General features: G+C 62.0%; 43 protein-coding genes and 1 pseudogene (1 of these 44 running past the window's edge). 29 read left to right on the plus strand and 15 right to left on the minus strand.

Translation table 11 applies throughout. The annotated features are described in order from the left end of the window. The 6 genes and pseudogenes from Q358_RS0109350 to Q358_RS18565 all read left to right on the plus strand — a co-directional run. Window positions 1–286, plus strand: a 286-nt coding sequence (locus Q358_RS0109350) for an IS3 family transposase (RefSeq protein ID WP_027961799.1), incomplete at its 5' end; no start/stop codon positions are given. A 31-nt stretch (window positions 287–317) separates the two neighbouring features. After that, a pseudogene (gene rfbA, locus Q358_RS17045) lies at window positions 318–1,121 on the plus strand (glucose-1-phosphate thymidylyltransferase RfbA); the annotation flags it as partial. 115 nt (window positions 1,122–1,236) lie between these two features. Beyond that, on the plus strand, window positions 1,237–2,799 hold the full coding sequence (gene pgm, locus Q358_RS0109360) for a phosphoglucomutase (alpha-D-glucose-1,6-bisphosphate-dependent) (protein WP_043488021.1): 1,563 nt from the start codon (window positions 1,237–1,239) through the stop codon (window positions 2,797–2,799). A gap of 142 nt (window positions 2,800–2,941) precedes the next feature. Then, entirely contained in the window at window positions 2,942–3,490 is a 549-nt protein-coding gene (gene rfbC, locus Q358_RS0109365; protein WP_027961801.1) for a dTDP-4-dehydrorhamnose 3,5-epimerase, read from the plus strand. A gap of 72 nt (window positions 3,491–3,562) precedes the next feature. After that, entirely contained in the window at window positions 3,563–6,352 is a 2,790-nt protein-coding gene (locus Q358_RS17050; RefSeq protein ID WP_051530284.1) for a glycosyltransferase, read from the plus strand. 71 nt (window positions 6,353–6,423) lie between these two features. Further along, window positions 6,424–7,386: a hypothetical protein gene (locus Q358_RS18565; protein ID WP_156940880.1), complete on the plus strand. Its 963-nt coding sequence runs from the start codon at window positions 6,424–6,426 to the stop codon at window positions 7,384–7,386. 31 nt (window positions 7,387–7,417) lie between these two features. On the opposite strand, the gene Q358_RS0109375 is transcribed toward Q358_RS18565, so the two are convergent. Next, a complete protein-coding gene (locus Q358_RS0109375; protein ID WP_027961802.1) occupies window positions 7,418–8,437 on the minus strand; it encodes an IS30 family transposase in 1,020 nt (339 codons plus the stop codon). Window positions 8,438–8,532: 95 nt separating this feature from the next. Between Q358_RS0109375 and Q358_RS18570 the strand changes: the two genes are divergently transcribed. From Q358_RS18570 to Q358_RS18190, 3 genes are all read left to right on the plus strand, one after another. Continuing rightward, window positions 8,533–9,567, plus strand: coding sequence for a hypothetical protein (locus Q358_RS18570; RefSeq protein ID WP_156940881.1), 1,035 nt, complete (start codon window positions 8,533–8,535; stop codon window positions 9,565–9,567). Window positions 9,568–9,887: 320 nt separating this feature from the next. Beyond that, window positions 9,888–10,388, plus strand: a complete 501-nt coding sequence (locus Q358_RS18575) for a transposase (RefSeq protein ID WP_027961804.1) — start codon at window positions 9,888–9,890, stop codon at window positions 10,386–10,388. Beyond that, the gene (locus Q358_RS18190; RefSeq protein WP_281172977.1) at window positions 10,385–11,428 is read left to right on the plus strand and encodes an IS3 family transposase; all 1,044 of its coding nucleotides are present in this window, start codon (window positions 10,385–10,387) and stop codon (window positions 11,426–11,428) included. Before Q358_RS18575 ends, Q358_RS18190 begins: the two co-directional genes overlap by 4 nt. Here the strand turns inward: Q358_RS18190 and Q358_RS18195 are convergent. Together Q358_RS18195 and Q358_RS0109410 are read right to left on the minus strand one after the other, a co-directional pair. After that, the gene (locus Q358_RS18195; protein WP_084286504.1) at window positions 11,335–12,447 is read right to left on the minus strand and encodes an IS3 family transposase; all 1,113 of its coding nucleotides are present in this window, start codon (window positions 12,445–12,447) and stop codon (window positions 11,335–11,337) included. The genes Q358_RS18190 and Q358_RS18195 overlap by 94 nt on opposite strands. Beyond that, the gene (locus Q358_RS0109410; protein WP_027961807.1) at window positions 12,444–12,848 is read right to left on the minus strand and encodes a transposase; all 405 of its coding nucleotides are present in this window, start codon (window positions 12,846–12,848) and stop codon (window positions 12,444–12,446) included. Before Q358_RS0109410 ends, Q358_RS18195 begins: the two co-directional genes overlap by 4 nt. A 389-nt stretch (window positions 12,849–13,237) precedes the next feature. Between Q358_RS0109410 and Q358_RS18580 the strand changes: the two genes are divergently transcribed. The 13 genes from Q358_RS18580 (at window position 13,238) to Q358_RS0109475 (ending at window position 26,855) form a co-directional block, all read left to right on the plus strand. Beyond that, a complete protein-coding gene (locus tag Q358_RS18580) occupies window positions 13,238–14,686 on the plus strand; it encodes a tetratricopeptide repeat protein (RefSeq protein WP_156940883.1) in 1,449 nt (482 codons plus the stop codon). An 8-nt stretch (window positions 14,687–14,694) separates the two neighbouring features. Continuing rightward, the gene (locus Q358_RS17060) at window positions 14,695–15,636 is read left to right on the plus strand and encodes an aldolase catalytic domain-containing protein (protein ID WP_245598303.1); all 942 of its coding nucleotides are present in this window, start codon (window positions 14,695–14,697) and stop codon (window positions 15,634–15,636) included. Window positions 15,637–15,702: 66 nt separating this feature from the next. Beyond that, window positions 15,703–16,431 (plus strand): inositol monophosphatase family protein, encoded by a 729-nt coding sequence (locus Q358_RS18200; RefSeq protein WP_084286505.1) that lies wholly within the window; start codon window positions 15,703–15,705, stop codon window positions 16,429–16,431. Further along, on the plus strand, window positions 16,358–17,902 hold the full coding sequence (locus Q358_RS18205) for an N-acetylneuraminate synthase family protein (protein ID WP_084286506.1): 1,545 nt from the start codon (window positions 16,358–16,360) through the stop codon (window positions 17,900–17,902). Before Q358_RS18200 ends, Q358_RS18205 begins: the two co-directional genes overlap by 74 nt. Next, window positions 17,899–18,612 carry an acylneuraminate cytidylyltransferase family protein gene (locus Q358_RS18210; RefSeq protein WP_084286507.1) on the plus strand — a complete coding sequence of 238 codons (714 nt, stop codon included), beginning with the start codon at window positions 17,899–17,901 and terminating at the stop codon, window positions 18,610–18,612. The genes Q358_RS18205 and Q358_RS18210 overlap by 4 nt, the downstream gene beginning before the upstream one ends. Window positions 18,613–18,738: 126 nt before the next feature. After that, window positions 18,739–19,731 carry a UDP-glucose 4-epimerase GalE gene (galE, locus tag Q358_RS0109440; protein WP_027961809.1) on the plus strand — a complete coding sequence of 331 codons (993 nt, stop codon included), beginning with the start codon at window positions 18,739–18,741 and terminating at the stop codon, window positions 19,729–19,731. A 174-nt stretch (window positions 19,732–19,905) separates the two neighbouring features. Then, complete coding sequence (locus tag Q358_RS0109445) at window positions 19,906–20,850, plus strand: sulfotransferase family protein (protein WP_156940884.1); 945 nt, start codon at window positions 19,906–19,908, stop codon at window positions 20,848–20,850. Window positions 20,851–21,102: 252 nt separating this feature from the next. After that, entirely contained in the window at window positions 21,103–21,831 is a 729-nt protein-coding gene (locus Q358_RS0109450) for a hypothetical protein (protein WP_245598304.1), read from the plus strand. Next, window positions 21,828–24,137, plus strand: a complete 2,310-nt coding sequence (locus Q358_RS17065; RefSeq protein ID WP_051530285.1) for a glycosyltransferase family 2 protein — start codon at window positions 21,828–21,830, stop codon at window positions 24,135–24,137. Before Q358_RS0109450 ends, Q358_RS17065 begins: the two co-directional genes overlap by 4 nt. A 230-nt stretch (window positions 24,138–24,367) precedes the next feature. Beyond that, window positions 24,368–24,655, plus strand: a complete 288-nt coding sequence (locus Q358_RS0109460) for a Phd-YefM (protein WP_043488023.1) — start codon at window positions 24,368–24,370, stop codon at window positions 24,653–24,655. Between the two features lie 3 nt (window positions 24,656–24,658). Continuing rightward, window positions 24,659–24,946, plus strand: a complete 288-nt coding sequence (locus tag Q358_RS19115; protein ID WP_027961813.1) for a type II toxin-antitoxin system RelE family toxin — start codon at window positions 24,659–24,661, stop codon at window positions 24,944–24,946. A gap of 17 nt (window positions 24,947–24,963) precedes the next feature. Further along, window positions 24,964–25,962, plus strand: coding sequence for a glycosyltransferase family protein (locus Q358_RS17070; protein ID WP_245598305.1), 999 nt, complete (start codon window positions 24,964–24,966; stop codon window positions 25,960–25,962). 185 nt (window positions 25,963–26,147) lie between these two features. Then, entirely contained in the window at window positions 26,148–26,855 is a 708-nt protein-coding gene (locus Q358_RS0109475; protein WP_027961814.1) for a phosphoadenylyl-sulfate reductase, read from the plus strand. A gap of 149 nt (window positions 26,856–27,004) precedes the next feature. Here the strand turns inward: Q358_RS0109475 and Q358_RS0109480 are convergent, their stop codons facing one another. Continuing rightward, window positions 27,005–28,729 carry an SLC13 family permease gene (locus Q358_RS0109480; RefSeq protein ID WP_027961815.1) on the minus strand — a complete coding sequence of 575 codons (1,725 nt, stop codon included), beginning with the start codon at window positions 28,727–28,729 and terminating at the stop codon, window positions 27,005–27,007. Between the two features lie 151 nt (window positions 28,730–28,880). Between Q358_RS0109480 and Q358_RS0109485 the strand changes: the two genes are divergently transcribed. From Q358_RS0109485 to cysQ, 5 genes are all read left to right on the plus strand, one after another. Continuing rightward, window positions 28,881–29,681: a helix-turn-helix domain-containing protein gene (locus Q358_RS0109485; RefSeq protein WP_027961816.1), complete on the plus strand. Its 801-nt coding sequence runs from the start codon at window positions 28,881–28,883 to the stop codon at window positions 29,679–29,681. A 144-nt stretch (window positions 29,682–29,825) separates the two neighbouring features. After that, complete coding sequence (gene cysD / locus Q358_RS0109490) at window positions 29,826–30,728, plus strand: sulfate adenylyltransferase subunit CysD (protein WP_027961817.1); 903 nt, start codon at window positions 29,826–29,828, stop codon at window positions 30,726–30,728. A gap of 76 nt (window positions 30,729–30,804) precedes the next feature. Beyond that, window positions 30,805–31,164, plus strand: a complete 360-nt coding sequence (locus Q358_RS0109495) for a four helix bundle protein (RefSeq protein ID WP_027961818.1) — start codon at window positions 30,805–30,807, stop codon at window positions 31,162–31,164. A gap of 58 nt (window positions 31,165–31,222) precedes the next feature. Next, window positions 31,223–33,127: a sulfate adenylyltransferase subunit CysN gene (gene cysN, locus Q358_RS0109500; protein ID WP_027961819.1), complete on the plus strand. Its 1,905-nt coding sequence runs from the start codon at window positions 31,223–31,225 to the stop codon at window positions 33,125–33,127. Between the two features lie 183 nt (window positions 33,128–33,310). After that, the gene (cysQ, locus tag Q358_RS0109505) at window positions 33,311–34,087 is read left to right on the plus strand and encodes a 3'(2'),5'-bisphosphate nucleotidase CysQ (protein ID WP_027961820.1); all 777 of its coding nucleotides are present in this window, start codon (window positions 33,311–33,313) and stop codon (window positions 34,085–34,087) included. Between the two features lie 89 nt (window positions 34,088–34,176). Here cysQ and Q358_RS0109510 read toward each other — a convergent pair whose 3' ends face one another. Genes Q358_RS0109510 through Q358_RS0109535 form a run of 6 tightly spaced genes read right to left on the minus strand, consistent with a single transcriptional unit; the run spans window position 34,177 to window position 48,967 of the window. Then, window positions 34,177–35,511, minus strand: coding sequence for an aminotransferase class I/II-fold pyridoxal phosphate-dependent enzyme (locus tag Q358_RS0109510; RefSeq protein ID WP_027961821.1), 1,335 nt, complete (start codon window positions 35,509–35,511; stop codon window positions 34,177–34,179). Then, the gene (locus tag Q358_RS0109515) at window positions 35,508–43,202 is read right to left on the minus strand and encodes a type I polyketide synthase (protein WP_027961822.1); all 7,695 of its coding nucleotides are present in this window, start codon (window positions 43,200–43,202) and stop codon (window positions 35,508–35,510) included. The genes Q358_RS0109510 and Q358_RS0109515 overlap by 4 nt, the downstream gene beginning before the upstream one ends. Beyond that, the gene (locus Q358_RS17075; protein ID WP_051530286.1) at window positions 43,195–44,925 is read right to left on the minus strand and encodes an LTA synthase family protein; all 1,731 of its coding nucleotides are present in this window, start codon (window positions 44,923–44,925) and stop codon (window positions 43,195–43,197) included. The genes Q358_RS0109515 and Q358_RS17075 overlap by 8 nt, the downstream gene beginning before the upstream one ends. Beyond that, entirely contained in the window at window positions 44,922–45,698 is a 777-nt protein-coding gene (locus tag Q358_RS0109525) for an SDR family NAD(P)-dependent oxidoreductase (RefSeq protein WP_027961823.1), read from the minus strand. The genes Q358_RS17075 and Q358_RS0109525 overlap by 4 nt, the downstream gene beginning before the upstream one ends. Next, the gene (locus Q358_RS0109530) at window positions 45,677–46,951 is read right to left on the minus strand and encodes a capsule biosynthesis protein (protein WP_027961824.1); all 1,275 of its coding nucleotides are present in this window, start codon (window positions 46,949–46,951) and stop codon (window positions 45,677–45,679) included. Before Q358_RS0109530 ends, Q358_RS0109525 begins: the two co-directional genes overlap by 22 nt. Further along, complete coding sequence (locus Q358_RS0109535; protein ID WP_027961825.1) at window positions 46,952–48,967, minus strand: capsular polysaccharide biosynthesis protein; 2,016 nt, start codon at window positions 48,965–48,967, stop codon at window positions 46,952–46,954. Between the two features lie 190 nt (window positions 48,968–49,157). Between Q358_RS0109535 and Q358_RS0109540 the strand changes: the two genes are divergently transcribed. Next, a complete protein-coding gene (locus Q358_RS0109540; RefSeq protein WP_027961826.1) occupies window positions 49,158–49,973 on the plus strand; it encodes an amidohydrolase in 816 nt (271 codons plus the stop codon). Next, window positions 49,973–50,671, plus strand: coding sequence for a pseudouridine synthase (locus tag Q358_RS0109545; protein ID WP_027961827.1), 699 nt, complete (start codon window positions 49,973–49,975; stop codon window positions 50,669–50,671). Before Q358_RS0109540 ends, Q358_RS0109545 begins: the two co-directional genes overlap by 1 nt. 193 nt (window positions 50,672–50,864) lie before the next feature. Here Q358_RS0109545 and Q358_RS0109550 read toward each other — a convergent pair whose 3' ends face one another. The 5 genes from Q358_RS0109550 to Q358_RS17080 all read right to left on the minus strand — a co-directional run. After that, a complete protein-coding gene (locus Q358_RS0109550) occupies window positions 50,865–52,640 on the minus strand; it encodes a GGDEF domain-containing protein (protein WP_027961828.1) in 1,776 nt (591 codons plus the stop codon). A gap of 246 nt (window positions 52,641–52,886) precedes the next feature. Beyond that, window positions 52,887–54,458, minus strand: coding sequence for an ABC transporter ATP-binding protein (locus Q358_RS0109555; protein ID WP_027961829.1), 1,572 nt, complete (start codon window positions 54,456–54,458; stop codon window positions 52,887–52,889). Continuing rightward, on the minus strand, window positions 54,451–55,536 hold the full coding sequence (locus Q358_RS0109560) for an ABC transporter permease (RefSeq protein WP_027961830.1): 1,086 nt from the start codon (window positions 55,534–55,536) through the stop codon (window positions 54,451–54,453). The genes Q358_RS0109555 and Q358_RS0109560 overlap by 8 nt, the downstream gene beginning before the upstream one ends. 4 nt (window positions 55,537–55,540) lie before the next feature. Further along, a complete protein-coding gene (locus tag Q358_RS0109565; protein WP_027961831.1) occupies window positions 55,541–56,614 on the minus strand; it encodes a microcin C ABC transporter permease YejB in 1,074 nt (357 codons plus the stop codon). Continuing rightward, on the minus strand, window positions 56,611–57,671 hold the 3' portion of the coding sequence (locus Q358_RS17080; RefSeq protein ID WP_051530287.1) for an extracellular solute-binding protein. 814 nt of this gene lie beyond the right edge of the window; 1,061 of the gene's 1,875 nt are visible here — the last part of the coding sequence; its start codon lies beyond the right edge, outside the window; it ends in the stop codon at window positions 56,611–56,613. Before Q358_RS17080 ends, Q358_RS0109565 begins: the two co-directional genes overlap by 4 nt.

The raw sequence follows: 57,671 nt of genomic DNA on the forward strand, positions 1-57,671 counted from the left end.
CGATCGCGGAAGTCAGTATTGTTCGATGCTGTACCAATCGTTACTGACCCGCTACGAACTCCAGTGCAGCATGAGCGCCAAGGGCAATTGCTTTGATAATGCGTGCGCCGAGAGCTTTTTCCACAGCCTCAAGGTCGAGGCCATCCATGGCGAGCGATTCGAGACGCGGGATGCCATGCGACGACAGGTATTCGAATATATTGAGTTGGACTACAACCGGCAGCGCCGGCACAGTGCAATTGGGATGATCAGCCCAGAGGCTTTCGAAGCTCAAATGATCGCTTAGATCGGTGTCCACCAATGCTGGGTAAGATCACGTTTCCAAGCAGTTGCTGCCGGTCTACGACAAGCCGATGATCTACTATCCCATCTCGGTGCTGATGCTGGCCGGCATTCGCGAGATCCTGATCATCTCGACCCCGGAAGACCTGCCCCAGTACGAAAACCTGCTGGGTAGCGGGGACGAGTTCGGCGTGCGCTTCGAGTACGCCGTGCAGCCGACGCCCGATGGCCTGGCCCAGGCGTTTATCATCGGTGAGGAGTTTATCGGCGATGACCCGGTATGCCTGGTACTCGGCGATAACATCTTCCACGGTCAGCACTTCAGCGAGCAACTTATGCGCGCCGCCGAGCAGGAGAGTGGCGCCACGGTGTTCGGCTACCTGGTGAAAGACCCCGAGCGCTTCGGCGTGGTGGAGTTCGACAGCGAGGGCAGGGCCATCTCCATCGAGGAGAAGCCCGCCGAGCCCAGGTCGCCCTATGCGGTCACCGGGCTCTACTTCTACGATAGCGACGTAGTGGAGATCGCCAAGCAGGTCGAGCCCAGCGAACGCGGCGAGCTGGAGATCACCAGCATCAACAACGCCTATCTGGAGCGTGGGGACCTGCGGGTGGAGCGCCTGGGCCGCGGCTTCGCCTGGTTGGATACCGGCACCCACGACAGCCTGCTGGAGGCCGCCCAGTATGTGCAGACCATCGAGCATCGCCAGGGGCTGAAGGTCGCCTGCCTGGAGGAGATCGCCTGGCATAACGGCTGGATCACCACCGAACACCTGCTGGCCTGCGGCACCGCGCTGAAGAAGACAGGTTACGGGGAATACCTGCTGCGCATCGCCAGGTAAGCGCCCTTCGGGCTTGTGAGCGCTTCGCTGGTGAGGAGTGAGCGCGCTTCGCGCTTGTGAGGAGTACCCCCTCACCCCTCACCATTCACCCGTCACCTCCTACCAGTCATCCATTATGCTCAACGCCTACACTCGCCGCCCCGACCCCAGCGACCCCGCCCAGCGGGTCAGCTTCGGCACCTCGGGCCACCGCGGCACATCCCTTAACGGCAGCTTCAACGAGGCGCATATCGCCGCCATCGTGCAGGCGGTGGTGGACTACCGCCGCGAGGCCGGCATCGAAGGCCCGCTATTCCTTGGCCGCGATACCCATGCGCTCTCCCGGCCCGCCTGGGAGACCACGCTGGAGGTGCTGGCCGGCAACGGCTGCGATGTCGTTATCGCCGCCGATGACGAAGTGCTGGCCACGCCGGTGATCAGCCATGCCATCCTGCGCCATAACGCCGAGGCCTCCGCCAAGCTGGCCGATGGCTTGATCATCACCCCCTCCCACAACCCGCCGGAGGATGGCGGCATCAAGTACAACCCGCCCCACGGCGGTCCGGCGGAGGCCGAGATCACCGGCTGGCTGGAGGCGCGGGCCAATCGCTACCTGGAGGCCCAAGGGGAGGGCATTGTCCGCCTGCCGCTGGCCGAGGCGCGCCAGGTGGCGCGCGAGCAGGACCTGATCGGCCACTATGTGGAGACCTTGGGCGAGGTGGTGGACATGGCCGCCATCCAGGCCAGCGGGCTGCACCTGGGGGTGGACCCCATGGGTGGCACGGCGCTGCCGATCTGGCGGTGGATGGCCGAGCGCTATGGTCTCAACCTCGAGATCGTGAATCCCGAGATCGACCCCGCTTTCGCCTTTATGCCGCCGGACCATGACGGCAAGATCCGCATGGACTGCTCCAGCCCCGCGGCCATGGCCAACCTGCTTGGCATCCGCGAGCGCTTCGACCTGGCCTTCGGCAACGACCCCGATGCCGACCGCCACGGCATCGTGGATGCCGGCGGACTGATGAATCCTAACCACTACCTGGCGGTGGCTATCGCCTACCTGCTGGGGCATCGGCCCGACTGGTCGCGGGAGCTGAAGATCGGCAAGACGCTGGTGTCGTCGTCGATGATCGACCGCGTGGTGGCGGCGTATGACCGTGAGCTGCACGAGGTGCCGGTGGGCTTCAAGTGGTTCGTCGAAGGCCTGCACCAGGGCGGGCTGGCCTTCGGCGGAGAGGAGAGCGCCGGGGCCAGCCTGCTGACCCGGCAAGGCGCGCCCTGGTCCACCGACAAGGATGGCATCGCCCTGTGCCTGCTGGCCGCCGAGATCATGGCCGTCACCGGCCTGTCACCCAGCCAGCACTATGCTCAACTGACCGAGCGCTTCGGCGCCCCGCACTACCGGCGCATCGATAGCCCCTGCAGCGCCGAGCAGAAGGCCGCCTTCAAGGGGCTGAGTGCCCAGAGCGTGACCGCCGATACCCTGGCCGGCGACCCCATCGAGCAGGTGATGACCCAGGCCCCCGGCAACGCTGCACCCATCGGCGGGCTCAAGGTCACCACCGCCAACGGCTGGTTCGCCGCCCGCCCCAGCGGCACCGAAGCGCTCTACAAGCTCTACGCCGAAAGCTTCCAGGGCGAGGAACACCTCGATGCCTTGATCGCCGACGCCCAAGCCCTGCTCGAAACCGCCCTATAGGCGCGCGATTTATCTGTGGGAGCCCGATTTATCGGTGGTCCGACATCTCGGCGATTCGGCACCCCTCACTCTTTACTTATAAGGGCCGCGCTGTTGGTTTTTACTTACAGCTTACGGCTTAAAGCTTACAGCTGAGGAACTCATGCAATACGAAAAACTCGCCATCCCCGATGTCGTCCTGCTCACCCCGAAAGTCTTCGGCGACGAGCGGGGCTTCTTCATGGAAACCTTCCGTCAGTCCGAGTTCGCAGAGCACTGCGGCGACTACACCTTCGTGCAGGACAACCACAGTATGTCCGCCCACGGCATCCTGCGTGGCCTGCACTACCAGCTCGAGAAACCCCAGGGCAAGCTGGTGCGCGTGACCCGCGGCGAGGTGTTCGACGTGGCGGTGGACCTGCGCCAGTCGAGCCCCACCTTCGGCCAGTGGGTGGGCGCCACGCTCTCCGCCGATAACAAGCAGCTGCTGTGGGTACCGCCGGGCTTCGCCCATGCCTTCTACGTGACCAGCGACGAGGCGGAGTTCCAGTACAAGTGCACCGACTACTACAACCCCGGCGACGAGTACTGCATCCGCTGGGACGACCCGACGCTGGCCATCGACTGGCCGCTGGTGGGCGGCAAGGCGCCGCGGGTCTCCAAGAAGGACGGGCAGGGCGACGCCTTCGTGGATGCGGTGAAGTTTGGGTAATCAAACCGTTCCAATCAACGGCTCGTCACTCGCGGTGATGGATTAACTTTCTTCAAAATAAATGTGGTGATTATGATCAAGTCCTTTTTTTCAAGGAAGAAATCAGCAAAAAATGATCCTGAGCGGCTGCGCGGACACCTCGACTACTTCGAACAGGGCATTATCGGTGGTTGGGCCGGTAAGCCGTCACGGTCGAGCAGTACCAAGCTCGAGGTCTTGATCGATGGCAAGGTAGTCACCACGATCAACACCAGTGGCGCCCGCAAGGACCTGGCCGCCATCGGGTTTCCAGAGCGCAACAACTGTGGCTTCACCAAGAAGGTCGATGTCTATCCTTACCTGAATGGCAAGGCTGACACGGCAAGCAAGCTCAGTGTGCGATTCGAGGAAACGGGCGCAGAGCTCTCCAGGTCACCGCTGGAGCTCCCCCCGCCGGACATCCGCTACCATATCGATAGGATAGATGCAGCTGGCATTCATGGCTGGATGTATGATGCCAACTATCTGGAGCTTGATCTTTCCCTCGACTTCCATGTAGACGGCAAACGGGTAGCCCGCATCGAGGTCGATCAGGAGCGCCATGACCTGGTGGCGGCTGGCCATCCCAAGTCGCGTTGTGGGTTTTACTTTCCGCATACAGAGTATCTGGATCCCGATCAGTTCGGGTTTATCACGGCCACTATCGCCGGTACGGATATCCAAGCATTTGCCAACCCCATCATTGTCGAGCCTCTCGGGGCCAAGATCTCGGCGCTGACCGATCTGGCCAAGGCCATTCGAGAGCTCGCCGGCCAGAGCCCGGATCGTCGGCACGAATGGCTTCTTCGTGACCTGCTTCCCACGATGATTCAGGATGCCCGGCGCACACGGGGCGGCTCGCTGCCTAACGGCTACACGGGGCGGCATATCCATTCGGGAGCCAAGCGCCAAAGCGTGGTGGATGTCGTCATCCCGGTTTACGAGGGGTATCAGGAAACCCTGGACTGTATCGACAGTGCGCTGAAGGCGAAGGTCAAGACCGAACACCGAATTGTGGTGATCAATGATAAGTCACCCAATGAAAAGTTGACCAAGGCCCTGCGCACCCATGCCTCTCAGCACGGTTATACACTGCTCGAGAATGAACATAACCTTGGTTTTGTCGGAACCGTAAACCGAGGTATGCGGCTCCATGACGATGCCGATGTCGTCCTCCTGAACTCGGATACGCTGGTGCCAGATGGCTGGCTGGATACCATCCGCTCCGCGGCCTATTCTGATCCGTTGATCGCGACGGTGACGCCATTCTCCAACAACGCCACTATCTGCAGTTACCCGAACTTCTGTCAGGATAATCAGCTGCCTGACGGCGCCACTGCCAACGACATGAACAAGCTGTTTGGCAAGGTCAATGCCGGAAAGGTCATCGATCTGCCCACGGCCCATGGCTTCTGTATGTTCATCAAGCGAGCCGCCCTACAGGAAGTGGGTGTCTTCGATGATGAAAAGTGGGGCAAGGGGTACGGCGAGGAAAATGATTTCTCCTTGCGCGTCGAGCAGCACGGCTGGCGCAATGTGATGGCACTCGATACCTTCGTTCAACACCTCGGCTCCGTTTCCTTCGCCGAAAATGCCGATCAATTCATTACCAATAATCTCGAAGTGTTGAACGGGCTTTATCCCGACTATGCGGAGAACGTCGCTGCCTTCGTCAAGCAGGATCCTGTCCGACCCTATCGCAATAGCGTGGCGTTGGAGCACTTCAAGCAGGAGGTGGCCACCGCCAAGGTGCAGGCGCCGGCCAAGGGCAAGACCATGCTCTTCGTCTCACTGACCTTCGGAGGCGGCACCCAGGTGGCGACCGACGACCTGGCCGAGCTGCTCAAGGAAGAAGGGCAGTGCGTGCTGATGCTGACTTCGCCCAAGAAGGGCGTGTGGAAGCTCTCCAGCCACGTCACCAATGCCCACATCGACTACGCCTGGCCGGAAGAGAAGGAGCAGCTGGTCAAGGACCTCAAGGCGTTGGACGTGTGGCATGTGCACTACCACCATACCATCGAGTTCCCGAAGGAGATCTGGGAGCTGCCCAAGGCGCTGGGTGTGCAGTATGACGTCACGATTCATGATTACTTCACCATCTGTCCTCGTGTCAACATGGTGGATGAGACCCGCCGCTTCTGCGGTGAGCCGCCGATTTCTGCCTGTGAACGCTGTATCAAGAAGAATGGGCCGCACGAAGGATTAAGGTTTGGGGTCGAGGAGTTCGGTGACACCGTGTCCGACTGGAAGGCTTTCCACGAAAGTGTATTGAGCAAGGCAAGAAAGGTCTTCACTCCAAGCAAGGATACGGCAGACCGTCTCTCACGCCACTTCCCTGCACTGAAGCCTACCGTGCGCCCCCATCCCGAGGAGCCAGTCGAAGTCACTACCAAACCCATCAAGGAAGGTGAGACCATCAACGTTGCCTTTATTGGAGCGATTGGTTATCACAAGGGGTACGACTACCTTGTTGGCTGCGCAAGACATGCACAGAAGTTTGAGCTCCCGATCCATTTTCATGTGATTGGCTATACGGTTGATGATGAAGCTCTCGAAGAGTTTGGTAATGTTACTGTGCATGGTACATATGAAAGGAATGAACTTCCGGAGATTATTGATAAGAGTGGCTGCCAAGTGGCAGCTTTGTTGAGTGTTTGGCCGGAAACGTTTAGTTACACTCTTAGTGAAGCGCTTCGCAATGGATTGAGTGTTGTTGCCTTTCATATTGGTGCATTTATTGATAGGAAGGTTGAGGGGCCTGTTAAGTTGATTGAGCCTAATGTTTCGTTCTCTAAGGTTTGCGATGATATTTCAAATTTGCAGACTATAAGTTATCAGCAATAATAGCTAGAGCTGAGTACGGTATCAAGGCTGTTTGGCTGTTTAGTTTTTGCTTCTGCAATTTTTGGTGTTTTATGAAAAAATTATATATACATATTGGTGCTAATAAAACAGGCACTACTTCGATTCAGAGTGCATTGGCTAAGTCAGAAAGTGATATGAATGAGCGAGATTTCTCGTATCCTTATCACGGCCGCATATGGAATGGTCATTTTAAATTAGCTTGGGCTTTGGGGGCTGGGGGTACTGAGCAACAAAAAAAAGAAAGCTTGGGCTCTTGGGAGGAGTTGGCAAGCTTTATGAAAAATTCTCCATATAATAACTTTGTATTAAGTTCAGAGAACTTTATTCTTGTTAACAAAGAGTCGACAGTTGAGTATATTAATTCTCTTTTTTCAGGTTTTGCCGAGTTGTCTGTTATTTTTTATATAAGAAGGCAAGATTTTTGGGTTGAATCTCTTTACCTACAAGCTGTAAAGATGGGGGTTGCAAAATCTGGGTTTAGTTCATTTGTAAAAAAACCTGGTCAGCGCTTAAATTTTTTGCAAATTTTGCAGCCTTGGGAGAGCGTGTTAGGTAAAGAAAGTATGATTGTGAAATCGTATGATGAAGATAAGGGTTGTTTATTGGGGAGTTTTCTTTCTTCTATAGGTTTGCAAGGCTTGGATGTGTCTGGTGAGGATAAGCTTAATCCGTCACTATCGAGAAGCTGTGCTGAAATTATTTTAGATAACTATGGTGAGAATTTCTCAGGAAAAGATATAGCCCAGATTTCTGACTTTTGGAATAAAAACGTAGAGCCTATGCTTGTTAATAATTTAGAGCTGAGTGATAGGTTTTTTACAAAAAAAGAGAGGGTAGAGTTTTTAAGAAGCTTTGAGGAAAGCAATAGGGTTGTGGCAGAGAAATATTTCGACAGATGTGATTTGTTTGATCTCTCAGCTATTCCTGATGGCCTTCCTTGTGTTAGTGAAGAAGCTAAAAATTATATATACAAAATGTATTTCCTGGCATCTTTGAGAAATATTGTTAGTTGATGAGTGGCGGTCTCAAGTTCCAAGCGCAACGCTATTGAAGGGTGCTCGGGCCAGCGACCGATTTCTTGAGCACCTCGGCGTAAACTTCCAGCGGCGTGCGCCAGTCCAGTGTCTTGCGCGGCCGCGTGTTCAGTGAGTCGGCGATCTCGTCGAGTTCTTCCTGGCTGTAGACCGACAGATCCGTGCCCTTCGGCAAGTACTGCCGCAACAGTCCGTTGGTGTTCTCGTTGGAGCCCCGCTGCCATGGGCTATGCGGGTCAGCGAAGTAGATCGCCGTACCGGTTTTCTGCGTGATCTCGGCATGCTTCACCATCTCTCTGCCCTGGTCGTAGGTCATGGACAGACGAAGGGCTCGTGGCACTTCATTGAGCTTGTCGCTGAAGACAACGGCCGCCGCGGTGGCCGTGGTGCCATCCATCTTCGCCAGGATCACCAAGCGCGTGGTGCGCTCCACCAGCGTACCGACGGCGGAGCGATTGTTGGCACCGATGATGAGATCGCCCTCCCAGTGGCCAGGCATCAGGCGGTCTTCGATCTCAGGCGGCCGCATATGGATGCTGACGAGCTCGGGAATCTGCTGGCGTCGATCCTTGCCACGGCTACGTGGCCGACGCTTGCCGTTGCCCTGCCGCAGGCAGGCGATGAGCTCTTTCTTGAGGCTTCCACGGGGCATCACATAGAGCGCGTTGTAGATGGCCTCATGCGAGACCTGTCGACGTGAATCGTTGGGAGACATGCGCTTCAGTGTGCGGGCTATTTGTTCTGGTGACCAGTACTTGCGCAGTAGGTAGACCACCACCTCGAAGAGCTCCCCGTCGGGATGCAACTTGGGACACTGACGTGGCTGCTGTCGCGTCAGACGAGCTCGATAGCCCGCCAAGCCGGCATCGTAGCCCTTGATGGGGTCGACCGTTTGGCGAGCGAGTTCTCGCGACACGGTGCTCGGTGCACGGCCCAGATGAGTGGCGATGGATCGGATTGAATGAGTCGCTCGCATCATCATGATGGCGGCTCGGTCTTCAGCAGTGAGATAGCGGTAGCAATGAGTCATGGCAACACCGTACCTGATGGGTCATGTGTTGCACTTGGTCATTGAGACCGCCAGTGTTCTGGGTTTTTATAAATAACGAACCTAAGGAATCTGTTGTGAAAGTTTATACTTTGGATAGTACTGATATGTTCCAGTTGACACATTACACACAGGGGGGAAGAGTTTTAGTTGTAACTTTTGGTATGAAAGGATCAGGCTTGTCACGCAGGGGCTTTGGTACTGACTTTGTACTCTCGTTGGGTTATGATCATATCTTTGTTTCTCAAAAGAAAGGAAGCCAATTTCAAGGTCTCTCATGGCAAAGGTTTGAAAGTGCTCTTGGTGATGTTGCTGAAAAATATGATGAAGTATATGCATATGGAAGTTCGTTGGCAGGATATTGCGCAATTTATTACGGGGGCTGCATTGATGCTAATATTGTCGCTATAAGCCCAAGGAATAGTGCCCACCCCTTGGTCCGTGAGGAGCAATTTTTTGATCTTGATTATATCCATGAGGAGATTAATGACGTTCCATTATCTAAGGGTAGGCCGCCACTAATCATGTATGATCCTTTTCATGATGTGGATGCAGTTTTCGCCGAAAAGTTAGTTCTTCCTGCGTACCCTGACTCAAATGTTGTGAAAATCCCCCATGCTGGGCACCAAGTTGGTCCTGTTCTTACATCTTTGGGAAAGCTTAAATGTATTTTGGTCGATTATTTCGAGAAAGGTGTTGTGCCGCGCTTAGATATACCAAAAGAAGAGAATTTTGTATATCTTCAGAAGTGTGCTTTCGAGCATATTTATTCCGGTGACTATAATTCCGGTGAAGAATTTTTGCTACGCTCATATTCTATAGATCCCGGGAGAACTCTAGCTTCTATTGATGAGTTTCAAAGGGTGGCAGGTTATAAGTTTAATTTTCCTGATCCAGTTCACTCGGAAAAATTTTATGAAAAACTGGCTAAAATTGCAGCTGGCGATGAGCCTTCAGCAGTGCTTAGGGATTTAGCTCTACTTTGTGAAAAAGCTGGTGATATTGGGTCGGCTAAATTATTCATGGAAAAAGCTAAAAATCTTAACCCAGAAGGGCCGATGATTAAGAAAAAGCTAAATTTATATAGATCAATTCTTTACGCTGTTCGGTAGCTATGATGATTTTCTCAGCTGTGGTCGACGCCGGTTAAGCGATAACCTGATTTTTAAATTCGGTAGTGCCAGGTTGGCTAAGTTTAAGGTGCCAAGAGTATAAAGTCCACTTTGTCTTTTAAATCTTTGTTGATAATTTTTGGATTAGGTTTTAAGTGCTTGTTTTTAATATTTGTATTAAAATAGGGTAGGCTTCCTTGTTGTCTTTTATACATGTTCCCAAGACTGCCGGCACCAGTTTCCGCCTTGGCGCTGAACGCTACTTTGGAACCCTATGCGTCAACGTAGTTGTCACCCAAACGGATTGAGAGGTGATCAACGTGCGTTACCCCGCAGAGCGTAAGGAAGCCATCCTCAAGAAGATGGCACCGCCCATGAGCATGACCATCCCGGAGCTGGCCGAACAGGAAGGCATCACCGCGACAACCCTCTACAATTGGCGGAAACAGGCCAGAGCACGAGGACAGGTTTTGCCATCACGTTCTACCCAGCCAGATCAGTGGACCAGTCAGGAGAAGTTCCAGATCGTCCTGGAGACAGCTCCGATGAACGAGGCTGAAGTCAGCGCCTACTGCCGCGAGCGCGGGCTCTACCCCGAGCAGGTGGAGGCTTGGCGGGATGCCTGCATGAACGCCAACGAAGAGGCGGCAGCGCAGGCCAAGCAGCTTCGACAGGCGCGTAAGGCGGAGCAGAAGCGGCTCCGTAAGCTGGAGCGCGAGTTGCATCGCAAGGACAAGGCCCTGGCCGAGACGGCGGCGCTGTTGGCCCTGTCAAAAAAAGCCGAGGCGATCTGGGGCACGACCAACGACGAGGACGACTGACCAGCCTCCCGGATCGCCAACGCATCGTGACTCTGGTGCAAGACGCCCAGCGTGACGGTGCTCGGCTGGCCAAAGCCTGTCAGGTGATGGGTATCAATGTGCGCACCTACTACCGCTGGGTCACTGAAGGCCAGGTGATGGCTGATCGCCGTCCCGACGCCGACCGCCCGGAGCCGGCCAACAAGCTGTCGCCGGAAGAGCGAGAGGCGATCGTCACACTGTGCAACGCCCCGGAGTACCGGAGCCGCCCTCCGGCCTTCATCGTGGCCGATCAGGCGGACAAGGGCCGCTACCTGGCCTCTGAGTCGACGATGTACCGAGTCCTTCATGAATACGACCAGCAACATCATCGGGGCCGACAGCAGGCCCCTCAGCGCAAGCGCTCTCCGACGACGCACCAAGCCACGGCGCCTAACCGCTTGTGGTGCTGGGATATTTCCTGGTTGCCCGGTCCTGCGCGAGGTACCTGGTGGTACCTGTATCTGATCATGGACGTCTTCAGTCGCAAGATCGTTGGGCACGAGGTTTACGAGACGGAGACCGGTGAGCTGGCCGCTGAGCTGATCCAGAAGGCCTGCTGGCGAGAGCACCTCACCGATCGTCACAAACCCTTGATTCTGCACTCAGATAACGGCAGTCCGATGAAGGCGGCAACCTTTCTGGAGAAGCTCTACGACCTGGGCATCGCCCCGTCGTACAGCCGGCCAAGGGTCAGCAACGACAACGCCTTCGCCGAGTCGGCCTTCAAGACACTGAAGTACCGGCCGGGATTCCCCGCCGACGGCTTCGCCACGCTGGCCGAGGCACAAGACTGGGTCCAGCAATTCACCGAGTGGTACAACCATGAGCACCGGCACAGCGCCCTTCGCTACATCACGCCGAGCCAGCGTCATAACGGCGAGGCCAAAGGCATCCTGGCGCAGCGCCGGGAGGTCTTCGGAACCTGTCAACCTGATTCGGACAGATCGTTAAAAATTAATGTCGATTTCGTCGCGGTGTTGCCTGCCGCTGATAACGTCGGGAAGTTCACCACGCTGTAGGGGGCCGGGTCGTCGTCATCGGGCTGTACCGGATTGATCGAGACACTCTCCGGCGGCATCGCCACCTTGGGGCGTCCGCGTAGGAACCGCTCAGGGTGCGCCTCGAAGCTGTCATCGAGCGCCCGCTGGCGGACCTTCGCAATGTCGCGATATCGGCCGGCGAAGACCTGCTCTGGCGTGAAGCCAGCAAGTCCGCTGTGATGGTGCTCCAGGTTGTACCAGTCAACGTAAGCGCTGTACCACTGCCGGGCATGGACGATGCTCTCGAAGCGCCCGGGATAGTCGGGCTGGTACTTGCTGGTCTTGAACTGGCTTTCGCTGAAGGGATTATCATTGCTGACCCGAGGCCGACTATGGCTGCACGTCACTCCCAGCTCTCCCATGAGATCCAGATAGCTGCGCGCAATCATCGGTGAACCTCGATCCTGGTGAAGCGTCAGTGCTCCGTGCGGGATTCCGTAGCGATCCACGGCCTCCTGGAAGAGCTGCTGAGCCAGTGCGGCATTCTCCTTGTGGGAGATCATCCAGGCCACGATGAAGCGGCTGTACAGGTCCAGCACCACGTAGAGATTGAGGTAGATGCCGCGTCGCCGCGTGGGCAATTTGCTCACATCCCACGTCCAGGCCTCGTTGGCGGCACATGCCGTGATGCGTGGCACGGCATGGTGTTGAGGCACACGTTGAGGGCGGCGGTCACCGCTCTCCTTGGCCTCACGCAGCTGCCGGTACCACGTGCTGAGCGAGCCGAGATAGATCCCTTGCTGCAGCAGGTCGTGGTAGATCTCATACACCGGCTGATCCCGGTAGGCCTCACTGTGCGCAATCTCGAGCATTTGCGCTCGTTCCTCAGCCGATAGCGCTCTGGGCTGCGGGCAGTGCCGACGCGACGTGGAGGCTCCGGTAGAGGGCTCATGGCGGCGTTTTCGCCAGGCATACACTGTGCTGCGGTTGATGCCCAAGGTTCGACAGGCCACGGCCAATGGCAGGTGCGCCGGGCGCTCTTCGAGCACCGTGATCATGGTTCGTTCCCATTGTTCATGCGATCGAGCATCGATAACGCTTTTTTTTGGAGCGATAGGCAGTCTTCGGCGGTCGACAGCCTCTGCTGAAGGCGGGCGTTCTCACGCTCCAGTGCGTCGATACGCTTCTGCTCCGGGGTCTTGCTTGGGGTCGGCCCCGGGGCGGTCTTGTGAAGCTTCTCCACGCCGTTCTCGGCAAGCTCCTTGCGCCAGGTGGTCAGCTGGCTGCTGTACAGCTTTTCGCGGCGCAACAGCTCTCCGAGTTCGCCATGCCGGCAGGCATCGGCTTCTGCCAGGATGCGCAGCTTGTACTCGGTCGAGAACTGACGTCGCGTACGCTTCTCCAGCTTGGGGTTCGGCGTGACCTGATGATCGGGCAGCTCGGTTGGCGGTTTAGGCATGCTATGGGCTCCTGAACCTCGGGCTCTGATATTGAGCTTAACTCACTGAGCCGGTGTATGGATTCAGGTTGACACACAGGGTCTTCGAGGCGGCGAAGCAACGTCACCCGGAGCGCTGGTCGGGTGACATCCGGAAACTCAGCCTGCCAGAGATAGTGCACCTGAATCCCGAGCGGGATCCGGTGCCACAGGCAGCAGGGTTTTAAAGAGCCAGAACCATTTTATATGCCAACTATGTTGACAGACTCCGATGTTGACAGACTCCGGGAGCGAAAAAGCATGAGTAGAGAAACAGAAAACTTTTTATCTAAATTAGAAAACTGGAAAAAAACTTTGAAGTTAAATGCTTTGATGCTCAGGGTGACGATGAACTAAGTCAGATTGTTGCTATGCAGCGAGGCAAGGATGTTGATGGTTTATTAAAAATTTGGGAGCAAAAATTAGAACAATCTTATTTTGAGTTTCCACATCCTGAATATGAAGATATAAAAACCTGGGCCGTCTATAGTGTAAGACATGGTATGGGCAACTACGTGTTTATGAATGACTCAACCAGCGCTTACCCTTGGGTTTTTGGTCAGTGTGTCAACTTCATAGATATCGTTATAACCAAAGAAGCTATCTACAACGCCTCTCTTTTTAATAATCATACTTTTGAAGCTAGCATTCATAAGCTGTCGGAGATTCCGAGCAGTAATCTAGAACATAAAATCTGTGACTTTAATTTATGGGTTAGTCAAACAAGGCCGTACCACTTTTTTTACGATCAGCTAAAGTTCTATTTTTATTTTCATTCCAAAAAATCCACGTCTTTTAAAAATGCTTTTTTTTCATTTGGAGATTATGAAAAGAGTGTTAGTGATGATGGCATTTTTCTTTTTCCTACTGTTATAGGCAATAATCACTACAAAGCTGGAACAGGAAAAAAACTCAATGAGAAAATGGAAAAGTTGGTTTATGAAGACTCAATAAAGAATTATATGCCACAGAAAACTGATGACAGTGTTTTAAAACTTTGGTATGGCATAACCGGCCAAAAAAGAAGCTGGTTACAGCAGGTCGAGGGAATTGAAAATATTGTTAAGGGTTTATTGCCACATTTTAATGGGATCGAACTTTATGTAGATGGCATGACGGCACCGGAGGGACAAGTCATTCAAAATACCGATGATGAAGCCGTTTTTGCCCAAATAACAAAACGATTGAAAGGTAAGTGCACAATTCACTCACTCATAGGCCAAGACTATCGCCATAAGATTCAAATATGCAGCACTGTTGATATGTTTATTGCCAATGCGGGAACAGGGTGCATGGTTCCCCTTCGTTTTTGCAAAAAACCGGGGGTTCTGCACTCCAACACAAAGCTTTTTACTTTTCCTGATGATTATCCTGATACAATAAAAAGGTTCAATAAAAAATACGTCATTGATGTTTTTGAAGAGGGTAAAAAACGGTCGGACTTTGCCAGTTACCACATTCCTTGGCAGCACATCTTTAATCTCACAGTAGAGGTTCTTAATCAAACTAAAAATACTAACATTCTTTCTTTAGAAGTGCCGCCAGTAGATGAAGTTGCAAAGGCTTACGAAGCACAGGAGCAGGCTAGAAAGAAAAAACTAATGGCATTTGCAGCTCTGGAAAATCGAGTCAAGCCAACTTACAAAAGCCCTGATATTTTGCGCGAAGTCGCACTGTCTTTTGAACACTCGGGTGATATTGAAACTGCCCTCAAAATCATGCAAAAGGCGCTGGAGCTTCGGCCTACTGGCCCATTAATCAAGAAAAAAGTGATCGAGTATCAGGCCGTTATTGAGAGCGCCAATCAAAAGGTAAAATGATGAATCTTATGTTTCTAGACTGCACCTTCCGCGACGGCGGCTACTACAACGCCTGGGATTTCTCCCCCGATCTGATCCACCAATACCTCGATGCCATGCAGGCCGCCGGGGTGGATGTGGTGGAGCTGGGCTTCCGCACTCTGAAGAACCAGGGCTTCCAGGGGCCCTGCGCCTTCACCACCGATGAGTTTATCCGCAGCCTGACGATACCGACCGAGCTGACGATTGGCGTGATGGTCAACGGCAACGAACTGGTGGGCGAGGTGCCCCAGCAGGAAGCGCTGGAGCGGCTTTTCCCCAATGCGGCGGCGGAGTCACCCGTGGATCTGGTGCGTATCGCCTGCCACGTGCATGAGTTCGAGAAGGCGCTGCTGGCGGTCACCTGGCTGAAGGAGCGTGGCTATCAGGTCGGCTTCAACCTGATGCAGGTGGCGGATCGCACCGAGGAGGAGGTGAAGGCGCTCGCTCGTCAAGCCAAGGCCTACCCGATGGATGCGCTCTACTTCGCCGACAGCATGGGAAGCATGAACCCGGATCAAGCGGCGCAGATCATCCAGTGGTTCCGCAGCGAATGGAAGGGCCCTATGGGCATCCATACCCATGACAACCTGGGCCTGGCGCTCTCCAACACCCTGCGCGCGCTGGACGAGGGCGTGACCTGGGTGGATTCCACCGTCACCGGCATGGGCCGCGGGCCGGGCAATGCCCGTACCGAGGAGCTCGCCATCGAGATCGCCGAGCGACGTGGCAAGCCGGTCAATATGGTTCCCTTGATGACGCTGCTGCGTGAGCACTTCAAGCCCATGCAGGCCCACTATGGTTGGGGCACCAACCCCTACTACTATTTGGCCGGCAAGTACGGCATCCACCCCACCTATATCCAGGAGATGCTCAGCGACTCCCGCTACAGCAGAACTGAGTTTGATAGTGGATATGTTACTCATGCATGAAGCTTCCGTTAAGATTTTTATAACTTTTACTTTTCAGCCGACCGCTTTGAAAGGTTAAATACTCTTATGCCGAAAATAAAAGAAAGCGATGAAGTCCGTAAGTTAATGAATGGCTTGATCGATTTAATATATCGAAAGATGTCTTCTATTCAAAAAGGCCGATTTGATATAGAGATCAAGCCTGATGGCAGTCCAGTTACTCAATCTGATGTATATGTTGAGAACTTGGTTAAGCAATATATTGAAGAAAAAATTCCAGAGGTAACATTTGTTGGCGAAGAAAATTTTAGTGAGTTAACCTCAACCGTACCTGAAGGCTATTACGCTATTCTTGATCCTATTGATGGCACAGAGAACTTCTGTTCAGGCCTAAAAGAATGGGGCGTATCTTTTACACTTTGGTATGGTAATCAGCACTTAGGCAGTTTTCTGTTTCTCCCTGAACTAGGCGAACACCTTATGACGGGTGATACGTTAACGCCGATCCACTCTAGGATTCGTGGGTTTTCGTCTTCTATGTGTGACGAAATCCTCGAAGGCATGCGCTCTACTCAAGAAAGCCGCTTGATGGGGTGTGCTGTTTATAACCTCTACAATGTGATCAGAGGAAGTTTTGCACGCTTTACCAACCCCCGGGGTGCCTACAGCTGGGATTTACTGCCTGGCCTGATGCTGGCACGCGAACATAACTGTGACATTGAAGTAGAAGGAAAGCCGTACCATGGAGAATTTCTCGAACCTGGTAGAAAATATCGCGTCGACATTCGCCACCGATACGATCTTCATACTCGGTAAAGGCGCCTCTGTTGATCGTATTCACCCGAGCCTACTGGCAAGCTCATTAGTTATTGGCCTGAATGATGCTGAGCGGATCGCCCCCTGCGATATTTCTATCTTCCATGATGAATGGGTAATCGATGGCTTGAAAGCCAACGGTTGGCGTTCTCGTTTGTACATCACTTCAACAAATATTGAACCGCCTAAAGGTGAAGTATTCAGGGCACGTTATGTGCCTGCCGCCCAAGAAGGCGTTGATGTGATGCTCAGTCGCTTGGTCATGGAAAAGCCAGAGCAAGACTTTGTTATTGAAGAGGTGTTATTCCTTTCTGCCATTAGGTTAGCGCGAGTTATCGCCAAAGGGCGTGAGCGTAAGCAAACCGTTTACATGCTGGGTTTTGATTTTTCCGTTGATCAAGGCTATGCCCATGCCATTGATTATGACTATTCCCCTGCGGATGCCAGTGGGCGTGCAGCGCGTATTAGCCCTCAAGAACATTATTTTGTTAATGCGCTTTACATGCTGCGCGACAGTGAAGTTGATGTTCAGCATGTTGGCGATAGAGCGTTCTCAACACTGACACCAGAAGAACTGAATACACGCTTTCTACCTGGGCTGGATAAGCGGCTGGTGCCCAATGAGGATCGTGTTTTAATCACTGCCGAGTTAACTACCAATCACTTCGGTGATCGCCATCGCCTAGAGCGCATGGTACGTGCTGCCCATGCAGCAGGCGCTGATTTAGTAAAGGTTCAGAAGCGTGATGTTGAAACCTTTTATTCCAAAGAACAGCTAGATGCTAAGTACGTGTCGCCTTTTGGCAATACCTTCCGAGATTACCGGTTAGCACTAGAGCTGGACAGGGATGATTTCGAGTTTCTGGATGGTTTGTGTTCTAAGCTAGGCATTCGTTGGTTCGCTTCAGTGCTAGACGAGCCCTCCTTCCGTTTTATACAACAGTTCGACCCAGAGCTGATCAAGCTTCCATCTACGATTTCAGAGCACACTGATTACCTGGCAACGGTAGCGCGAGAATATAAGCGTGGCATTGTGCTTTCTACCGGCATGACCGACCAAGACTATGAAAAATGGGTGCTGGAGACGTTTACAAACTGCAATAAGTTATACCTAATGCAGTGTAACTCTGCTTACCCAACCCCGACGCATGATTGCAATGTGGGCGTTATTCGCCATTATCGTGACCTTTCTAAACAGCATCCACACGTAGTGCCTGGCTATTCAAGTCATGATTTTGGTGCAATGGCCTCAGCCATGGCAGTGGCAGCCGGTGCTCGTATTGTGGAGAAACATGTAAAGCTTGGTAATACTGAGTGGGCTCACTTTGATGCAGTGGCATTGGATCTGACAACCTCAGAGTTCGTTGATTACGTTGCCGCCGTGCGCGAAGCAGAAGTCATTGTCGGCTCTGAAGCGAAAGAAATAAATGATAGTGAGCATCATAAATACTTCAAAAAGGTTCTAAAATGAGTGAATTGAGAATTTGGGCTGTTGTTGCTGCGCGATCAGGTTCAAAAGGGCTTCCAGGTAAAAATATTCGCCCTTTGGCGGGAAAGCCTCTGATTGGGCATGCGATTAAATTTGCCAATAATGCTGGCGTGTTTGAAAAAGTACTCTTATCAACAGATTCCGAAGAATATGCTGAAATAGGACGAAAGTATGGTGCTTGGGTGCCTTTCCTCAGAGGGGAAGAGGCTGCCCAAGATACCAGCATGGAAGAAGATGTGTTGGCTGATCTGAACAAAAAGCTTACACAGCATGGAATTGAGCCACCCGATATGTTGGTCTGGTTACGACCAACTTTTCCGTTTCGTTCAATCGGTGATCTTAATAAAGCAATCACTCTAATGTCTAATGATACTGACTCTGTCAGGTTGGTTACAGAAGGCGAACCCCGCTTATACGAAATTAAAAATAATTATCTAATGCCGCGTTTTGAAGATAGTGGTCGCTCTATGGTGAGGCGACAGGAATTTCCTGCTGTTTATAAAGTCTTTCATACAGATATTTTCTGGTACCGTAATATTGTGAAAGGTGAGAAGTTCCTAGGTGACAGAGTACGAGCCGTACCAGTTCATAAACTATGTGCTATGGATGTGGATGGTATCGAGGATTTTGAAATCATAGAAGCGTTAATGAATACCAATATGAAGCTTATTCAAGAGTATACGCATGAATAAGCCCATCACATTCATAAGGTCGCTGTTGGGCCGGTTTTTTGTTTCTGAGTAGGCTGACTGGCAGCACTGGGTGGCCAGCGAAGGTATTAGGGTACAGCAAAGTATTAAGGCGTTAACGGAGTAACCATGCAGATTCTTGTAGTAGGCGGTGCCGGCTATATCGGCTCTCATATGGTCAAACAGCTGGGCCGGGCCGGCCATTCGGTGGTGGTGCTGGATATCCTCACCACCGGTTTTCGCGAGCTGGCCTGCCATGGTGAGCTGGTGGTGGGGGACCTGGCGGATACCGCACTGCTGGAAAGGCTGTTTGCCGAGCACCGCTTCGATGGGGTGATGCACTTTGCCGCGGCGAGCCTGGTGGGTGAGTCTATGCAGGACCCGGGCAAGTACTATTGCAACAACGTGGCCAATACCCTCAACCTGCTGGAGGTGATGGTGCGCCACGAGGTGAAGCACTTCATCTTCTCCTCCACCGCGGCGACCTTCGGCGAGCCGGAGACTGTGCCTATCGACGAGGCGCACCCCCAGCGGCCCATCAATCCCTACGGCTCCAGCAAGTGGATGGTGGAGCGCCTGCTGCAGGACTTCCACGCTGCCCACGGCCTCCACTCGGTATGCCTGCGCTACTTCAATGCCTGCGGCGCAGACCCAGAAGGCGAGCTGGGTGAATGCCATGAACCGGAAACCCACCTGATCCCGCTGATCCTGCAGGCGGCTTCTGGCCGGCGAGAATCGATCACCGTGTTCGGCCGCGACTACGCTACCGCGGATGGCACCTGCATTCGCGACTATATCCATATCGAGGACCTGTGCAGCGCTCATGCCCTGGCACTGGGAGCCCTGGTGCAGGGCGAAAAACAGGGGGCACTGGCCTATAACCTGGGCAATGGCCAAGGCTATTCCGTCCAGCAGGTGATCGAGGCGGTAGAACGTGTGGTGGCCGAGGATGGCCGCACGCTGAGAGTGGAGGAGGGCAGCCGCCGCCCCGGCGACCCGGCACAGCTGGTGGCCGATGCCACCCTGGCCCGGCGCGAGCTTGGCTGGCAGCCGCAGTATGCGGAGCTCGAGACCATCATCCGCCACGCCTGGGCGTGGGAGAAACGGCTGGCGGGGCTGTGAGGATCCTGCTGGTTCAACGCGATCAGCAATTAGAAGCCGCCTGACCCCAGGTTCCAACAAGCTTGACAGGCATCGAGCTGCTGCACGTACTCTTCTTCTCTTACTGTTGGTATTCTTTCTCTTTTAGGAGTGGTTCTTGACATCCCTCCGTATTATTTTTTATTTGGATAAACCATGCCTGATCGTGAATCATTGGTTAACAAGGGCGTTGTGAGCTTTGGCTCCAGAAGGGGCAGGGGGAGTGCCACATCGACAGATGTCAACCAGGTTGTTGTTATCGGCACGGCAAGGGGAGGGACCTCCTTGGTTGCCGGGGCTCTACATCACCTTGGTGTTTACTTAGGCGAAAAGTCATCTCCGCCGGTCTTTGAAGACGTCAGGCTTGCCAGGACCATCGAGAAGGGCTCCCTTGATGAGGCGAAGGATATCGTCAAAGAATATAGTGACCGTCACCCGGTTTTGGCCTTCAAGCGCCCGTCAGTCATCGATAATCTTTCTGTAATAGAGAAGGTGTTTGATTGTCCTCGTTATATTTTTGTATATAAGGATATTTTCTCGATCTCCAACAGGAATTCTATCTCCATGCTTACGGACGTGTTGCCGGGCATGGAAAGGGCCTTGAAGCAGTACCGGAATACCGTTTCCTTCTTGCGAGATGTCAACCCCGAGGCGCTGCTGGTTTCATACGAGAAGGCATTAAGATATCCGGAGCACTTTGTTGACCGTGTCATCGAGTTCTGTGGTATCTCTCCTACGCCAAAGCAGGTTGAAGCCGCCAGAAAATTCATCAATCCTGAGCCGAGGCAATATCTGGATGTCTCCAGGGTCACAAAGTCGCAAGGTCGGCTGGCGGGGGTTAAAGACCGGGTCGTGCATGGCTGGGCTCGCTATGTCCATCGTTCGGTGCACGCAGAGGTCAATATCCTGGTCAATGATGCTCTGGTGGCAAGGGTGGTGGCAGACCAGCCACGACCGGATCTGGATAAAAGGTTTGGTCAAAGCTGCGCATTTTCATTTACGCTCCCCGAGGATATGGTGGTACAAAAGGGAGATAGTGTGCGGGCCCGAGTGTCGGACGATGTCCTTGACATTTCCAACTCACCCATCAAGCTGAGTTGAGCCAGATTTCAGATGACGCCATTATATTTTATACATGTACCCAAGACGGCTGGGACAAGTTTCAGGATTGGTCTCGAGGAAACCTATGGCAGCGAAGCGATAGCGTATAACTATGGCTTGGATTCAAGAACCACTTCCAAGCTCTTTCTTTCTCAGGATGGCGGGTTGTTACGCGATTACTGGGTGCTGAAGCGGCGGCTGGAAGGCAAAGCGATAAAGGTAGTATCCGGCCATGTTAATGCCGGGCAATACATGCCCATCCTCGGTGTGATGAGGGCGCTGACCTTCCTACGCGACCCCCTGCAGCGCATGGCCTCCGAATATGCCCACTTCGTGCGCCACTACGAGTACAAGGGTAGCTTCCACGACTTCTACTCTCGTCCCATCATGCATAACCGGCAAAGCAAGATCCTGCACGGTGTGGATGTCGAGGCCGTGGGCTTTGTCGGGCTGACCGAGCGCTATGTTGATAGCCTGAAGCTGCTCAACGCCCGCTATGGCATCGCGATTCCGCAGCGCGAGGATAATCGCGGCAAGAAAAGCCTGGATGCCGTGCATGAGATCTCCGCCGAGGACGAGGCCGAGCTGAAGCAACTGAACAAGCGTGATATTCGCCTGTATGAGCAGGCCGTGGCGCTGTTCGATCAGCGTTATCAGCTGCACCAAGACGGGAAGCCCTGGGCTCATGCGCGCTTGGTGGAGGTCAAGCCAGGGCGAATCGCCGGCTGGGCCTGGTGGGCGGGGGAGAGCGATGACCCTGTGGACGTGGAGGTATGGGTCAATGGCAAGCACCTGGAAGGCGTCTGCGCAGTGGAGTTGCGCCCGGGGCTGTGTCGGCTGCTGCCGCCGCGGGGGGGCTATGTGGGCTTTCATCTGCCGGTAAAACTCAAGCCCGGTGATCAGGTACAATGCCGCGTTTCCCTCACTGGCCAGTGGTTTCCGTTGAAGCCGCGTCGGGTACCGAAACCGGATGGAAGATGAACGCAAGGAATCGCAAACGCCTCGACAAGAGCTCGCACTGGCTGGCCCATGGCTTGAATGAAACCTTTCTGGCGCGCTTTCCGCTTGATCGGCTCACGCCTCACCACCAGTTGCTACCTGTAGACGCTCCGGGTTCGCGTTATGCGTGGCAGGCGACCGGTGACGACCCCCAGTTTCTGCTCAAGCGCGGACTGCCGCTGCCGGGCTGGCAGATGCTGGAGGTCGCCATGCAGCACGACCAGCCCAGCGCCGCGGTCAAGCTCTACCTGGATACCGGCAAGGGGTTAAACGAGGAGCTCTGCGTCTATTTGCCGCTGAAGAGCGGGCGAGTCACCAAGCGGCTGTTCTATGTGCCGCGGCGCTTGAAGGCCCTGCGCTTCGATCCTCTGGAGTGCGAGGGGCGCTTTACCATCACCCATCTGCGTATTGCTTGGCTGAGCCCCGGGTTTGCCCACGATCGCCTGGCCCATCGCCTGGCCAATATGCACCACGAGTTTCGCGGCGTCACCAAGGCCGAGGTGCTGCCGTTGCTGAAACGCCAGGCGCGCGAGGCGGGGCGACACTGGCGCGAGTTTGCCCTTGAGCAATACGAAGCCACCTTCGAGCGACGTACCGCGCGCTATAGCTACCGTAAGTGGCTGGAGGGGCGCCGTGAGCTCACGACCGAGCGGGCACGCCGGGTGATCGACCAGCTGCCGCACACGCCGCTGATCTCGGTGCTGGTGCCGGTCTTCAATCCGCGCCTCGAGTGGTTACGCGAGTGTCTGGATTCGGTGCTGGCACAGTCCTACCCGCACTGGCAGCTGTGCATTGTCGATGATGCCTCGACCGATCCCGAGGTGCGCCAGGTACTGGCCGAGTATGCCGAACGGGATGCGCGCGTGCGGGTGGTGTTTCGCGAGGAGAATGGCAATATCTGCGCGGCCAGCAATAGCGCCCTGGAGCTGGTGGAGGGTGAGTTCGTGGCGCTGCTGGATCACGACGATACGCTCTCGCCGGGTGCGTTGTTTCGCGTGGCCCAGGCGTTGCACCGCCATCCGGATGCCGGTCTGCTGTATAGCGATGAAGACAAGCTCAACGAGGCGGGCGAGCGCTTCGATCCGCACTTCAAGCCACAGTGGAACCCCGACCTGCTATTGGCCCAGAACTATATCTCGCACCTGGGGGTGTATCGTACCGGGCTGGTGCGCGAGGTGGGCGGGTTTCGTCAGGGCACCGAGGGCAGTCAGGATCACGACCTGGTGCTGCGTGTAACGGCACGCCTGCTGCCCGAGCAGATCGTGCATATTCCTCATGTGCTCTATCACTGGCGCGCCGCGGCGGGCTCCACGGCATTGGGTAGCGAGCAGAAAAGCTACACCACCGATGCCGGCCTGGTGGCGGTACGCGATCATCTGCGTGAACGGGTGCCCGAGGCTCGCGTCGAGGCCGGGCACTACCCCAATACCTATCGCGTGCGCTGGCCGCTACCTAAGCGAGCACCGCTGGTGAGCCTGTTGATCCCCACCCGCGACCGGGTAGAGATCCTCAAGCCCTGTGTGGAGGCCATCCTCGAGCGCACCGACTATCCGCACTTGGAGGTGCTGATACTCGATAACCAGAGCGCCTGCACCGCCACCCTGGACTATATGCGTGATGTCTCGGCCCGCGACGAGCGGGTACGGGTGCTGCGCTGGAACGAGCCGTTCAACTACTCGGCGATCAATAACTACGGGGCGCTGTATGCCCGGGGTGAGATCCTGGGGTTGGTCAACAACGATATCGAGCCGATCAATGCCGGCTGGCTGGACGAGATGGTGCGCCAGGCGTGTCGGCCGGAGATCGGCTGCGTGGGGGCCAAGCTCTATTACCCCAACGATACCGTGCAGCACGCCGGGGTGATCCTGGGCATCGGCGGGGTGGCGGGGCACGCCCACAAATATTTCCACCGCAACGCGCCGGGCTATTTCACCCGTCTGCACCTGGTTCACAACCTCTCTGCCGTCACGGGTGCCTGCCTGCTGATTCGCAAGGCGGTGTTCGAGGAGGTGGGGGGGCTCAACGAGGAGCACCTGCCCATCGCCTTCAACGACGTCGACCTATGCCTCAAGGTGCGCGAGGCGGGTTATCGTAACCTATGGACCCCCTATGCCGAGCTCTATCACCATGAGTCGGTCTCTCGAGGTGCGGATGACAGTTCCGCCAAGCGTGCCCGGGCCAATGGCGAGGCGGAATATATGCGGCGCACCTGGGGCAGGGAGTTGGATAATGACCCGGCCTATAACCCCAATCTCACACTGGTGCATGAGGATTTTTCGTTGCGGTGAGCCCGGCTGCGCCGGGAGCTGTACGCCTTTCCCTGCGGGAGCTGCAAGCCGTAAGCTATAGGCTGTAAGTGGTGGCTGAAGCTTGAAGAGCGTCGCTGCGCTCCTGGAAGCTGGAAGTAATCCCAAGCTCAGTATCGAGTGAGGGGTGAGGAGAGGCGGCTCAAGCTTGATTTATGCATTATTGTTAGTATTATTGTGTGTATAAATATATTGCTTTTGTGGAGGTGCGCATGGCTACTTTACTGGAACGCCCGGAGGATGCGGTCTCTGCTACGGCAATGGCGCGCGGTTTCAGCGCTCGGCTTAAAGAGATATCGGCCCGGGATACCGAGCGGCTGGTAATTTTCAAGGATAATCAGCCGGTTGCGGTGATGATGAATGTGCAGGCCTACCAGGAGCTTGTCGATGAGCTGGAAGAGCTTCGCATCGAAGCCGTCGCTCGTGATCGGCTGGCTAGTTACCAGGGCGACCAGGCCGTTTCCCATGAGGACATGCGTGCCCTGTTCGATGCTGATTGACCCATGAGGTGGCGCGTTATCTACCACCCGGAGGTTCAGAAGGATCTTGCTCGCTTGGGCTCGGCCGCTGCGAAACGAATCCTCGATGTCATCGAGGGTCGGATACGTGATGGTGAGCCTGACAAGCTGGGCAAGCCTCTCCGTGGGGCCTTGTCTGGCTCCCGGCGAATCCGCACCGGGAATACACGAATCGTGTACCGGGTGGATGGAGAAGCAATCCAGGTGCTGATTGTCGCCGTGGGGGCGCGGCGTGATGAAGAGGCCTATAAGCTGGCTGACCGTCGACTATGAGGCGGGAGCGTTGGCTGGTGCTAAGCGATGGGGCGCGGCCGACCGAGGATATTTACTTTCTCGAGTCGGTCGCGCCCCTTCTGCGTTCAGAGGGTCACGATGTGGGGCGGCTGGATGTGCGGGGCTGGCGGTGGCGGCTGGCACGCTGGGTGTTGTCACGCCAGCTGGGGGCCAATCTGGTGCTGGCGCGGACACTGCCCGAGCACTCGCTGCGCTGGCTGGAGCGCGAACGAAGCCGGTTCGGCTGCATCCTCTATCTGATCGATGATGACCTGGCGGCGGCGGGGAGCGACGCTACCCTGCCGGATGCCTACCGAAGGCGCATGGCCCGGGCCGCTGCCCAGCAGCCCCGGCTCCTGGCGCTGGCCGATGAGGTGGTGGCCTGCAGCCCCTCGCTGGCCGAGCGGCTGCGGGAGTACCACGCCAAGGTGCGGGTGATGACGCCGCCGTTTATCGCGCCGCTGCCATCGCTTGAGCATGTCACGCAGGGCCCGTCGGTCGAGCGGCCGTGGCGCCTCGGCTTCCATGGCACCCGGGCGCATCTGGCCGATCTCGAACATATCGCCCCGGCCCTCGAGGCCCTGCAGACAGAGCGGGAAGACACCGAACTCGAGCTGATGCTCGGTGAACACGCGCCGCCGGCGTTGGCGCGGCTGCCGAGAACCCGCTGCCCGACGCCGCTGGCCTGGCCGAAGTTCCGCGACTATCAGGCCGAGCGGCGGGTGCATATCGGCCTGGCACCGCTACTCGAGACGCCGTTCAATCGCGGCAAGTCGTTGATCAAGTTCCTGGATATCGCGGCCATGGGCGGGGTAGGGGTCTATGCCAATCGCGCCCCCTATACCGAGATCGTCGAGCACGGCGTCAACGGCCTGCTGGTGGATGACGACCCCGATGAGTGGCGGCGCTGTTTACGCTGGCTGTTGGAACACCCGGGGGAGGCCCGCCGGATGGCCCATGCCGCCGCACAGACGGCGCGGCGGCATGTGTTGCGAGAGCCCAATATCGGCGATTAGAACTCGCCATCGCCCGATAAATCGGGCTTCCACACATCGCGCATCTGTGCGAATCGGTGCAGTCGAGACGACCATAGGATCTCTTATATCTTTATTGGGTATAAAAAGATCAAAATATATTCTTTTCCAGTATTTTGGATGGGCGTTACTCTAGCCATAACCCCATCGACCGAAAGGAATCACCCATGGCGTTATCGGCCCTACGCAACCAGATCGACGCCGACCAGGCCAGTGCGCTGCTGGAGTCGGCCTCGGCCGAGGCTCGCGTCGGGTGGGCGCTCGAGAACCTGCCCGGTAGCTTCGTCCTAAGCTCCAGTTTCGGCATCCAGTCCGCGGTGCTGCTCCACCTGGCGACCCGCATCGACCCTGGGATGCCGGTGCTGCTGGTGGATACCGGCTATCTGTTTCCCGAGACCTATCGTTTCGTCGATTCGTTGGTCGAGCGCCTGAACCTCAACCTGAAGGTGGCGCGGCCGACGCTTTCCCCGGGGCACCTGGAGATGCGCCATGGCAAGCTCTGGGAGCAGGGGCTGGAGGGGCTGACGCAGTATAATCAGCTGATGAAGGTCGAGCCCATGGAGCGCATGCTCGATGCCCTGAACGTGGGCACCTGGTTCGCCGGCCTGCGCCGCCAGCAGTCCGGCTCCCGGGAGCAGCGCCCGGTGGTGGAGCAGCGCCATGACGGCCGCTTCAAGGTCTATCCGCTGATCGACTGGCATAGCCGCGATGTATACCGTTATCTTGTCGAGCACAATCTGCCTTATCATCCGCTGTGGGAGCAGGGGTATGCCTCGGTGGGTGATTGGCACACCAGCCAGCCCCTCCAGGCCGGCATGCGGGAAGAAGACACTCGTTTCAATGGCCTGCAGCGCGAGTGTGGGCTTCACCTCTGACCCGGCGAAGCCGGGCTTCGCCCGGCGCCGTAAGCCGTAAGCCGTAAGCCGTAAGCCGTAAGCCAAAATATTCCACCAAAACTCCCTACAAGGGGGTTACGTACAGCGTAAAGCGTACAGCATACAGCTCTCTGCCGGGCTTCGCCCGGCTAGAACGGAAAGACGATGGGCGTTAGCACCAGCACGCCGGCGGAGTAGGTGAGGCTGACGGGTAGGCCTGTCTGGAGGAAGTCCTGGATGCGGTAGCGGCCGGGGGAGTAGACCATCAGGTGGGTCTGGTAGCCGTAGGGAATCAGGAAGCAGGCGCTGGCGCCATAGGCCACGGCCATGATGAAGGGCATGGGGTCGGCGCCGAAGGCCTGGGCGGTGGTCCAGGCCACCGGGAAGGCCAGGGCCGCGGCGGCGTTGTTGGTCACGGTCTCGGTGAGCAGCAGCGTCATCAGGTAGCAGCCAATAAAGGCGGCGTAGACCCCGTAGCCGGCGAACAGCGTCTGCATGCCGTGGGCGAGCAGGGCGGCGGCGCCGGAGTTCTCCAGCCCCTGGGCGATGGCCAGGGCCGAGCCGATGATCAGCCAGAGCTCGAAGGGGAAGCGCCGACGCAGCTCGGCGGGGCTCAGGATCCTGCCGGCCAGCAGCCCGGCCATCAGCACTAACAAGCCATGAAACAGCGGCAGCAGCTCCGCGGCGGCCAGGCCGATCACCGCGGTGAAGCCGGCCAGGGTCAGCACGCTCTCGGTGCGCTTGAGCTGGGGGCGCTTGAAGCTGCCGCTGAGCAGATGGAAGTTGCGTTCGATATTGCGGTGCTGACGGAAGTCGCTGCCCACCGCCAGTATCAGGCAGTCGCCCACGCGCAGCGGAATATGCCCGAGCTGGCCCTCCAGGCGCTTGCCGCCACGGCGAATCCCCACCACCCCGGCGTTGAACATGCTGCGGAAATCGACATCCTGCAGCGTCTGGCCGGCCAGCTCCGATTCATGAGACACCACCACTTCCACCAGATTGGTGGCCAGCAGGTCATCGGCCTGGTTGCCGAACAGCTTGAGCCCGGGGAAGCGCTGCAGCGCCTGCACCTTGCCCACCTCGCCGGTAAACACCAGGGTATCGTGGGCCTGGAGGATCTCTTCGGGACCGACCGGGCTGATCAGGCGCCCCTCCCGCTCGACCTCCATCAGATAGAGGCCCTCCAGGCTGCGCAGGTCATTCTCCTCGATGCTCTTGCCGATCAGGTCGGAGCCGGCCTCCAGGTCGGCGGCCAGGAAGTAGGAGAGCTTGTCCGCGGTGTCCTCCGGAGGGTGGGCCGGCAGCCGCTGGGCTCGCCACAGCAATACACCGAAGGTAAGCAGGGCCACGGGAATGCCGACCAGGCTGAACTGGAACATGCCCAGCTCGAAGCCGCCGCTGCCCAGGGCGAAGGAATTGACCACCAGGTTGGTAGAGGTGCCCACCAGGGTGGTCACGCCGCCCAGGATCGAGGCGTAGGAGAGGGGAATCAGTAGCCGGGAGGGCGCAATGCGTTTTTGACGCGAGATGGCGCCCAGGAAGGCGGCCACCACCGCGGTGTTGTTGAGAAACGCCGAGAGCACGGCGCTGGCGGCCATCAGCCGCGCCGTGGCGGTTCTCTCGTTGCCCTTGAGCAGGCGTTGGGAGAGCCAGTCGAGCAGCGGGGTGCGTTCCAGCGCCAGGGAGACCAGCAGCAGCAGCAGCAGGGTGGCCAGCGCCGGATTGGTGTACTGGGCCAGCAGTGTGGGTGCATCCACCAGGCCCAGCAGCAGATAGGCGCCGGCCAGGCTGACGAAGGCGATGGCGGGGCGCACCACGCCGCTGATCAGCAGGCCGACGAGTCCGGCAATGGAGATGAGTACTGCCCAGGTCATCGGGGTCGTCCTTGAAGGCTCGAAGAAAGAAGAATAGGGGGTACGACTTGTGGGATTCTACGTGGGCTTTTATGATGATGTCGATAAAGCGCTTTGTATATTTGAGGTTCTGCCATAAAAATCACGGTAAACCAAAGGGTTGAGCGCGTTAATGAGCATTAAACATTTAACGCCCGAAGAGATCAACAAGCGCCGGATAGGGGCGGTCAGGCGGCGTCTGGATGGCCAGACCGTGGCCGTGGCCGCCCAGCAGACGGGCCTGTCGGCGCCCACTGTTTCGGCGGCGTGGAAGGCGTTTCGCGAGGGCGGCTGGGAGGCGGTGCCGGTGCGTCCGCGGGGCCGCAAGGCCGGCCAGGCGGCGCGGCTGGATGGCGCGGCGCAGCAGGCGTTGGTGGCGTGGCTAGCCGAGCCGGCACCGGCGGGGGAGCCTGCCTGGAGCAGCGCGGGGCTCGCCGCGGCGCTGGCGCAGCAGGGCCATGAAGTCTCCTCCCGGGCCATCGAGCACTGGCTCGAGGCCCGGGATCTCAAGCCGGCACCACTGGTGCTGGAGGGGCTCAAGCGCCGCCGCTCCACCGCCGGGCGCTGGTTTCGCCAGCGGGTAGAGCCGACGCTCGAGCGGGTAAGCCGTGCCGGTGGCGTCGTCTGGCAGGGGGGCGTGCGTGTCTCGACCCCGGGTGAAGCCGTCGCCGGCGAGCCTCGCCGCTACCAGCTCTATCTGCATGGCAAGCGTGGCAGGCTCTATAGTCGCTGCCTCGCCGCACCGCCCAAGGCCGACGACTACCTGGCCATGTTCGAGCGGCTGCTCGACCAGGCCGCCGGCAAGCCGGTGGCGTTGATCTTTCGCGGTGCCTGTTTCCGCGCGGTACCGGCCATTCACGGGTGGCTCGAGCGAAACCCGGCGCTGGAGCTTGTAGTGGTGCCGCCGGGCTCCGCCCGGAGCTGTAAGCCGTAAGCTTTACGCTGTAAGAAACCCCCAAAACCCAAGGTTGTGGGGGTTATGCCGCGAAGCGGCAAACGTAAGGCTTACAGCTTATAGCTTATAGCTTATAGCTTATAGCTTATAGCTTACAGCTTCTTAACCAAGGACTAGGAACCAATGACGACATTGACGCACCTCGAAAAGCTCGAGGCCGAGAGTATCCAGATCATGCGCGAGGTGGTCGCCGAGACGGAGAATCCGGTGATGCTCTACTCGGTGGGCAAGGACAGCGCGGTGATGCTGCACCTGGCGCGCAAGGCCTTTGCGCCGGGGCCGCCCCCGTTCCCGCTGCTGCACGTGGATACGCGCTGGAAGTTCCGTGCCATGTACGACTTCCGTGACCAGATGGCCAAGGAAGTGGGCATGGACCTGCTGGTGCATATCAACCCTGAGGGCATCGAGAAGGATATCAATCCCTTCACTCACGGGTCGGCCATCCATACCGATGTGATGAAGACCGAGGGCCTGAAGCAGGCGCTGGATCACTACGGTTTCGATGCCGCCTTCGGCGGTGCCCGCCGCGACGAGGAGAAGTCCCGCGCCAAGGAGCGTGTGTTCTCCTTCCGCACCGCCCAGCACCGCTGGGATCCGAAGAATCAGCGTCCCGAGCTGTGGCAGCTGTATAACACTCGCAAGCACAAGGGTGAGTCGATCCGCGTCTTCCCGCTCTCCAACTGGACCGAGCTGGATATCTGGCAGTACATCTACCTGCAGAGCATCCCGATCGTGCCGCTGTATTACTCCGCCGAGCGTCCGGTGGTCGAGCGCGACGGCGCCCTGATCATGGTCGACGATGAGCGCATGCCGCTGGAGCCCGGCGAGGTGCCGATGATGCGCAACGTGCGCTTCCGCACCCTGGGCTGCTATCCGCTGACCGGCGCCATCGAATCCGACGCCGACACCCTGCCCGATATCATCCAGGAAATGCTGCTGACCAAGACCTCCGAGCGCCAGGGCCGGGTCATCGACCACGACAGCGCCGCGTCGATGGAGAAGAAGAAGCAGGAAGGATACTTCTAGGCGCGGAGCGCCTAGAAGAGCCGTAAGCCCTACGCTGTAAGCTGTACGATCTCTTCGGCTTGCAGAGGTGGTGGCGATGAATTTCGAGAAGCTGCGGGTATGGAAACGGTCGGCCAGGCTATCGGCTGAACTCTACAAGGCGATGCGGGATCTGCGCGATTTCGGATTCCGGGATCAAATTACACGATCCGGCTTGTCCATACCCAGCAACATTGCCGAAGGAATGACGCGCTATACCACCAGGGACAAACGGCATTTTCTGGTTATTGCGAGAGGTTCATGCTCCGAGCTGCGCACGCAGATCTATATCGGCATGGATATCGACTACATAGATGCCCAGCAGGGACGACGCTGGCTGCAGGAGACGCGAGACATATCCTCGATGCTCCATGGCCTCATCACCTCGCTGGACAACGAAGATTCTGCTGTGAGCTAAGAGGCTGTTTTTTACTTACAGCTTACGGCTTACAGCGTACAGCTTAGAAGGGTTTGGCATGGCTCACTCATCCGACATGATCGCCGGCGACATCGAGGGTTACTTGAAGTCGCATGAACACAAGGGGCTGCTGCGGTTTATCACCTGCGGTAGCGTCGATGACGGCAAGAGTACGCTGATCGGGCGGCTGCTGTTCGAGTCCAAGCTGCTGTTCGAAGACCAGTTGGCCGCCATCGAGGCGGATTCCAAGAAGTGGGGCACCCAGGGCGGGGAGATGGACTTCGCGCTACTGGTCGATGGCCTGGCCGCGGAGCGCGAGCAGGGCATCACCATCGATGTGGCCTATCGCTTCTTCTCCACCGACAAGCGCAAGTTTATCGTCGCCGATACCCCGGGGCACGAGCAGTACACCCGTAACATGGTCACCGGTGCCTCCACGGCCGATGCCGCCATCCTGATGGTGGATGCGCGCCAGGGCATCCTGCCCCAGACTCGCCGCCACAGCTTCCTGATGTCGCTGATCGGCATGCGCCATATCGTGGTGGCCATCAACAAGATGGACCTGGTCGACTACTCCAAGGAGCGCTTCGACGCGATCGTCGCCGAGTACCGCGAGTTCGCCGAGCAGCTGGGCATCGAGGAGATCACCTTTATCCCGATGTCGGCGCTGAAGGGCGATAACGTCATCGAGCCCAGCCCGCAGATGCCCTGGTATCACGGCACCACCCTGATGGGCTATCTGGAGACCGTGGAACTGGATGAGGAACGCCTTCAGAACCAGCCGTTCCGCATGCCGGTGCAGTGGGTCAACCGCCCGGACCTGGACTTCCGTGGCTTCAGCGGCATGATCGCCGGCGGTCGCATCAAGCCGGGCGACGAGATCCGCGTGCAGCCCTCCGGACAGGCCAGCCGCATCAAGCGCATCTACACCTTCGACGGTGACCTGGACCAGGCGATCGCCGGCCAGTCGGTGACCCTGCTGCTGGAAGACGAGATCGATATCTCCCGCGGTGACGTGATCTCCGGCGTGGAACAGCCCGCCGAGATCGCCGATCAGTTCGAGACCAGCCTGGTGTGGATGCACGATGAGCCGCTGCTGCCAGGGCGCCCCTATCTGATGAAGATCGGCACCCAGGCGGTATCGGCCACGGTCACCGACATCAAGTATCAGGTCAACGTGAACACCCTGGAGCATACCGCCGCCAAGCAGCTCGACCTGAATGGCATCGGCATCTGCACCCTGAGCCTGAACAAGGCGGTGGCGTTCGATGCCTACCAGGGCAACGCCGATACCGGTGGCTACATCCTGATCGACCGGATGACCAACAACACCGTCGCTGCCGGCATGCTGAACTTCGCCCTGCGGCGCAGCCAGAATATCCATATGCAGCACGTGGATATCGATAAGCAGGCACGGGCCCAGAGCAAGGCGCAGCAGCCCGCGGTGCTGTGGTTCACCGGCCTGTCCGGTGCCGGCAAGTCGACCATCGCCAACCTGGTGGAGAAGAAGCTCTATGCCGCCGGCCAGCACACCTATCTGCTGGATGGCGACAACGTGCGCCACGGCCTCAACCGCGACCTGGGCTTCACCGATGCCGACCGCGTCGAGAACATCCGCCGCGTGGGCGAAGTCGCCCGGCTGATGACCGACGCCGGCCTGATCGTGCTGACGGCCTTTATCTCGCCGTTCCGCAGCGAGCGTCGCCTCGCCCGTGATCTGGTGGAAGACGGCGAGTTTATCGAAATCTTCGTCGATACCCCGCTGAACGTCGCCGAGGACCGTGACCCCAAAGGGCTCTACAAGAAGGCACGCCGTGGTGAGCTAAAGAACTTCACCGGCATCGACTCCGCCTACGAAGCCCCGGAAGCCCCGGACCTGCATCTCAAGACCACCGAGATGAGCAGCGACCAGGCCGCCGACGCCGTCATCGAACTGCTGCGTAAGCGCCAACTGATCGTTTAACGGCGGGGCCACCTGGGGTAGCCACCTGGGGTCAGACCCCAAACTGCCGGGGCCACCTGGGGTCAGACCCCAAACTGCCGGGGCCACCTGGGGTCAGACCCCAAACTGCCGGGGCCACCTGGGGTCAGACCCCAAACTGCCGGGGTCTGACCCCCATAGTTGACCCCCATAGAGGAGTGCAAAATGGATTTTTCCGATTTACTGGATCAGGTACATGTCATCGCCAAGGATGCCGGCGCTGCCATCATGTCGATCTATTCCCGCGAGTTCTCCGTCGAGGAGAAGGAAGACAAGAGCCCGCTGACCGAGGCAGACAAGGCGGCCCATGAGGTGATCATGGCCGGGCTCGAGGCGCTGCCTGAGGGGATTCCGGTGCTCTCCGAAGAGGACGCCGAGGGCTTCGCCGGGGCGGATGCCAACGGCCGCTACTGGCTGGTGGATCCGCTGGATGGCACCAAGGAGTTCATCAAGCGCAACGGCGAGTTTACCGTCAATATCGCGCTGATCGAGAACGGCCGGCCGGTGCTGGGCGTGGTCGTCGCCCCGGCGCTGGAGGTCTCCTATCTCGCCGCCCGCGACGTGGGCGCCTTCAAGATCGAGTGGGGCGAGGGCAAGGCCAACGAGCGTCGCGCCATTCGTGTCGCCGGCCAACCCGTCGAAGGCGCCACCTGGCGCGTGGTGGGCAGCCGCTCACACCCCAGCCCCGATCTGGCCGCCTGGCTGGAGAAGCTCGGTAGCCACGATATGGTGCCCATGGGCAGCTCGCTGAAGCTCTGCCTGGTGGCCGAAGGCGCCGCCGACGTCTACCCGCGTCTCGGCCCCACCTGCCTGTGGGACACCGGCGCGGCCCATGCCGTCGTCGAACAGGCCGGCGGCCGCGTCGAGACCCTGGAAGCCCAGCCGCTTGACTACGCCACCCCCAGCGAGAAGCTGAATCCCTACTTTATTGTATGGGGGTGATACTCTCTGCCACCTGGGGTTGCCATCTGGGGTCTGACCCCAACTGCCGGGGTCTGACCCCATTTGGGTGTGGGGTCTGACCCTATTTGTTAGATGGCGGCGGCGAGGGCGTCGAGGGTCCGGTCGATCTGTTCCCGGGTGTGCTCGCAGCTGAGGAAAAAGCGTAGCCTGGCACTCTTCTCGGGGACGGCGGGGTGGAGGATGGGCTGGACGTTGATGCCGCGCTGGAAGAGGTCGTGGGAGAGTCGGGCGGCGAGCGGTGAGCTGCCGACGATGATCGGGACCACGGCGGCGCCGATGCTCTGGCCGGTGTCGAGCCCCATCTCGCGGGCCTGTTCCAGGAAGTAGCGCGAGATGGCATGCAGGGTCTGGACGCGTTCGGGCTCCTGCTGCATCAGCCGCAGGGCGGTCAGCGACGGGGCGGCGACCTGGGCCGGCATGCCGACGCTATACAGAAACCCGGGGGCCAGGTAGCGCAGGGTCTCCACCAGGGCGGTGCAGCCGGCGATATAACCGCCACAGCCGGCCAGGCTCTTGCTCATGGTCCCCATCCAGATATCCACGTCCTCGGCGGGCACGCCGAAGTATTCCCGCAGGCCCAGGGCATGGTCGCCCAGCACGCCGAAGGAGTGGGCCTCGTCGACCATCAGCCAGGCCTGATGGCGGCGCTTGATGTCGATGAAGCGCGGCAGGTCCGGCACGTCGCCGTCCATGCTGTAGAGGCCTTCGATCACGACCAGCACGCGTTCGAACTGCCCCCGGTGCCGGGTGAGCAGGGCGTCCAGCGCCGCGGGGTCGTTGTGGGGGAAGGAGATGCGCTTGGCACCGGACAGCTGGGCCCCCACCAGCAGGCTGTTGTGGATATAGGCATCGTGGATCACCAGGTCACGGGGGCCCAGCAGATAGCCGAGGGTGGAGACGTTGGTGGCGTGGCCGCTGACGAAGGCTACGGCGTCATCCACCCGGTAGGCTGCGGCGATGGCCCGTTCCAGTTCGCGGTGGATGGGGCGCTCGCCGGAGACCACACGGCTGGCCGAGACCGAGCTGCCGTAGCGCTCCAGGGCCTCCTGGCCGGCGCGCGTCACCCGTGGGTCGCCGGAGAAGCCCAGATAGTTGTAGCTGGCGAAGTTGAGGTATTCACGGCCATCGATCAGCGAGGTGGCGCCGGCGTTGCCATCATGCACCTTGAAGAACGGGTCCGTCAGGCCGAGCCGACTGGCCCCTTCGCGCAGCATGCTGATCTGCTGATAGCCGGGGTGGGCGTCGAAGCGGGTAAAGCGCTCCGGCACGCGGCTGACCATGCCGGCCCCGGGCGTTGAGTCCGCCTGTGTCGAACGGGCGGAAACCGCGGCATCGCGGGGTCGCTGGCGCTTGCGGGCCTGGGCCAGCAGTTGGTTCTTGAGGCTGGTACGCCGCTGGCTCATGGCTCGCCCTCCTCGGATTGCTCGCTCGTCTGGCCAAGCGCCTCGGCACCATGCTGGCGGGTCAGCGTCGTCAGCGGGTCGCCTTCAGCCGGCTCCTCCTCGTCACCGCCATGCTGTAGTTTCCGTATCAGCACAGCGGCGAGCTTGTCGATGGTCGAGGCCTCGCCAAGCACCATCACCGGCACATTGATGCCGAGGCGTGCCTCGATGGCGGTCATCAGCTCGACGCCCATCAGGGAGTCGAAGCCCATCTCGTAGACCGAGCGCTGGGTATCGATCTTCTCCTCGTCGATCAGCAGGATGGCGGCGAGCTCCGCGCGCAGCAGGTCGGTCACGGCGGCGTAGAGCTCCTCGGGGCTCAGGCTGGCGAACAGCGCCGCCAGGTCCTCGTCGCTCTCGTCGCCGTGAGCGTCGTCATCGGCCTGGCGGGCGATCTCGCTGAAGCGCGGGCTCTGGGCGGTGGGCAGGAAGCGTGCCAGGGCCGACCAGTCGAGCTCCAGCACCCCCAGGCTGGGGCCGCCCAGTTGCTCCTTGGGCCCCAGCAGCAGCGGCTCCATGACGCCCAGGGCGTCATCCGAGTGCAGCGCCGAGCCGCCCAGCCGCTCCTGCAGGGCATCGCGGGTGCGGGTGTTGCGGGCCAGAAAGCCCACGTCCTCGATGGCGCCCCAGCGCAGGCAGGTGGCGGGCAGCCCCCGCTGGCGCCGCGCGGCGGCCAGTGCCTCCAGCCAGTGGTTGGCGGCCACGTAGCTGGCCTGGCCGGGGTTGCCGAACAGGGTGGTGGCCGAGGAGTACATCACGAAGAAGTCCAGATCGGCGTCGCGGGTCAGCTCGTCGAGATGGCGAGCGCCGTCGATCTTGGGGGCCAGCACCCGGCGGAGGCGTGTCTCGTCGAGGTTGCGGATCAGGCCGTCGTCGATCACGGTGGCGGCATGTATCACGCCGCGCAGCGGCGGAAGCGTGGCCTGGCACTCGCCGAGCAGCGCCTCCAGTGCCCGGCGATCGGTGATATCGCAGGCCGCGGCCACCACCTCGACGCCCAGGGCCTCGAGCTCGGCCACGCCTGACCGGGCCTCGTCGCTTGCCGCCCCGCTGCGCCCCACCAGGATCAGATGGCGGGCGCCGCGATCGGCCAGCCAGCGGGCGGTCCTTAGGCCGAAGCCGCCCAGGCCGCCGGTGACCAGATAGCTGGCCTCGGCCGGCAGGCGAAGGCTCACCCTCGGCTTGTCGCCGGAGGGAGCGGGGATCTGTGCCTGTTCGTGGGTGACCACGACCTTGCCGATCTGGCGGGCCTGCTGCATATAGCGGAAGGCCTCGACCACCTGCTGGCTGGCGAAGGCGGTATAGGGCAGGGGCGTCAGGGTGGCGTCCTGGAACAGCGCCATCATCTCGCCGAACAGCTGGCCGGTGAGCTCGGGGAGCTCCTTCATCAGCTGATCGGAGTCGATGCCGAAGTAGCTGAGATTGTTGCGGAAGGGGCGCAGCCCTATAGGGGTATTCGCGTAGAAGTCGCGCTTGCCCAGCTCCAGGAAGCGCCCGAACGGACCCAGGGCGCGCAGGTTCTGGTTGATCGCCTCGCCGGCCAGGGAGTTGAGCACCACATCGACGCCGCGGCCGGCGGTGGCCTCGAGGATCTCCTCGCCGAAGGTCAGCGCGCGGGAATCGTAGAAGTGCTCGATGCCGAGCAGACGCAGGAAGTCGCGCTTCTCGTCGCTGCCCACGCTGGCATGGATCTCGGCCCCCAGCCACTGGGCGACCTGGATGGCGGCGATGCCCACGCCGCCGGCGGCGCCGTGGATCAGGATCTTTTCGCCCGGTGCCAGTCGCGCCAGATGCTTGAGCGCGTAGTAGACGGTGAAGAAGGTGGTCGGAATGGTCGCCGCCGCGGCGAAGCTTACCCCCTCGGGGATCGGTGCCACGGCCTGACGGCTGGCGATCAGCCGGTCGCTGAAGCTGGCCGGGCCGAAGCCCACCACCGCATCACCCACCGCCAGGTCCGTTATATCGTCGCCCACGGCGGCGATGACACCGGAGAACTCCAGGCCCAGGGTGGGGCCGGCGAAGCCGTTCTCGATCGCCTCGTCCGAGAGCAGGCCGAGGGTGTACATGACATCGCGGAAATTGAGGCCGGTGGCCCGGACGTCGACCTCCACCTCCCCGGCGCCCGGCCGGGGCAGCGCCATCGGCGTCCAGCGCAGATGGCGCAGCTGGCCGGGCAGCTCGAAGCCCAGGGTCATGGTCTGGCGCTCGCCTGGCTCGTTTTCGGGCGCCGGAATCTGAAACGGCTCGACAGCGGGAGCCTGAACCGGCTCGGCAGCGGGAGCCGGAACGGTACGCAGCCGGGTGGCGAAGCGCTGGCCCTCGGCGTCGAGCACGACTTCGGTCTCGGCGTCGGGGACGGTGAGCTCGTCGAGCAGCGCCTCGATCACGGCATCATCGAGATCTCCGGCGGGGAGGTCGAGCAGGCGCACCGCATAGCCGGTCGATTCATTGGCCAGGGAGCGGCCGAAGCCCCAGAGGGCGGCGTCCATGGGGGCGGAATCCCCCTGGCAGGCGTCCGAATTATCTGGGGTGGAGTCCCCCTGCCACATGGGGGCGACGCCGTGGGTGATCAGCCAGAGGCTGGCCTGCTCGCCGAGGGGTTCGAGGGTCTGTGCCCACTGCAGGGCCTGCTCGCAGCGCCGCTCGCCTCCGCGTAGATCGACGAGGATGGAGCCTTGGGGTCTGACCCCAATGTGCAAGTCGGGGTCAGACCCCAGGTGTGGGGTCTGACCCCATTGGGCGATGTGCACCTGGTGGCCGTGGGCGGTCAGACCGGCGGCGAGGCGCTCGGCCAGCGGCCGGGAGGTGGCGTCGGCGACCAGCTGAAAGTCGGGGTCTGACCCCAAGGGTTGGGGGTCTGACCCCAAGGGTTGGGGGTCTGACTCCAGGTGTGACCCCTGGTGTGGGGTCTGACCCCATTGGGCGTGGATCAGGTAGGCGCCGCGTTCGTCGTCTTCCAGGGGGATGCGGTCGATATGCCGGGCGCCGAGGGCGTCGAGTTCGGTGGTGACGTCGTCGCTCTCCATGGCCTGGAGCAGGGTGCCGTGGTCCTCGAGGCCGGGGGTGGCCAGCAGGGTGTCGAGCCAGGCGCTGGGCTGAGTGCCGACCACCAGCAGGTGGGCGCCGGGGGCCAGTCGCCGCGAGGCGGCCTGGAGCAGGCGGCGATTGCGCTGGCGATGCCCGGGCTCGAGGCTGATCAGCGCCAGCCGTGCCGAGCCGGGCTCGGCGGCGGGGGTGTCGCTTTCCTCTTCCAGGCGTGCGATGTCGATCAGCGGGAAGCGTTGCTGCAGCTGCTCGGCCTGGTGCCAGGCCTGCTCGCCGGCGCCGAGGATGGCGTAGTCGCAGCGGTCGGGGTCGAGCAGGTCGCAGAGCCGTTCTCCCAGCGCCGGTGCGGCGGCACCGGCCTCGAGCAGGCCCAGGCGCTGGCCGGTGGGCAGGGTCTCGAGCACCCGGGGCAGGGCCTGACGCAGGGCGCCGGCGATGGCCTGCCAGCCGGCGGCGCCGGGCAGCTGCCGGGTCAGGTGGGCCAGGACCTCGGCGGTGAGCCCCAGGTCGTCGGCCGTGGCCCGGTCCGTGAGCAGCGCGTCCAGGTGCAGGCCGAAGCGTCCCAGGCGCTGTATGGGGGCGAAGTGGTCGGGATAATCGTGTACCAGCAGCTGCCAGATGGCCTCGGGGGCGACCCGCTCGGCGGCGTCATCGCTCAGGTGCCAGCCGTGTTCGTCCACCGTGAGGCGCCCGGCGGCCTCGAGCTGCGCGAGCAGCTGGTCGAGCAGGCGCCGGCCGTCGAGGTGGGCACCCGTGAGTTCGCGGTAGCGCGCCGGGGTCAGGGTGGCGCCGCCATTGAGGCGTTGCAGGGTCTCCACGGCGAAGGCGTCGGCCAGGCTGTCGAGCAGCGGGTCGACCTCGCCGGCGTAGCGCCCCCCGGTCAGGCGCGTAAAGTCGTCGAGCAGGCCCGGCATGGCCGCATAAAGGGCATTGAGATCGAGGGTCTCGCCGCCGCCCTGGCGCGGTGCCGGCGTGAGTGCCACGTCCAGGTAGCTGAGGCGCTGGTGGTGCTGGCGGCGCAGGCGAATCGCCTTGAAGCGCGTCTCGCTGAGGACCGCCACGGCCCGTCCGTCGGCGTCGAAGAGTTCGAAGTCGGCGGTGAAGGAATGGGGCGCGCGCTTGAGCATGCGGGCATGGGCGAGCGCCGGCACCCCGCCATCGGTGAGCAGCTGCAGGCGGCCGACGCGCACCGGCACGAAGGCCATGGCGTCGCCGTGGATGCCCTGGCGGCGCGCCTCCTGGGCCAGCAGCGGAATGAACAGCTGGAAGGCGCTGTCGAGGATGCCCGGGTGCAGGTTCATGGCCCCCAGGGTGCCTTCAATGGCGGCGGGGGGCTCGACGGTGCCGAGGATGCTGTCGCCCTCGACCCAGGCTCGGGAGATCGCCTGGAAGGCGGGGCCGTAGTGCAGCCCCAGGTGCTCGGCCTCGGCCAGGTGCTCGGCCAGGGTGATATCGGGTTCCCGGGCGGGCAGGGCCGGGGCCGAGCGGCGCAGCAAGAAGCCTCGGCTCTGCTCCATGACCCGGGCCACGGCATTGAGTTGCCATTCGCCGTCGGCCAGGGGCTCCCGGGAGCGAATCTCGAGGCGGCCGTCGTCCCGGGCCAGGTGCAGGCGCAGGCGCCGCCCGTGCTGGCCGTCGAGCAGCAGCGGCGCGCGTATTTCCAGCTCCTCGATATCCAGGCAATCGGCGTCGCGTCGGTGGCGGGCCGCGGCCAGGGCGAGTTCGGCGAAGCCGGCCCCGGGGAATACCGCGCCGTCGCCGACCACGTGGTCGGCGAGCCAGGGCAGGCGGCCGGTATCCAGCTGGCTTTCCCAGGTGCCGTCGTGCTGTGCCAGGCGATAGCCGAGCAGCGGGTGTTCGTAGTCGCGCTCGAGCAGCTTCTGCCCCTGGGCGGTTCCGGTGGCCCAGTAGTGCTCACGCTGCCAGGGGTAGCGAGGCGGCTTGACGAGGCGGCTGGCGACCGGGAACCAGCGGCGCTCGTCCAGCGGCATGCCGCTGAGCAGTGCCTGGCCGATGGCCCGGTCCATGCAGGCTTCGGCGGGTTTGTCACGCTCCAGGGTGGCGAGCACCCGGCCGTCACACTCGCGCGCGCCCAGGGCGTCGCTCAGGTAGCGCCGCAGGATGGGGTGGGCGCCGATCTCGATGAACAGGCGGGTGCCGTCGTCGATCAGTGCCTCGATGGCGGCGTCGAAGCGTACCGGCCGGCGGATATTGTGCCACCAGTAGGCGGCGTCCAGCTCGGTGCCGGCCAGGCGCTCGCCGGTGACGGTCGATACGAAGGGGAGCGTCTCGGCCTGGGGGGCGATATCCGCCAGCGACGCGAGTACGCCGGCCTCGATGCCGTTCATGGCCGGGCTATGGAAGGCGTAATCCAGGGGCAGGCGCTTGGCGATGCTGCCGGCCTCCTTCAGGGCCTGCTCGAGGCGCTCCAGGGCATCGGCATCGCCGGCCAGCGTCACGCCCCGCGCGCTATTGATGCCCGCCAGGTGCACGCCGGGATAATCCCCGGTGGCGAGCCAGTCGCGGATCTCGGTCTCGCCCAGCGCCACGGCACTCATCTGGCCCTGGCCCCGGGTCTTGCCCTGGTAGTGGCTGCGGAAATAGATGACCCGGACCGCCTCGTCCAGGCGCAGCGCGCCACAGGCCCAGGCGGCGGCGACCTCGCCCACGCTGTGGCCGGCCACGGCGGCGGGCTCGATGCCGTGATGGCGCAGCAATTGGGTGAGGCCCACCTGCACGGCAAACAGCGTCGGCTGGGCGATCTCGGTCCTGGCCAGGCGGCTTTCGGCTCCTTCTATGTTTGCTCCTGCTCCGTTTGCCCCCTCTCCGTTCTCCCCCTTTCCGTTCTCCCCCTTTCCGTTTCCGTTTTCATTACGCCCCTCGAGCTCGGCGCGCAGGGAGAAGTCGGCGTGGCGCTGGAAGAGGGCGTCCACCTCGTCCACGGCGGCGGCGAAGACGGCGGAGCCGGCCAGCAGGTCGGCGCCCATGCGCTCCCACTGACAGCCGTTGCCGGCATAGATGAAGCCGGGGGCGCTGGGCGTCGACAGGCGCTTGCCGGGCACCACCTCGGGCGGGTCCGCCTGGTCGGCATCGGCGAAGGCCGCCAGCCGGCGGGCGGCCTCGGCCTTGCTGTCGGCGAACAGCAGGGCGCCATCGGGGTGATGCTCGCGGTGGCGATACAGGGTATGGGCGATGTCGTAGAGGTCGGCGTCGGCGTGCTCGAGCCAGGCGGCCAGGTCGCCGGCCATCGCCCGCAGGGCGGGCTCGCCGCGCGCCGAGAGGCGCAGCGGTAAAGGGCCACGCAGGGCGGGCTCGACGGGAGCCGCCGGCGTCGAGGGCGGGCTTTCGAGGATCACATGGGCGTTGGCGCCGCCGAAGCCGAAGGAGTTGACGCCGATGACCAGGCGCCCCTCGGGCCTCAGGGGATAGGCCCGGGTCACGACTTCGAGATTCCACTCGTCGAACTTGATATGAGGATTGAGCTTGCGAATGCCGATGGTGGCCGGCACCTCGCGGTGTTGCAGGCTATACAGCGCCTTGGCCAGGCCGGCGACGCCGGAGGCGGTCTCCAGGTGGCCGACGTTGCTCTTGACCGAGCCGATGGGCAGCGGGGCCCGGCGATGCTTGGCCAGGGCCTCGCCGATGGCGCGGGTCTCGATGGGGTCGCCCACCGCGGTGCCGGTGCCGTGGGCCTCCAGGTAGTCGATCTCGTCGGGGGCGATGCCGGCCCGTTCGTAGGCCTGGCGCATCAGTGCCGCCTGGGCACTGGGGTTGGGGACGGTCAGCCCGGACTTGTGGCCATCGGTATTGACCGATGACCCCGCCACCACGGCCAGGATGGGGTCGCCATCGGCCAGCGCCTTGGCGTAGTCCTTGAGCAGGAAGAGGCCGGCGCCCTCGGAGCGCACATAGCCGTCGCCGTCGGCGTCGAACACCTGGCAGCGCCCCGTGGCGGAGAGCATGCTCGCCTTGGAGAAGATGATAAAGCCGTAGGGATGCAGGTGCAGGCTGATGCCGCCGGCCAGCGCCATGTCGGTCTCGCCGGCGCGGATCGCCTGGCAGGCCTGATGAAAGGCCACCAGCGACGACGAGCAGGCGGTGTCCAGCGACATGCTCGGCCCGTGGAGATCAAACGCATAGGAGAGCCGGTTGGAGGCGATGCTGGAGGTGTTGCCGGTGGCAGTGGAGGCGTCGATGGCTGCCATGTCATCGGCCAGGCGGTAGGAGTAATCCAGGCTGGCGATGCCCAGAAAGACGCCGCATTGGCTGCCGCGCAGTGAGGCGGGCACCACGCCGGCGCTTTCCATGGCCTCCCAGGCCAGCTCCAGCAGCATGCGCTGCTGGGGATCCATGCTGGTGGCTTCCCGGGGCGAGATGCCGAAGAAGTCGGCATCGAAGCCGCTGATATCGCCCAGGCTGCCGGCGGCGAAACTCACGCTGGTGCCGGGATGGCGGCGGTCGGGATGCTGGTAGGCTTCCTGGCTCCAGCGGTCCTCGGCGACGCGGGTCACCAGGTCCTTTTCGGCCTGCAGGTCCTGCCAGAACGTTTCAGGGGTGGTGCCAGGGAAACGGTGGGCGGCGCCGATGATGGCAACACGTCTAGTCATTCTTGCTCCTGATGGCTCCGGGGCTGCCTGTAGGGTCGCGTTTGTCAGATGGTGCCGGTTTGGCGTCGATCAGTAGCTGATCCAGCAGGCACTGGCCGAGTGCCGCCACCTCGAGGGGCTCATCGCCGGGTGGCGTCGGCGAGGGGCGGCGGCTCGACCAGATGGCATGGCAGGTGTCGCCGCTGGGTGCGCCAATCTTGCGGTACAGATCGTCCATGATCGGTACATGGTCACCATACCAGCAGAGCATGCCGTGCCGGGCGTCTGGTGTAGCGGGCGTCAGCTGCCGCTCGAGGCGTTCCAGCATCCGGTCCGCATTGCGCAGGTGGCGCAGGTAGACCCTGAGGTCCTCGTTGCCGACGGCCGGCGACGAGGCCGCCAGTCGTGGCGCATCCTTCGGGACGGGACGCTCGAGATGCAGGGGGCCGTGATTCTCCATGGTGATCGCGAAGACGAAAAGGGGCCTATTATCGCTGTGATCGAGCAGGGTTCCAACCTTCTCGGCTAACGCGGCGTCGCTGATGTACTGGCCGTCACGAGAGCACTGGCCGTCACGAGCGGACTGGCCGTCATGCTCGCCGCCCGGGAAGGCCCGGATATCGAGAAATTCATCGAAGCCCATCTTCGGCATCACGCGATCCCGTCCATAGAAGCTTGCCGGATAGGGGTGAACGCAGACCGTGCGATACCCCAGGGCCTTGAGGCGGCTGGCCAGGGTGGGCAGGGGGCGGCGAGCCAGTTGGGGATAGGGATTGAAGCGGTGGATGCCGAAGGCATCGGCGGGCAAGCCGGTCAGGAAGGACGCCTCGGTGCGCACGGTATTGGCGCCCCAAGCGGGAACGGCAAGCGGCCCCTGGGAAACGGCCTCTTGTGTCAGCCGGTCCCAGGCATCCAGCAAGCCTGGCGGGGTCGCCGGCAGCCAGCCGCGAGGGTCGAAGAAGGATTCACTCTGTACCACTACCACATGGGGCAGGCGTGCCGGATCGATGGTGGCACCCATCGGCGCATCATCGGGCGCCGTAAAAGGCGGCGTCTCGAAGGGCGCCGTGAAAGGAGGCGCGTCGTCGGGCGCCGTAAAAGGCGTCGTGTCCTCGGGCGCGATAAAAGGAGCCGCGAGGCCGGACACGTCCAGCGGGCGCAGGGCGAGGCGGCCGTAGGCCCACAGGGCGGCGGCGAGCCCCAGCCGCTTCAGGTCGTCATGGGGCGCCAGGCTGCAGGCCGGCAGTTGCCTCAAGGCGGGCAGAAGCAGCAGCAAGGAAGCCGCGACCAGGCCGGCCCCGGCGGCGAGAAACGCCCCGGCGCCGTGCTGCGTGACCAGTGAGGGTTCGAACCACAGGAAGGCGGCGATGGCCAGGGCCCCGGCACTACTGGCGGCGATGGCGAGCCCGATGCCGAAGAAGGGCACGTACAGCCGCGGGTGCAGGATGGCATCCAGGAAGTATGCGAAGTCCTGGCAGATAAACGGCTCGTTGAGCGTCGCGGACTTGGTGTTGCTCGTCTGTACCACCACCAGCTGCAGCGAGACGATAAACATCAGCGCGAACCACGGGCGCTGCAGCACCAGCATGAAGAGGGCGAAGAGCAGCAGCCAGGAGGCCAGGTGCACCCCCTGGGTGGCCCATGGCCGCCGCCAGACGACGCAGGGCGCCGGGCGCAGCAGGGCCTCCACGCCCAGGGTCAGCAGCCAGCCGATGACCAGCGGCGGCCAGAGGGCGCTGATCATGGGCGGCTCCCGTAGCCCATCAGGCCCACCAGGCGCTGGGAGAGCCACGCGGGCAGCACCGCCAGCCACCAGCAGCCGGCATTGAGGAGAAAGGGGAAGCCGATGCGGGCACGATTACGCTCGACCCCCGCCTTGATGACGCGGGCGGCCCTTTCCGGCGGCCATTCCCAGGGCTTGGGACCGGGCATGGCATGACACATGGGCGAGCTCACGTAGCCTGGCATGACGACGCTGACCCCGACGCCATGGGGCGCCAGGTGGCCGCGAAGGCCTTCACCGAAGGCCTTGAGGCCCGCCTTGCTGGCGCTGTAGCCGGGGGTGGTAGGGAGCCCATGCCAGGCGGCGAGCGAGCTGATGAACACCAGCTGGCCGGCGCCGCGGGCAGCCATGCGGGGCGCCAGGTAGTTGGCCATGGCCATGGGGGCGCGCAGGTTGATGTCGAGCAGGCCGCTGACCTCACTCCAGGGCTCCAGCTCGGTGGCCGAGGCGACATGGGTGTTCTGCCCGGCGTTGGCGATGACGATGTCGGGCAGGCCATCGGCCTCGAGGCGCGCCAGCCATTGGAACAGGCTGGCGTCGTCGGTCAGGTCATGCTGGGCCAGCTCCACCTCGGCACCGCGTTGGCGACAATCGTCGGCCAGGGTCTCAAGGGGTTCGGCGCGGCGGCCGTGCAGTAGCAGGCGCGTGTCGGGCGCGGCATAGGCCCGGGCCAGGGCGCCGCCGATGGCGCCGCTGGCGCCGGTGATCAGAATCAGGCGACGCGGGGCAGGCATGACAGCAAGGTCTCCAGGGGGGAGTGGTCGGCTTCCAGCCGGGGAACGGCGTTGGTCACGGCCAGCTCGATGCCGGTGCGACAGTAGAAGCCGCCGTTGAGCTGGGTGCAGTGCAACAGGGTCGTGCGCAGCGCCTGGAAGAGCGCATCGTCGGGCCGGGAGGGTGCCATCCAGAATCGGTCCAGGGGGCCATCGAAGGTCAGACCCGGCAGGGCGTAGATCGGGTCGCTCAGGGCTAGCGTCGGGCAGCCGTGCTCCAGGGCGACCAGCCCCGAGGTGCTGTTGACGGTGACCATGCCGGCCGCCTTATCCAGCAGGACGTTAAGATCGCCGGACTCCAGGTAATCAAGGCGCCCGGCCAGGCCCAGCTCGGCCTCCAGGGCGCGGATGAGGGCGGCATAATCGATCAGCCCCATGTCCAGGGGGTGGTTCTTGATCACCAGCCGGGCCTCGGGGGCGGCGTGGGCGGCGAAGGAGCGCAGGGTGGTCTCGATGACCTGGCGCATGTCCTTGAACGGCGAGTGGTCGCGGATCTGGGCGTCGCCGTTAAGCTGCAGGGCCAGCACGAAGTAGGGGGCGGGGCCCGCGACGAGCCGGTGAATGCACTGGCTATCCCGCCGGCGGCGTCGCGTGAGGCGCAGCCGGGTGAAGCGTCGGACATAGCCTGCGTATTCCCGAGGGGCGGTGATCGGGGCGTGGTTGCGGTAGCCGGGAAAGGCCAGGGGGTTGGCTAGCCCGGCCAGGTGATAGGCGACATCATGCATGGCGCGCACCCGAAAGCGCGTGCGAAACCTCTGGATCCGGGCCGGCTTGGTCAGTGCCGCGGCGGCTCGGTGGTACCAGTCCGGGTCCCGGGGCATCGGGGAGTGGCCGTTGACGCCCTCGCGTTCCAGGGTGATCCAGTGGGGGCGCAGGTAGCCCTCCTCGAAGACATGGTTGCGCACGCCCTGGCGCCGGGCCTCGGCCAGGGCGGGGCGATGCACGGGGCGGCGGTCGCCGAACATCACCTGGTCGGTGATGGCGTGGCGCCGGTAGAGGGCCGAGAGAAACGCCGGCAGCTGCTCCGGGTGGCCGCGAAAGTCGTGGTGAGACGCCTTGTGATGGCGCATCCCGCGGCGATAGAGACAGTCGCCGCCGTTGAAGTTGACGACATGCACCCGGTGGCCGCGTTCGCCCAGCCGCTCGGCGAGCCGCTGGAAGAAGGGCGTGCTGGGGCCTTGAAGCAGGAGAAAGGAGCGTGCCTTGTCGTGCATCTAGTGCCTTTCGATAAAGAGGTGGCGATATCCGCGATAGAGGCGCTGGGGCAGCGGCAGGGCGCGGGTCGTGCGCCGCTGCTGTTCCAGCAGGCCGACGGCCGTCTCGACGTTGATCAGCCGCCGAGAGCGGGGGTCGAGATAGGTGGGGTACAGGATCAAGCAGCCCGCCACCAGTTCGTCCAGCGTCAGGCGGCGGGCCCGCCTCGGGCAGTGCCGGCCATGGTCCCGGGTCAGGCCCCAGCCGGCATAGAAGGGCGTTCCCCAGGCGGTGACCCGCCGGCCGCGCAGCAGCGCCTCGAAGCCCGCCAGCGAGCTCATGGTATGGACGTCGTCGACTCGCTCGAGCAGCGCGGTAATGCTGATATCGGTGATCAGGCGATTATACAGACGGCGGGCCTCGGTATCGAGCTGCCCGAGGCGGGCGCCGCTGACCACGTCGGGGTGTGGCTTGTAGAGGATATACGCCTCGGGATGAGCGGCGCGCACCCGGCGCAACAGCTCGGCGTTGGTGGCGATCTCCGGGGCGGCGCAGCGCACCGAGGCGTCGCTCTCCACCTGGCCCACCACCAGCAGGATGCGGTGCTGTTCGGGGAGGTCGAGCCCGGCGGCGGGGGTGCCGACGTTGTACTTGTTCAGGCCCGCGGACACGATCCGCTGGCGCAGGCGCCGGGCCCTGTCCAGCAGATGAGGAGAGAAGGTCGTGTCATTGAGGAGCCGCTCCAGGTCGCTGGCGCGGCGGGGGTCGTAGTGGATGCCGCTGGCGTCGATGATCAGCGAGAGCGGGCGCACCAGGTCCACCCCGAGCCCCACCGAGCGAATGAAGCCGTCCTCCATCCGCCAGAGGGGAGCCGCTGGTGGCTGGCGCTCCAGGGCCTCCAGCGCTTGATGGTGGCTCGACCAGACGAGCCGCCTGATGCCGGCCGTGGGGGGGGCATCGTCGGGGCGGGCGACATGCTGCAGCCGGGCGCGGGCGCCGAGGAAGTCACCCACGAAGCGGCGCTTCCAGGAGGAGAAGCCGATGCCCACCCAGTCGCCCGCCAGCTGGGCGTGGCGGCGCTTCTGGTCGGCGATCAGGTCGATGGTGGCCTCCAGGGTGGAGGGCTCGCCGGTATAGGGGTTGGCGTAGCGGCAGTAGCGCAGGTAGGCGGCGGCGAAGACCTCCTCCAGGCGCCGGGGCCGGCCCCGGCGCGGGCAGGTGAGGCGGTCGTCGGTCAGCCCCCAGCCGGCATAGAAGGGCATGCCGTGGCACACCACCCGGCGGCCCGCGAGCAGCGCCTCGAAGCCGAGCTGGCTGGTGACGACATGGACGCTGTCCACCGCGTCGAGCAGGGACCAGGGGGCGAGGGCCTCGCCGACCAGCCGGCAGCGGGGGTGGTGTCGGGCCGCCTCGAGCAGGTGCCCGCGCTTCTTGCCGGCGACCACATCGGGGTGCACCTTGACCAGGATATCGGCCTCGGGGTGTTCGGCCAGCGCCGCCTGGAGCATGGCCTCGAAGGTGGCCGCCGCGGCCAGGCCGAACTCGATGGAGGCGTCGCCCGCAGTCTGGTCGACCACCAGCACCCGGGGGCGGTCGCCGGCGGGAAGGGCCCGGGCCGGGGCGTGGTTATACTTGGACAGCCGGTATTCGCGTATCAGCGCCATGCACCGCCGGGCCCGCGCCAGTTCTTCGGCCGCGAAGGGGGCCGCGTGGATCAGCCGCTCGAGATCCGAGGGGCGGGTCGCGTCGTAGTAGATGCCGCGATGGTCGACCACCAGGCTGTGGGGCTGATGGCCGTCGACGCCGAGCCCCCAGGAGCGCAGGAAGCCATCCTCCAGGGCCACATAGGGGATGGCGTGGCGGGCCGCGAAGCGTCGCGCCTTCAGGGCGGTGGGCTTGCGCCCCCAGCCCAGCACGGCATCCGGCCGCCGCCAGGGCCGCAGCGCGCTAAAGCCCCGGTACTCGTGGAGGCAGGCGGGCAGGATACGCAGGCGACGCATGCCGGGGGTCGCACAGGCGGCAGTAAGAGAAGGCATTCCGCTAGGGGCTCCATGCAGGGTCGAAGGGTAGAAGTATAGGGGCAAAGGGGCGTCGACTGACCTGGCGCAGACGGGTCGGGTCTGGCCAGGCCGAGGCCATTGTACGTCATTCCCCGGCCACGGCTGACGGTGCGGTCGTGGTGGGGTAGTCTGGACGCCAATATTGTCACCGCGGAGGGAGATTCCCATGAGTGAGCTGAGAACGACGCTGGTGCAGTGTGACCTGCGCTGGGAGGATCCGACGGCCAATTGCCGGATGCTGGAAGAGACGCTCGGCGATCTCGGCGGTGATCAGACCGACCTGATCGTGTTGCCGGAAATGTTCGCCACCGGCTTCACCATGAATTCCCGGGAGATGGCCGAGCCCATGGGCGAGAGCGCCACCGTGGCCTGGCTGCGCGAGCAGGCGTGGCAGCGCGGCTGCGTGGTCACCGGGAGCGTGGCGGTGGTGGACAATGGCGATTATTACAATCGCCTGGTATGGGCCCGCCCGGACGGCTCCTGGGCCACCTACGACAAGCGCCACCTGTTCCGCATGGCCGGCGAACACGAGCGTTATGCCATGGGGCATCAGCGGGTGATCGTCGAGCTCAAGGGCTTTCGTATCCTGCTCAGCGTCTGCTATGACCTGCGCTTTCCGGTCTGGCTGCGCCAGCAGCCCGGCCCCGAGGAGTCCTTCGAATACGACGCCCTGCTGTGTGTGGCCAACTGGCCGGCGCCTCGGCGCCACCCCTGGCGCGTGCTGCTCCAGGCCCGGGCCATCGAGAACCTGTGTCCGGTGATCGGGGTGAACCGCGTCGGCGAGGATGCCAAGGGGCTGCCCTATGCCGGGGACTCCATGCTCATCGACCCCAAGGGGGAGGCATTGATCGACGAGCCCGAGGGCCGCGCCTTCGTCAGGACGGCGAGCCTGTCCCTCGAGGCGCTGGAACGCTTCCGGGACAAGTTCCCCGCCTGGCGCGATGCCGACCATTTCAGTCTGGCGGACGGGGTGGGTCACTGATGCGTCTCGACCGTTTTATCTGTGAGTCCACCGAGCTGACCCGTAGCCTGGCCAAGAAGGCGATGCATCGTGGCGAGGTCAGCGTCGACGGCGAGGTCATCAAGAATGCCGCCACCCAGGTGAACGAGCATCACCGCGTGACCTTCCAAGGTGAGCCGCTGATGCTGGTGGGACTGCGTTACGTCATCCTGCACAAGCCGGCCGGCGTGGAGTGCACCACCCGGCGCACCCTTTATCCGCGGGCCATCGACCTCATCGACCTGCCGATGCTCGAGCGCCTGCAGACGGTGGGGCGCCTGGATGTCGACACCACCGGCCTGGTGCTGCTCAGCGACGATGGCCAGTGGTCGCATCGGGTGACCTCGCCCAAGCGCCGCTGTGGCAAGGTCTATCGCGTGACCCTCGCCGAGCCCCTGGAGGGGGATGCCCTCGACGCCGCCGTGCGTGACTTCGCGGAGGGGGTCCTGCTGGAGGGGGAAGAGAAGCCCACACGGCCCGCCGAGCTTGCGATGCGTGAGCCCCGGGTGGCCGAGCTGGTGCTCTATGAGGGCAAGTATCACCAGGTGAAGCGGATGTTTGCCGCCATCGGCCATCATGTGGAGGCCCTGCACCGCGAGGCGATCGGCCCGCTGGCGCTGGGTGAGCTGGCCGAGGGGGAGTGGCGAGAGCTCTCCGCCGAGGAGGTGGCGGCTTTCTAGCCAGCTTTCTCATCCAGGGTTGGTGAAGTTCCGCCCGAGTGAGGGGCGCTGGGGGTAAGCCGAAGAGGAGGTCCTATGCCATGGATGGCATCGGTAGCGTACAGGGACGTATTCACAGCGCCTCCTCGTCGGTCCGGCGCTCCGGGGCTTGCCGCCAGATCAGCCCCGAGAAGCGATGCAGTAGACTGGCCTGCTAGCCCGGTTCTGTGGTGGACGGCGAATCGGGCGTCACCGTATTCCAGGTGGCGCTTCGATTGCGGCCCCGGTATTTCGCCTGGTAGAGGGCCTTGTCGGCGAGCCCCAGCAGGGCAATGGGCTCCCGGGCATGGCAGGGATAGGTGGCGACCCCGCAGGAGAGGGTGATCGGTGGCAGTCGCATCTCGGCGTATCGCATCTCCAGGCGCCGGACCCGCTCGACCAGTGCCTGGGCCCGGGCCTCGGCGCGCTCGGTCGTGGCGCCGGGCAGCAGGGCCACGAACTCCTCGCCCCCCATGCGGCAGACCACATCGGCATTGCGGAAGTGATCCTGGAGCATGTCGGCCACCGACATCAGCACGCTGTCTCCGGCCTCGTGGCCGTACTGGTCGTTGATCTGCTTGAAGTGGTCGAGGTCGATCATGATCAGCGAGAGGGGCGACCCCTCCCGGTCGGCGCGAGTGGTCTCGTGCTGCATCAGCTCATCGAAGTAGCGGCGGTTCTTGAGTCCGGTAAGGGGGTCTTCATAGGAGAATTCCTCGAGCTTGCGCACGAGACAGTCGAGCTTGGCCGTGCGCTCGTGCACCTGCTCTTCCAGGTGCCGGTTGAGGCGCGTCAGCTCGTGTTGAGTGCGGCGATAATGCCATAGCGAGACCCCGACAACGGCGAGGGAAAAGGCCAGCAGGCCCAGGCTGATGGGTATCTTGCGCCAGGCCACCAGGCCATGGGCGATGGCCATATCGGCCAGCAGCAGGCCCGCCATCACCGCAAAACTACCGATGATCCAGCGCTGCTCGCCTTCCAGCCGGGGGAAGTGCCAGGCCGCCATGGCCAGCATCAGGGGCAGGCTGAGCGACAGCATCGCGTCGAAGGGCGGGAAGGTATCGGCCAGGGTCACCAGGCCAAGCTGGCTGAGTCCCAGGGCAGCCACCAGATACACCAGGTGCAGGCGCCATAGCAGTCCGATGCAGCGTCTAGGGCGTCCCGTCAGCCAGCGTGTCAGCAGCAGGCCCATCCCTACCGGCAGGGTAAAGTAGCCGGTGGCTGTCAGCAGGCACCAGACGAGCGGGCGGTCCAGGAGCAGCTGGCTGAGCGGGGTCTCGGCGAAGATCATGGTGCTCGCCGCCATCGAGAAGAGCGCGATGGCCCCCAGGCTATGTCGCTGTGCCCCAATCAGGGCGAAGCTACCGGCGAGCAGGGCGAGGAGCAGCGAGAAGGCACTGATGACCACGTCGCGCCAGGAGCGGTGCACGATCATTGCCAGCACGTCCAGGCGATCCATGACCGAGGCCTCGCCCCAGAGGCCGATATCGGTGTAATCGGAGAAGATTCGGACATGCAGGCTCTTGCCGGCGAAGTCGTCGGGGAGCTCGATCATGTGCCAGGGCCAGCCGGCGAAGTCGCCGCGCCCCTGACGATCGAATTCGCCGAACTGGGACAGCGGCTCGCCATCGAGATAGAACTGGGCGATCAGGTCGATGCTGTTGATATACAGGACCGGGTCGGGCCAGTCTCCCTCGGGTAGCGACGTGCGTAGCCAGAGGTTCTGCCTGCCTTGCCGACCGGGCGGGTTGGAGGGGACGTCGATGGCCTGCCAGTCGACGCCCTTGTCCTCGCTTAGCCAGATCGGTGCGCCAGTGGTGTCCCGGGGGGAATCGCCCCAGCGCCATTCCCACCCGGCGAGGGGCTCTGGCGGCACCGAGTACCCGAGGGCGGCCTGCTGTGTCCCCAGCAGGCACAGCAGGCTCAGCAGAAAGGCAAGACAGGGGCGCATAGGATACCCGCCGATGATCGAGACTGCGCCGAGTATAGATCAGTGCGCCGAGACGGACCCTGTTCCAATCAAGGGGAGAGGCGGCTTTTGAAGCCCCCTGGGGCTGTGGAGTGGGCTGTGGGGTCAGGGCTGGTGGGGTCAGACCCCCAACCCCCGGGGTCTGACCCCAATCCCGGGGGTCTGACCCCAACTCTCCGGGGTCTGACGCCAATCCCGGGGGTCTGACCCCATGGGGAGTGGGGAGGGCTAGAGCCCGGCGGCGTTAACCAGGGCCCGGGTATAGTCGCTGCGGGGCCGGGCCAGCACCTCCAGGCAGTCGCCTTCCTCCACGACTTCGCCGTCCTTGAGGACCATGAGGCGGTGGGCCATGGCGCGGACCACCGCGAGGTCGTGGCTGATAAACAGGTAGCTGATGCCGCGCCTGTCCTGGAGGCCGCGTAACAGGCTCACCAGTTGCTTCTGCACGGTTCGGTCCAGTGCCGAGGTGGGTTCGTCGAGCACCAGCAGGGCCGGTTCCAGGATGATGGCCCTGGCCACGGCGATGCGCTGGCGTTGACCGCCGGAGAATTCGTGGGGATAGCGATCGGCGCAGTCATCGGGGAGGCCCACCTCGTGCAGGGTGGCGGCGACCCGGCGGCGCACCTCGCGCTCCTCGAGGTCGGGGTGGTGGAAGCGTAGCCCCTCGCTGACGATATCGGCCACCGACAGCCGCGGGGAGAGCGAGCCGTAGGGGTCCTGGAAGACGATCTGGGCGCGCTGGCGCATGCGCCGCAGGGCACCGCCGGAGAGGGTATCCAGCCGGGTGTCATCGAAATGGATCTCGCCGTGACTGGCCACCAGGCGCAGCAGCGCCTGGGCCAACGTCGTCTTGCCGGAGCCGGACTCACCGACGATGCCCAGGGTCTCGCCCTGGCCGAGGCGCAGGGAGAGGGGTCTGACCGCCTCGAAGGCGGGGGGGCGCTTCATCAGTAGCTTCTTGGGGCGCTGGAAGCTCACCCCGAGCCCCTCGGCATGCAGCAGCGTGGCCCCGGTGCCGGTCGATGCGGGGCGGCCCTCGGGTTCGGCGTCCAGCAGGGTGCGGGTGTAAGGGCTGCGGGGCGAGGCGAAGACCCGCTCCACCGGCCCCGTCTCCTGTTCGCGGCCCTGGTAGAGCACGCAGACCCGGTCGGCGTGGCGGCGCACCAGGTTCAGGTCGTGGGTGATAAACAGCATGCCCATGCCGTGGCGGTCGCGCAGGTCGGCGAGCAGGGCGAGGATCTCTTGCTGTACGGTGACGTCCAGCGCCGTGGTGGGCTCGTCGGCGATCAACAATGCCGGGGAATTGGCGATGGCCATGGCGATCATCACCCGCTGGCGCTGGCCGCCGGACAGCTGATGTGGCCAGGCGTCGGCAAGCTCCAGGGTCCGGGGCAGCCGTACCTGTTCCAGCAGTTCGACCACCCTGGCCCTGGCCGCCCGGCCGGAGAGGCCCTGATGCAATCTCAGGGTCTCGCCGATCTGCTTGCCGACGGTATGCAGGGGGTTGAGCGAGGTCATCGGCTCCTGAAAGATGAACCCCACTCGCCCACCACGCAGGCCCTGCCAGTCGCGCCGGCGCAGGCGGGTGAGGTCGGTATCGCCCAGCCGGCGCTCGCCGGTGACGGCGGCGTTGCCCGGCAGCAGCCCCATGGTGCCCAGTGCCGAGACCGACTTGCCGGAACCGGATTCGCCCACCAGGGCCAGGGTCTCGCCGCGTCCGACGCTCAGGCTGAGGCGGTCGACCACGGTCACGCCGTCGAAGGCGATGGAGAGGTCCTCGAGACGCAGCAGGTCAGGCATCGGCGGGACTCCTCTCGGGGGCCGGGGCATGCTGGATATGGCGGGGGTCGAAGGCATCGCGCAGGCCTTCGCCGATGAAGACGAGCAGCGAGAGCATCAGCGACAGGCTGACGAAGGCGGTGATGCCAAGCCAGGGGGCGTGCAGGTTGTTCTTGCCCTGGGCGACCAGCTCCCCCAGCGACGGCGAGCCCGGCGGCAGGCCGAAGCCCAGGAAGTCGAGCGCGGTCAGGGTAGTAATGGCGCCGGTGAACAGGAAGGGGATGAAGGTCAGGGTGGCCACCATGGCGTTGGGCAGTACGTGGCGCCACATGATCAGGCGCGGTGTCAGCCCCATGGCGCGTGCCGCCCGCACATACTCCAGGTTGCGGGCGCGCAGGAACTCGGCGCGTACCACGTCAACCAGCCCCAGCCAGGAGAACAGCAGCATGATGCCCAGCAGCCACCAGAAGCCGGGCTGCACGAAGCTGGCCAGGATGATCAGCAGGAAGAGCACCGGCAGGCCCTGCCAGATTTCCGTGAAGCGCTGACCGATCAGGTCGGTCTTGCCGCCGAAGTAGCCCTGGATGCCCCCCACCAGCACGCCCAGGGCGAGGGAGCCGGCGGTGAGCACCAGGGCGAAGGCCACGGAGAGTCGAAAGCCATAGATCACCCGGGCCAGCACGTCGCGCCCCTGGTCGTCGGTGCCCAGCCAGTGGCGCCCATCGGGAGGCGCCGGGGAAGGACGCATCATCTGCATGTCCAGGGTCTGATACGAGAAGGGTACCGGTGGCCAGAGTGCCCAGCCGTGCGTCTCGATCTGGGCGCGCATGAAGGGGTCGTGGTAATCCGCGGTGGTGGGCAGGAAGCCATCGAACTCGGTCTCGGGATAGTCCACCAGCAGCGGCACATACCATTCGCCCTGATACTGCATCACCAGGGGCTTGTCGTTGGCGATCAGCTCGGCGGCCAGGCTCACCACGAACAGCACGCCGAAGAGCCATAGTGACACCCAGGCGCGGCGGTTGGCACGAAACACCCCGAAGCGGCGGCGGGTGATGGGCGAGAAACGCCCCGCCAGGCGAGTGTAGACAGAAGCCATCGGCTCAGGACTCCCGTGTCTCGAAGTCGATGCGGGGATCGACCCATACATAGGTGAGGTCGGAGACCAGCTTGAGCAGCAGGCCGATCAGCGTATACAGGTAGAGGGTGCCGAAGATCACCGGATAATCCCGTTGCATCACCGCCTCGAAGCCGAGCAGCCCCAGCCCCTCCAGGGAGAAGATCACCTCGATCAGCAGCGACCCGGTGAAAAATATCGTGATCAGGGCGCCGGGCAGCCCGGCGATGATGATCAGCATGGCGTTACGGAAGACGTGGCCGTAGAGCACGCGTTGGTCGCTGGCGCCCTTGGCCCGGGCGGTCAGCACGTACTGCTTGTGGATCTCGTCCAGGAAGCTGTTCTTGGTGAGCATGGTGAGGGTGGCGAAGCTGCCGATGGTCATGGCGATGACCGGCAGGGTGATATGCCAGAGATAGTCCTTGGCCTTGCCCCAGGACGAGAGCTCGTCGAAATTCGGGGAGGTGAGCCCGCGCAGGGGGAAGAGGTCCCAGTAGCTGCCGCCGGCAAACAGCACGATCAGCAGGATGGCGAACAGGAAACCGGGAATGGCGTAGCCGACGATCACCAGTCCCGAGGTCCAGACATCGAAGCGCGAGCCGTGATGCAACGCCTTGCGTATCCCCAGCGGGATGGAGATGAGATAGACCAGCAGGGTGGTCCATAGCCCGAGCGATACCGACACCGGCAGGCGTTCGATCATCAGCTCGATGACCGGTCGGTCGCGAAAGAAGCTCGTGCCGAAGTCGAAGGTGGCGTAGTCGGCCAGCATGCCGATAAAGCGTTCGTGGGGTGGCTGGTCGAAGCCGAACTGGGCCTCGAGCTGTTCGATGAAGCGCGGGTCGATGCCCCGGGCGCCGCGGGACTCGTCCTGGACCACCACTTCGCCGCCGCCGGTATCGAGGCGGGTGCTGGACATGCTGTCGACCCCCTCGAAGCGGGCCAGCATCTGGTCGATGGGCCCGCCGGGGGCGGCCTGCACGATGACGAAGTTGAGCAGCATGATGCCCAGCAGGGTGGGGATCATCAGCAGCAGGCGACGCAGCACATAGCGGCTCATGATTGAGGGTCTCCCTGTTCGAGGCGCGCGGCGCGCTCGGGGTCCACCCACCAGGCGTCGAGGTCTCGGCCGTAGGCGGGCCCCGGTTCCGGCCAGCCGAACTTGTCCCAGACCGCCACCCGAGTCTCGCCGGAGTGGTAGTGGGGGATCACGATGGCGCGATGGCGCAGCACCCGATCCAGGGCCCGGGCCAGGGTGTTGAGGGTCGCGCGGCTATCGGCGCGAATCAGCTGCTCGACGAGGTCATCCACCACCGGGTCGGCCAGCCCCATGAGGTTGCGGCTCTGAGGCGTCTCGGCGTACTCGCTGGTCCAGAACTCGCGCTGTTCGTTGCCCGGGTTGTTGGACTGGGGGAACTGGCCGACCACCATGTCGAAGTCGAAGCCACGCAGCCGGTTCAGGTACTGGTTGATATCGACGATGCGAATGGTGCCCTTGATGCCCAGGCGCGCCATGTTGCGCAGCATGGGCTGGACCACCCGCTCCAGACCGCTGTCGTAGAGCAGCACCTCGAGTTCCAGGGGCTCTCCTGTCTCGGCATCGACCAGGCCGCCATCGCGAACCGCGTAGCCCGCCTCCCGGAGCAGGGTGAGGGCCAGGCGCAGCCGCTCGCGTAGCGCCCGGGGGTGGTCCATGGGCAGCGGCTCATCGAAGACGTCATCGGGAAGCTGGTCGCGCCAGGGGGCCAGCACCGCCAGCTCGGCGTCGCTGGGCAGCCCCGTGGCGGCCATCTCGGAGTTCTGGAAGAAGCTGCGGGTCCGCCGATAGGCGTCGTAGAAGATATTGGCGTTGAGCCAGGGGAAGTCGAAGGTCAGCGCCAGGGCCTCGCGGACGCGGGGGTCCTGGAACTTATCCTGGCGCAGGTTGAAGATGAAGGCCTGCATCGGCGCCGGCTGACCGTCGGGTATGCTCAGCTTCCTGACCCGGCCCGCCTCGAAGGCCGGAAAGTCATAGCCGGTGGCCCAGGTGGCGGCGCGGGCATCGATGCGATAGTCCAGCACCCCGGCCTTGAAGGCCTCCCAGGCGATGTCCCGGTCCCGGTAGTAGTCATGGACCA

The sequence above is a fragment of the Halomonas halodenitrificans DSM 735 genome, assembly GCF_000620045.1.
Classification (GTDB): domain Bacteria; phylum Pseudomonadota; class Gammaproteobacteria; order Pseudomonadales; family Halomonadaceae; genus Halomonas; species Halomonas halodenitrificans.

What these genes read in the sequence shown, in the direction of transcription:
- pgm (WP_043488021.1), top strand. Translation starts at nt 1,237, where the DNA reads ATGCTCAACGCCTACACTCGCCGCCCCGACCCCAGCGACCCCGCCCAG.
- rfbC (WP_027961801.1), top strand. Translation starts at nt 2,942, where the DNA reads ATGCAATACGAAAAACTCGCCATCCCCGATGTCGTCCTGCTCACCCCG.
- Q358_RS17050 (WP_051530284.1), top strand. Translation starts at nt 3,563, where the DNA reads ATGATCAAGTCCTTTTTTTCAAGGAAGAAATCAGCAAAAAATGATCCT.
- Q358_RS18565 (WP_156940880.1), top strand. Translation starts at nt 6,424, where the DNA reads ATGAAAAAATTATATATACATATTGGTGCTAATAAAACAGGCACTACT.
- Q358_RS0109375 (WP_027961802.1), bottom strand. Translation starts at nt 8,437, where the DNA reads ATGACTCATTGCTACCGCTATCTCACTGCTGAAGACCGAGCCGCCATC.
- Q358_RS18195 (WP_084286504.1), bottom strand. Translation starts at nt 12,447, where the DNA reads ATGATCACGGTGCTCGAAGAGCGCCCGGCGCACCTGCCATTGGCCGTG.
- Q358_RS0109410 (WP_027961807.1), bottom strand. Translation starts at nt 12,848, where the DNA reads ATGCCTAAACCGCCAACCGAGCTGCCCGATCATCAGGTCACGCCGAAC.
- Q358_RS18580 (WP_156940883.1), top strand. Translation starts at nt 13,238, where the DNA reads ATGCAGCGAGGCAAGGATGTTGATGGTTTATTAAAAATTTGGGAGCAA.
- Q358_RS17060 (WP_245598303.1), top strand. Translation starts at nt 14,695, where the DNA reads ATGTTTCTAGACTGCACCTTCCGCGACGGCGGCTACTACAACGCCTGG.
- Q358_RS18200 (WP_084286505.1), top strand. Translation starts at nt 15,703, where the DNA reads ATGCCGAAAATAAAAGAAAGCGATGAAGTCCGTAAGTTAATGAATGGC.
- Q358_RS18205 (WP_084286506.1), top strand. Translation starts at nt 16,358, where the DNA reads ATGGAGAATTTCTCGAACCTGGTAGAAAATATCGCGTCGACATTCGCC.
- Q358_RS18210 (WP_084286507.1), top strand. Translation starts at nt 17,899, where the DNA reads ATGAGTGAATTGAGAATTTGGGCTGTTGTTGCTGCGCGATCAGGTTCA.
- galE (WP_027961809.1), top strand. Translation starts at nt 18,739, where the DNA reads ATGCAGATTCTTGTAGTAGGCGGTGCCGGCTATATCGGCTCTCATATG.
- Q358_RS0109445 (WP_156940884.1), top strand. Translation starts at nt 19,906, where the DNA reads ATGCCTGATCGTGAATCATTGGTTAACAAGGGCGTTGTGAGCTTTGGC.
- Q358_RS0109450 (WP_245598304.1), top strand. Translation starts at nt 21,103, where the DNA reads ATGCCCATCCTCGGTGTGATGAGGGCGCTGACCTTCCTACGCGACCCC.
- Q358_RS17065 (WP_051530285.1), top strand. Translation starts at nt 21,828, where the DNA reads ATGAACGCAAGGAATCGCAAACGCCTCGACAAGAGCTCGCACTGGCTG.
- Q358_RS0109460 (WP_043488023.1), top strand. Translation starts at nt 24,368, where the DNA reads ATGGCTACTTTACTGGAACGCCCGGAGGATGCGGTCTCTGCTACGGCA.
- Q358_RS19115 (WP_027961813.1), top strand. Translation starts at nt 24,659, where the DNA reads ATGAGGTGGCGCGTTATCTACCACCCGGAGGTTCAGAAGGATCTTGCT.
- Q358_RS0109475 (WP_027961814.1), top strand. Translation starts at nt 26,148, where the DNA reads ATGGCGTTATCGGCCCTACGCAACCAGATCGACGCCGACCAGGCCAGT.
- Q358_RS0109480 (WP_027961815.1), bottom strand. Translation starts at nt 28,729, where the DNA reads ATGACCTGGGCAGTACTCATCTCCATTGCCGGACTCGTCGGCCTGCTG.
- Q358_RS0109485 (WP_027961816.1), top strand. Translation starts at nt 28,881, where the DNA reads ATGAGCATTAAACATTTAACGCCCGAAGAGATCAACAAGCGCCGGATA.
- cysD (WP_027961817.1), top strand. Translation starts at nt 29,826, where the DNA reads ATGACGACATTGACGCACCTCGAAAAGCTCGAGGCCGAGAGTATCCAG.
- Q358_RS0109495 (WP_027961818.1), top strand. Translation starts at nt 30,805, where the DNA reads ATGAATTTCGAGAAGCTGCGGGTATGGAAACGGTCGGCCAGGCTATCG.
- cysN (WP_027961819.1), top strand. Translation starts at nt 31,223, where the DNA reads ATGGCTCACTCATCCGACATGATCGCCGGCGACATCGAGGGTTACTTG.
- cysQ (WP_027961820.1), top strand. Translation starts at nt 33,311, where the DNA reads ATGGATTTTTCCGATTTACTGGATCAGGTACATGTCATCGCCAAGGAT.
- Q358_RS0109510 (WP_027961821.1), bottom strand. Translation starts at nt 35,511, where the DNA reads ATGAGCCAGCGGCGTACCAGCCTCAAGAACCAACTGCTGGCCCAGGCC.
- Q358_RS0109515 (WP_027961822.1), bottom strand. Translation starts at nt 43,202, where the DNA reads ATGACTAGACGTGTTGCCATCATCGGCGCCGCCCACCGTTTCCCTGGC.
- Q358_RS17075 (WP_051530286.1), bottom strand. Translation starts at nt 44,925, where the DNA reads ATGATCAGCGCCCTCTGGCCGCCGCTGGTCATCGGCTGGCTGCTGACC.
- Q358_RS0109525 (WP_027961823.1), bottom strand. Translation starts at nt 45,698, where the DNA reads ATGCCTGCCCCGCGTCGCCTGATTCTGATCACCGGCGCCAGCGGCGCC.
- Q358_RS0109530 (WP_027961824.1), bottom strand. Translation starts at nt 46,951, where the DNA reads ATGCACGACAAGGCACGCTCCTTTCTCCTGCTTCAAGGCCCCAGCACG.
- Q358_RS0109535 (WP_027961825.1), bottom strand. Translation starts at nt 48,967, where the DNA reads ATGCCTTCTCTTACTGCCGCCTGTGCGACCCCCGGCATGCGTCGCCTG.
- Q358_RS0109540 (WP_027961826.1), top strand. Translation starts at nt 49,158, where the DNA reads ATGAGTGAGCTGAGAACGACGCTGGTGCAGTGTGACCTGCGCTGGGAG.
- Q358_RS0109545 (WP_027961827.1), top strand. Translation starts at nt 49,973, where the DNA reads ATGCGTCTCGACCGTTTTATCTGTGAGTCCACCGAGCTGACCCGTAGC.
- Q358_RS0109550 (WP_027961828.1), bottom strand. Translation starts at nt 52,640, where the DNA reads ATGCGCCCCTGTCTTGCCTTTCTGCTGAGCCTGCTGTGCCTGCTGGGG.
- Q358_RS0109555 (WP_027961829.1), bottom strand. Translation starts at nt 54,458, where the DNA reads ATGCCTGACCTGCTGCGTCTCGAGGACCTCTCCATCGCCTTCGACGGC.
- Q358_RS0109560 (WP_027961830.1), bottom strand. Translation starts at nt 55,536, where the DNA reads ATGGCTTCTGTCTACACTCGCCTGGCGGGGCGTTTCTCGCCCATCACC.
- Q358_RS0109565 (WP_027961831.1), bottom strand. Translation starts at nt 56,614, where the DNA reads ATGAGCCGCTATGTGCTGCGTCGCCTGCTGCTGATGATCCCCACCCTG.